Below are 57,671 nucleotides of genomic sequence, written 5' to 3'. Positions count from 1 at the left end.
CCTCTTGCGTTTTCTTTTTTTAACGCATAGCGCAAAGCAGACTTGGCCACCGTTGGGTTATAATAACACATCGGCAATAAATGCTGAAGATGATCTCTGACACTCGCATGCAGCCCCCACAAAAAATCATACTGACTGCCCTGTGGCGTTTTGGTTTCCTGAAAATAGCGTGAATATTGGGATAGAGCCTCTAAAGTGTGCGCATGCCATAACAGCTCGGATCGTCGCTCATTATCTGTTTCAAATGTAGGAAGTACCTGTTGCCATTGGTCAGCCACGGGCGTTTTTTCTTCACAGAATGCTTTCCATTCAGCTTTATAATCCTCCTCAAAACTGAATCCTAATTGATAACTGAAAGACTGCACTCCTCCCCCTTTCAAATTCACTTCATGAATGGCTTGAAGACTATTTCCTGCTGCATCCACATTATGTTCAATAGAGGCTTTATCTTTTGACCCCATAAAAAGCACAGGCGGAAATCCTTCATATTCAGCGATGCTATTTTTGTCTTTCCACAAAAAGGGTTCACGTGGATTTGTTTCGAATTCAACCGCACAAAAATCACTGTTATTGTCCTTTTGTCTTGCTTTATAATCGACCTTTTTTGGCCAATTCTGCTGATAATTCATTTCATAATCAGCAATAATCACATCGGTAAGCAGGAATTGATGCGCTTGTGGATTATCATTCTTAATCTCAATATCCACCTGCATGATTGACTGCCCCCCCGTTACGGACAGCGACGGTCTAATGGTTATTTTTTTGGTAATTACAATTCCTGAAAAAGCATACTCCCAAATCACATATCCAACCCCACAACGGAAATTACGCTGAACTTGAACCGTATCCTGGTAGATGTCTGTCAGGTCTATTTTCTGCCCATCCCATTCAACAAACAGGTGATTCGCCCCACTGTTATCTTGCTTTCCTTGATTGAGCCTTCCCCACGAACGCTCACCGGTGATCAGCTGATATTTCCCACTGACGTGTGGTAATAGTAATAACCTATAATTCCCCAAAAGAAAATAAGGATCCTCGGTTTGTGAGGTATCGGCACGCTCCAACGCCATCGGAAAAGGAAGCGGGCCGGTATATTCCACTACAGGAAAAAAATCATCATCCAAAAGCCACTGGCTTACTGTTGTATCATGTGTTATCATACCCGTCTATATTTGTTATAAATAAACAGCTTAGACTTGATATTTAAAAAACATAAAATAAAATTATACCCATTTGGCAAAATATTTTCCAGACCATTTCACCACTGATAAATATACACTTCAAATGGCCATTTATCCTCTTCAAAGCGACACAATCTAACGAGATTATTGAATAAGGCATTAGGGCACTCCTTTGTCTTCAGTGATCAAGGATATTTTTTATATAGAATTTATGCGATATTTCATTACTTATTTTTCAATTATTTTGCTTCTGATTAGCTGTAGTCAAGAACGGCGCACAGCTCAGAGCCCAACATTTTCTACTCAGAAAGCCAAACAGGCCATTGCTCAGTGTGCTCTGCAATATGAGGGGATGGTTAAACAAATGCCTCCAGCGCAATTTCCAAGATCATTTGAAGGAGGAAAAATGATCAATAGCGACAAATTTTGGTGGTGCAGTGGTTTTTATCCTGGAACATTGTGGTATTTGTATGAGGCCACTAAGGACGAAAAGTGGAAAGCTTTGGCTACCGCTAAAACCCTTGAACTGGACTCCGTCAAAAATGAAACACGACACCATGACCTTGGCTTTATGCTCTTTTGCAGTTATGGCAACGCCTACAAAATCACGAAGAACGAAAAATTTCTCGAACCCTTGATCACCGGCGCCTATACTTTAGCCAAACGTTTCAATCCTAATGTGGGGGCCATAAAATCATGGGATTGGGATGGCCGCAGGGGGTGGAAATATCCTGTGATCATTGATAATATGATGAATTTGGAATTGCTTACGTGGGTTGGAGAACGAGAGGGGCAATCCTCTTCCTTATTGAAAATCGCCAACGAACATGCACAAACGACGATCAAACATCACTTCCGACAAGATTACAGTTCTTACCATGTGATTGATTATAATCCTGAAAACGGATCGGTTTTGCACAAAAATACTGCACAAGGGCTGAGTGATGAAAGCAGTTGGGCACGGGGGCAGGCTTGGGGCCTTTATGGCTACACGATGATGTACCGTTACACCAAAAATCGGGTGTATTTGGAGCAGGCCAAACACATTGCCGGCTTTATCCTATCCAACCCGAACTACCCTGCCGATGGCGTTCCTTATTGGGATTTCAATGATCCCAAAATCCCAAATACCTACCGGGATGCTTCAGCGGGTGCGGTAATGGCTTCAGCTTTTATTGACTTGTCACAATTTACCAAAGATGAGACATTAGGCAAGCAATATTTTGATCAGGCGAGTACAATTTTAAACACCCTCAGCAGCAATCAATATTTGGCTAAAGTAGGTGAAAATGGTCATTTCTTATTGAAACACAGTGTGGGTAATCTACCAAGAAATTCGGAAGTAGATACGCCGTTGTCTTATGCCGATTACTACTATGTTGAGGCATTAGTGAAATATTTGGAGACACAAAAAGCGATTTAAATTGTCGGTATAATTTGAAGTTTTAATGCTTGTTGCCCCAGGTTCGGTTGGAATCTGAGGCATTTTTTTGCTTATGATTATCTTATAAATGTTGGAGGATTATAAGCCATGATTACCTTGATTTACAGGATTACCTTGATTTTTTATTTTATTAGAATTACTGATCTGTGAGCAAGGATCAAATACAGCTCATCCCAAAAATCTGTGAAATCTGCGTAATCCGTGGACAAACCAAACCCCCTTTGTATTTTTCATGAGGTGCTTATTTTTGTGCCTAACGGTACGGACGTTGCATGCAACGTCCCTACGGCAACAGGACAAACCAATACCCCGTCTCATTTTTGGTTTAAAAAAAACACTGATCCAAGCCAGACGCCTGAACCAGTGTTTTCTAAAAATTATTTCATCACCACCAAGACTTCCATCTGATCGGCCAACAATTCATTAGGAATCAGACTTCCTTCGATGCGTTGATCTCCGATGAGGATATGGCTTACGCCGCTGCAATTTCCGTTAGGATTTTGCACCTTGATATTGATCTTTTTGTCTCTGAACAAACGGCTACATTCGAAGCCATCCCAGCTTGACGGGATACATGGATTCACTTCCAAACCTTCCAATTGAGGGCGAACACCCAAAATATGTTGCGTAGCAGAGAAGTACAACCAAGTAGCTGCACCCGAAAGCCACGGCACACGAGAGGCACCAAAGCGAGGACTGTGCTTAGAGTGTGTCGATTGACAAACCACATAAGGCTCAATCTGACGAACTTCCGCCTGGTCGTTATAAGAGGCCGGGCTGGTCGCTTTGAAATATTCATAAGCCTGATCGCCATTACCTACCATCGCTTCAGCCATGATTCCCCATCCTTGAGTATGGTTGAAAATACCTGCATTTTCTTTCATACCAGGGTTCATCAAAGTGGCGCGAACCACGCGGTAGTCGGTCTTCACGAAAGGAGGCGTACAAACCATGATTCCGTGATCGGTCGCCAATTGCTTTCTTACAGCAACCAATACTTGCTCGGCGCGTGTTCCTTGAGCGTACTCACTGATCACTGACCATGCTTGTGGGTTCAAGAAGATTTTTCCTTCTTCGGCTTCGTTGGTTCCGAACTTCATGCCGTCATCACGGAAAGCACGCAAGAACCACTCACCATCCCAGGCGTGATCTTCAATATTTTTATCAATAATGGCCAACTGCTCCGCTGCCCATGATTGTTCGGTCTCTTGATTAAGCATTTGGGCGATTTCGCCATATACCTTCAAGGCGTAACGCAATTGGAAAGCAACAAAAACGGTCTCTCCTTTTTGTCCCAATTCCAAACAGTCATTCCAATCGGCCAACAATCCACATGGCAAACCATGCGCTCCCAGACGATCCAAGTTGAACTCAATCGCTCTTCTTAAGTGACCAAAAACTGTTGCAGAACCTTGATCGGCAAAAGGAATTTCCAATTGGTAGAAATCAACATCGCCTGTTTCACGAACATACAATGGCACGGCATTGAACAACCACATCGCATCATCCGAACGGTATTCCTCGGCTTTTGGTGCCGACATTTCACCAGGGAAATGCGCGTAAGGCTTCACCACTGGAATCGCGCCACCATTGGCTACCTGACCAGAAAGCATCAAAATCAAACGCTCACGAACTTCAGAAGGAATCAAAGCGGCAGTACCCATCACATCCTGAACCGAATCACGGTACCCCAAGCCATCACGCTCACCATTATAAATCAAGGATGCTGCACGCGACCAGAAATAAGTGATCAAACAGTTGTAAGGGCTCCACGTATTGATCATGCTATCAAAAGAAGCGTCTGGAGTTTTCACCCAAAGGCTTTCAATTTTGCGGTGCCAGTTGTTTTTTACTTCCTCAAAAGCGGCTTTGGCTTTCTCAACCGTATCGAAAGTAGCAAGGGCTTCCGCACCTTCTTTTTCTGCTGAACCTACGCCCATCAATACGACGAATTCTTTCTCTTCACCAGGCTGCAATTCTACTGGAACCTGAAATACCCCACAACCATTATCACCTGCCGCTTCGGTATTTCCACATTCTCCACGCTCTACCACCAATGGGTTGGCGTAAGTGCGGTATGGCCCGATAAATGCTTCACGATCGGTATCAAAACCTTTGACCAAAGCTCCAGAAACCCCCATAAAGGTGTGTCTTCCTTGATCTTTCTCTTCGAAGTTTTCAGGTAGTGAAGGCAAATTGACATTTGTTCCGTGGTCAATCAAATTACCTTTGGCAGTCATCTTGACCGTATATTGGGTGTACTGCAAGTTTACCTGGTCATCTTGTGCATTCCAGTTACCAGCGTACTCCACATAGGTGAACAATGACATTTTGCGGAAACGATCGCTGTCGTTTTTCACTTTTACAATCCAACACTCATAATGCTTCCCCTCCGGAACAAAATAAGTAACCTCACTATTGATGCCTGAATATTCAGCAGCGATTTTGGTATATCCCGTTCCATGACGACACACACTTTTGAACTGATCCACTGGCTTACCAACAGGCTGCCAGCTATTTGACCAGAAATCTTTATTTTCATGATCGTGCAAGTAAATATATCTACCTGGCTGATCCATCGGAATGGAATTAAATCTCAATCGTATAAAACGGCCCTGTGCTGCAGACTTAAAAAAGCTGTAACCGCCCGCATGGTTGGTGATAACCGATCCGAAATCCGTTGAACCCAAATAATTGGTCCACGATCGAGGAGTTTCGGGATTTGTAATCACATACTCTTTATTCTCATCATCAAAAAATCCGAATCTCATAACTATTTGTAAAGGAGTGAAAAATTAGTGCTTAAAATAACAGATACTTGTGTAGATAGATTACATGTTTGTTGCTGTAAGGGCTGACCTATGTGTCTGCCCAAAATCAAATGATTAGGATACACAAGTAGGTGCATCCACAATGTCATTAAGTTAAGCGCATTATCCTGTAGAGACGTTATTTTTAACGTCTAATTGAATGGTGATTTTATAGGTTTCCTCTTAGATTTATTCATATTGTTACGTGAGTCGTTAAGAATAACGCCTCTACGAGCATTTCAAATTTAGACCTGTGTCCCTCAAAATCCTTAACTTAATGACATTGGGTGCATACATACAGCTTTAAAAATAGTGTTTAGTGTAAAAGCTGTCAATTATGGTTTTACCACACCTATAATACAAAAATTGTATCTGCTACTTTAGTAAGTAAATTTATTTTATAAAAAGAGAAAGATGACTATTTATTTATTAGAAACAGCCATCATTTCCCTTTACCTATTATTGTACGTTTTTACTAAAGAATGACTTATAACCTTTTAGCTCAACGGTAACCTCTTGCACGTTATCCGAAGCTGGGCCAACCATAATCCTGAAGGTTCCATCTTCAACATCAAAGTTCATTTTGTCATTCCAATATTTAAGGTCATCAAGCGTCAAAGTGAACTTCACTTCTTTCTGCTCTCCTTTTTTCAAAGAAAAACGCTCGAAGCCTTTAAGCTCTTTGACAGGTCTTGCTACTGAAGCAGCAATGTCTCTGATATAAAGCTGAGTAATCTCATCGGTATCATAGTTACCCGTATTTTTCACCGTGCAGCTAACCTCCAAAGTGTCCTCAGGACCGAAAGTGGTTTTGTTTACTTTCAAAGGACCGTACTCAAATTTAGAGTAAGTCAATCCATGACCAAAAGCGAACAATGGCTCATTCGGTACATCTGACCAAGAATTCAATCCCCATCGTTTGTCTTTAGGATCCAATTTCGGACGACCAGAGCTCAACTTGTTATAGTAAATCGGCACCTGACCCAAAGCATATGGCAAGGTCATTGGCAATTTGGCACTTGGTGATTTTTTACCGAAGACCAAATTAGCGATTGCTTCACCGGCCATTGTTCCTGGTTGCCAGCAGTATAGCAAAGCAGGGATTTTGTCAATCACAGAAGTCAATACCATCGGGCGACCCGCCATGACCAACACAGCGAAAGGCTTGTTCAAAGCGGCGATTCTTTCGATCAATTCTTCTTGATTTCCTGGCAAAGTGATGTCTGCACGAGAACCACACTCGCCAGAGTTATAGCCTTGCTCACCCAATGCCAAAACGATGAAGTCTGATTTTTTAGCGATTTCAACTGCCTCATCCATCAAAGCATCCGGGCATTTACCCCAAGCCTCACATGCTTGACTGAAGATAATTTCTTGATCTTTAGCCTTAACATCTTTGAATCCTTGGTCAAGCATAATGGCATCTTCTGGCTTAGAAAAGCCGGTCCAGTTACCAATCAAATCCTTGAACTCTCTTGAATTCACCAATGGCCCCATCAAAGCGATTTTCTTCGCTTTTTTAGTGATTGGAAGCGTTTGATTTTCATTCTTCAACAATACCATTGACTCTTCCGCCAATTCCAAAGAAGCCTGTTTGTGTGCTTTGGTAAATATTTCTTTTTTGAATCTTTTTTTGTTGAAATACTGATAAGGATGATCGAACAATCCCATTTTGTATTTATAGATCAAGATCTTTCTTACCGAAGCATCAATGTCTTTTTCGTCAATGTATCCTTCTTTTACCAATTCAGGCAAATACTCCATATATACATTGGCCCAAAGGTCAGTATCCGATCCAGCCGTAAAAGCTTTATAAGCTGCTTCTTTTTTGTTGGCAGCATAACCATGAGGAATCAACTCATAGATCGAGTTGGCATCCGAAACCATGAAACCTTTGAATTTCCATTCTTTTCTCAATACCTGCTTCAACAAAAACTCATTGGCTGTTGCTGGAATACCGTTGATCGCATTGAAACCATTCATCATACAAGCGATACCCTCTTCTTGAGCCGCTTTGAACGGTGGCAAGTAAATTTCTCTTAGCGTACGCTCTGAAACCTCGGTAGAGTTGTATTCTTGTCCACCTTCGGCACGACCATAAGCAGCAAAGTGCTTGGCAGTCGCCATCATCGTATTTGGCTTTGAAAGGTCGTCGCCCTGAATACCACGCACACGAGCACGGGCAATCTGCGATACCAAATAAGGGTCTTCGCCCCCACCTTCCATCACACGTCCCCAACGAGGGTCACGGGCAATATCCAACATCGGAGTGAAGTTCCACATCAAACCGGCAGCAGTCGCCTCAACGGCAGCAATGCGCTCGGCATTTTGTATTTTTTTCATATCCCATGAAGAGGCCTGACCGATTGGTGCCGGGAAGATCGTACGGTAACCGTGGATCACATCTGCTCCGTAAAGCATCGGAATTCCAAGGCGAGAACTGTCCACAGCCAACTCTTGCCATTTCCTCATTTGATCCAAATTGGTATATGGGGTCAATGCACCCACTTCACCTCTTTTAATCGCCTCATTCAGGTCGATATTCTGTTCGTAAATGTCGGTTGAGTAATTGCCTTTTAGCTGGTTAAGCTGCCCCACTTTTTCTCTTAGGGTCATCTTCTTCAACAAAGCATCTACTTTCTGCTCGATTTGCTGGTCATTCAATGCAGGCTGCGCGAAAGTGGCCAAACTGCAAAACATAAAAAATACAATCGAGAGATTGATTTTGTAATTAGTATCCATAAAAAATATCCGTGTTAATGGTTACAAAAAAAGCACTTTACCCCCGACCAAACGTGGATAAAATGCTTGAATATTTGCACAAATGTTTGGAGAGCAGCCGTCGACCTGCACAGTAACTGTCCAAATATATTATTCAGCATATCGGACAGCCCTTTCTTAGACTAAATATAAAATCGTATTTAGATGGTCTTGCTGAACTTCAAGGATCAACCATCTCCCTAAGGTTAAAAAGCCCTCCTTCCCAAAACTATTCTTTATTTGCTACACCTGAATAGTCCATTTGATACGCTAAATGTCAATCGAAAAATTACCCTGATTATCTGAAAGATGTCTGTTGATGTATGTTAACAAAGCAAGGGAGCATCACCGTCAGACCAAAAAAAGGCATTTGATGAATAGTGGAAAACGATCTCATCCCAAGCCGTCATCCACCTAATTCATATGTCTATTTAAAGAAGGAAAATATAGCTGATGGAGTGGTGAAAAACACATGCTTAACATATTCTCCCAAGCCTTGATCATATAATAGCTCTTTGATCTTAGGATATAAATAAGTCAATCCGGGTTGTCCTCCATAAGATTTCCAATAGGCATTTTTAGCCATATCCATCCCGACGACAATTTGATCGGGATAAGACTCAATCAAACTGATCAACTGATCGGCAGAATGATTTTGATCTCCCTTCCACCTGAAAAAACTGTCATACTCCAAACTTACCCCAAGGTCCAGGATCCGGCGATGCTCATCCAAATCCAAATTACGATCTACATGCGATAAAACCACATGCCGTAAGTTGGCCCCCATTTCCTTGAACTTTTTGGCTTGCTCAAATGCCTGCTTGCCAAAATTGGTGTGGGTTAATATAGGAGCGCCCGTTTCCAGATGTGCATCCACCACCGATTCAAAAACCATATTTTGATGCTTGGTAAATCGATCGTCTCCGGTGGCGAGTTTAATCAAGCCTGCTTTGTGGTCTGTTCGCTGAACAATCGGACTGCTATAATCAAAGGCATCCATACCAATCGTAATATCATCCACAAACAGCTGGGTCATTTCCTTTTGGCTGATTTTATAACGCCAGTGATTTTTAGGGTAATATTGTTCCAAATGTATACCGGTCGGGATGATCATATGCACCCCTGTTTGTCGGCTTATTTTGGCTGATAAAATTGGATTACGACCCGCATTTGCTGGCATGGTATCGACGACCGTTTGTCCGCCCATCTTTTTAAAATCCATTAATTCCTTACTGATCTTTTGCTCATCATTGAGCAGAAATTCCGGATGACCGGCCGTCACGAACCCTTCATCAATCACAATATGCTCATGAGAATAGGTCAAACCAATTTGTGCTTTATCAATGTCCCCGAGGATCGTTCTTACCTTAGCTTTCATTACTCAATTTATTTTTTGACCACGAATTTCTTTCCATTTGAGCCCTCTCCTGCGGCATTTCCAAAACGGCGCCCAACTTCAGCAAACGGTTGGACAAATCAGCCTTATTGATTCCCCAAGCGTCGGTATCCTGATCCAGAGAAAGCACAGCAGCCTGTCCTGCGGCTTGGCCCATCGACATGGTCTGCGCCATTGATCGACAAGAAGCATGCGCTTGGTGCGTAGCCGAAAAACAGCGACCTACCACCCAATCCATCTCACTTTTTTCAGGAACAATACAACCGTAAGGAACCCCATATACCCCGTAATCAGGTACATATTTCCAATAAGTTTCGGCGCCTCCGTCCGGTGTGCTGCGATGATCTTCCACCGGTGCCCCACAAATCAAAATCTGATCTTCGAATTGTCTGCGCTGATTAAAATCATCCATACTCAGTCGATATTTTCCATACACCCGACGAGTCTCCCGCACGCCAATCTGTGTCGAAAGACCGATGATCTTTGCATTCTCATAACCAGCGACCATATCCCGGAAAAAAGCCTCGAAAACAAAGGCCTGTCGGCGCCCTTCAATCTCGGCCGAGCTCATGCTTTGCGGATCCAAAGGATCATGACCCGCCACCTTTACGGCTACGGTAGATACACAACCGAACACATTCATCTCATGTGCGGAGCCTTCTTTTCGCGGCAGCGGATGTCGGCCACTTTCAACGGCCACCTGCATTTGCTCTTTAAGCATCTTCTTGCCTCCTGCTTTCTCAAATTTATCCAAATCTACATTGGCCATCCGAAAAGTAGTCGTTAGGCTTTGGGCAGCTTCCTTTTCGCCGGCCTTTTCATAAGCGTGCCCCTTCCAATGACAATAATCGGCATCGCCCGTTGCATCGATAACCCGCTTGGCAATCACTTCAAAAATACCAATGCCCTTATGAAAAAACAGACATTTTTGCTGCTCACCATACGGCTCAATCCCGACCAAAGTACTATGGTAAATCACTTCCACACCATGAGCCATAAACATTTCGTCCCACACGCTTTTTAGCCGTTCAGGATTATAATTTACGCCCGTACCCGCTCCATAGGTGTTCGGGCGCAAAAAGACCTCCCCACTTTTATTCAGTCGATTAACCACCCAATCAGGAATCCCGCCAACAATCTTGCGGGCATTTTCTCCTGGGGTAAAAAAGCCGTAAAAAGTGTCCAACATTTGGGTTGAAGTGCCTCCGGCAAAACCCAAACGCTCAATCAGCATCACTTTGTATTTGGACTGAGCAGCCGATATAGCAGCGACGGCCCCGGCGGAACCACTACCGATCACCAGTACGTCTGCCAACTTACTCATGGCCGTATTTGCCTTCAAATTATACAACGGCTTCATCGGCTCCAATATTTTGATATTGTTTAGCAATCAATCGGGCATGTTGGTCGTAGGCTGCCTCAAAAAGTTCGGTCGCCCGCTGCTGTCCTACAATTTTGCCGCTGCTGAGTACTTTTGGCGATTTGCCCATCTGATGTAACAGTGCGGCCGTTTCGGCTTTTATACAATTGATTAAGGCCACCCCGCCCAAGGTACTACCCGGAGCGACCGGCGTATCAAGGCCCTCAATATGGATCATCGCATCGCCCAAAGGAGCACCCGTATCTAAAATATAGTCTGCAAAGTCGGTCAATTTCTTTCCTCGAGCATCTTTGGAGTCTGATCCTTCCAAATGATCCGATGACACCAAAGCAACGACCTTCAAACCTTTGGCTTTGAAGCCTTCGGCCATTTCGATCGGTGCAATGTTGCAGCCACTTGAGGAAATCACTAAAGCTGTATCTTGATCTGAAAGGTCGAAATTACGCAAAATACGGTCGGCCAAACCCGGTACATTTTCCAAAAACATAGCTTGTCGCTGACCATTGGCGCCCACGACCAAATTATGAAATGAAAGGGAAAGTTCAACGATTGGGTTGAAGCCCGGAAATGAACCATAACGAGGCCACATTTCTTCGACCATCATGCGGGAGTGGCCCGAGCCGAAAAGGTGGACCATATGATCCGAAGCGATCGTTTGAGCGAACAATTTCGCTACCTCTTTTATAACCTCAGACTGCCCGGCAACCACCTGACGGATACGGTCCATTTGATCAAGGTATTTTTCTGTATAACACATTATTTTTCTTGTTAGGTATATGTATGAATTTGGGTAAAAACAAACGGTCAATCACTGACCGCAGCATTTATAATTTTTGGCTGATGGTGCTGATTTGTTGATGCGCAAAAAGGGCCGCACCGATAGCGCCTGCGAAGTCATCAAAGCCCGCAGCAACAATTGGCGTACTTTTTCCATTGGTGCGCCATTCATATTGATCCATCATCTTTTGAAGGGGCGCAAAAAGGTCCTCTTTGGCAAGGGTCAATCCACCAGCAAGTACCACCACTTCGGGGGCAAAAGCATTAATCAGGCCGCTAATACCCACCGAAAGCGACTCCATCATTTTGAGCCAAAGCAATTGCCCAAACGGGTCGCCCGAGCGATAAGCCTGAAGGATCTGAAGATTATCATCAAAGCGCCCATTGCTGCGCTCTTTGGCAGAAAAATTACCCACATGCCACTCCAAACTGCCCGGCATATTGGTCATCGTTTGCCCTAAGTTCATTTGCAAGGCCGTATGCCCCAAATGCCCGGCACGTTGCTGCGCACCCTGATGCAGTTGCCCATTCAGGATAAGTCCGCCTCCTACCCCGGTGCCCAGGGTCAATAATAAAAGGTGTTGATATTTGGTTGCGAAATGACATTCATATTCGGCAATCGTGGCCGCATGTGCATCGTTGAGCACTGTAAATTCTTCATTACCAAAGATCGACTGCCAATCAAAATCGACAATACCCGCTAATCGCTCGGGCAGGCATACGATGCGGTCATTCTGTTGATTGACCAAACCCGGTGCTGCGATACCCACCGACTCGATATTATACTTTTTCCTGGCGTTCCTGTTGATCTGTTCGACCACCGACGCCCATTTGGATGTTGTTGGATGTTTAGATTGATGGATAATTTGACGCTGTTGATCCAAAATGATCGACTTGATATTCGTCCCGCCAATATCTATTCCATGAAGATATTCCATAAACTGAATCGTTTAAATATGGATAAAAAATAACCCCTCAACCGCTCAGCACCGACCCGAAAAAAATTTATTTTAGTTGCCCTTCGGACAAACACCAACCCCCATCAACGGCCAAAACCTGCCCGGTCATGAAGTTGTTTTCTGACGAAAGGAACATCAACACCGCCTGATCCAAATCCGAAGCAAGCCCCATTCGTCCCCCTTCTAAAGGTTGTTTTGTTTTTATAAAATCCTGTATTTGCTCATCTTCCTTCGCCCTTTTGGCCATGGGGGTTTCGACCAATGCAGGCGCAACCACATTCACCTGTATGCCCTCTTTGGCATAATGAGCAGCGATACTTTTGCTAAATCCAATGATCGCTGATTTGGTCGCCGCATAGGCATGGGTGGTGAAATATTCCGGGCTGGGCGAAAAGCCTAAAACTGAACCCATGTTCAGGATCTTACCCCGGATGCCGTGTTTCAAAAAATAGCGGATCATCGCCCGATTCGATAACATCATACTGGTCAAATTCAGCTCAAAAGTCTTGTTCCACCCTTCTATACTCATCTGATGCAATGGACCATCCCCAAAAGAACGTCCACTGCCCCCAGCAACATGGTATAAACCATCGCTACGCCCCCAGACCTGATGCAAGTGTTCGATTGCCTGCTCGGTGGTTTCGGCCAAGCAAGCATCGCCTACAAAACCAATGCAATTTGCTCCTAAGGATTGTTGGGCCTGCTCGACAGTCTGTGCATTACGCCCGATGATCATCACTTTGGCGCCCTGTTTGATCAAAGCCGATGCGGCTGAAAAGCCCATTCCGGTGCTGCCGCCAACGATTAAATAATGGTTTGATTTTATCATTATACTGAAATTATAAAGTGTTCCGTCTTACAGAAAACAGTTGAAAACACCACCACCCCACGATCATTGGTCTGCAACATCCGATCCACACGCAGGATCGGAGCATCAGCAGCCACCCCTAAATCGGTTGCTAACTGTTGTGGACAAGCGATCGCCTGAAAGGATTGGGAAGCATTGACGATCTCGATGCCGAAATCCTGCTCCAAAAATTGAAACAGGGACTGTTGGGAAAAATCGGGAATGCCGGCGGTGAGCTCCTCCAATCCCGCCACATACGTTTGTTCGATCAAAATTGCCTCCTGATCCATCCCCCGCTTACGCATAACGCCTAAGGCCGACTCAAATTCATTGGCCTCAGCAAAGAGGGCTTTCAGCTCGTCGGGGATCACCACAAAGCCCGAAGGCGATAGCAGCTCGGTCCACGGTTCAATATTTAGTTTCTTGGATAAATCACTAAAACCCTGCACCGAAAGTAGCCCGACCGTTTTGCGGTTACGAATGACCTTACTCCTTTTACCCCGATGCCGCACAATTAAGCCCTGATCCACCAACGTCTGTAAAGCACGGCGCACCGTCATTCTACTGCACTGATACTGTTCACACAGCTGCTTCTCAGGCGGTAGCTGGTCACCTACCTGATATTGCCCAGTAGTGACCTGCTTGGACAGGTCCTTTGCGATCAATTGACTATTGTACTTAATTACTTGCTCTGTCATAGTGTTAAAGTACAAAAGAAAAGTTGTCTATACAACTTTACAAACAATGATCCACTTTAAATGATCGATTGTTACCATATCAACAATTGGCCCCTTATCTAAAAATTTGGAAACCAAAAAAATAAATTTTGCGGATAATTTCATTTCATTGTTTGGGCACACTTATCACCACATCATTTTAGCGCCCCCCCCCCTTCAGGATAACATTTGTAAAAGCTTCCATAAGATTATGTGTTAACCAACCACTTCGACAGTAGACACTGACTAATCCCTCCTTTTAGTGCGTGTTAAAAAATAAAAATTAGCAATTTGATGATATATTTATAAAATACGCGCTACGCCTACCCCAGATTTATCGCCATATATGGCACAAAAAAAGCCAGCAGAGGAACTCTTGCTGGCTTTCAAAATCATTTTTTTAAATATTAATTCTCAGTACAGATATGTTCTGTATTTCGGTTACCTGGATTGTCTTTGTACCAATCCTGATTAGTGGTACCACCTGACTCAGCCCATGCTTTAAAGTTATTGTAAGCATTGGTAATATCGATTCCTTCGTTCACCACGCGGTAATCGTGGATGATGTTCAGCGCCCAAGGGTGCTTTCTGCTGTTTTGATAAAACTTGTCATTCAATGGGTTAGAGTCATCGTCAACGGTATTGAATATATTGCCGTTATGCAGCGCAGTTGGCTCATGATTGAACAAGTGTATTTCATGTGAGCGAACGCCATTTTGAAAGATGAACGGATTGTATGGGAAGTCCACCAAATCAAAATCATCCACATCCAATGGCTCCGTGAAAGTCACTAAAAGTTTGATCGCATTGCCTTCATTTTTCGGTAAACAAGAACCATACGATCCCGCTTTGGAAGACTGATCGTAAGGAATCAATACCACACGGCCATTGTGCCCCACTTCAATGCCTTTTCCATTAAGATTAATGTTACCTGAGGTTAAAGAATATCCAGATACCGAAGCAATTTTATCATCTGTTACTGCGGCAGGCAACATGACACCAAAGCCATTATCGAAGCTCGCTACTCTTGCTTTCTGAAGCACAGTAACTTCTATCTTTGTTGCCTTATTATTACCATTCATGAACAATTTAAATCTGAAGTTCACCACCAAATCATTGAAATCATAATCCCCTTTCGATGGCCACAAATCTTCAAAAGCGATACTTCCCCAGCCGAATTTACTTGGGCTTTCGAAGGTTCCACAAAGTGAAGGATCTTCAGGGAATTCATCCACACAGTCTATACAACCATCATTGTCGGTATCTACCTGAGGGCATTCATCCACTGTACAGGGGAAGGCGGAAAGGTCACTGATTTCTGCATCATATTTTTTCCGTAGAATGTAGCTTCCGTCACTTGGATCTAATTCCAACAGAGAGCCATTTACGGTTCCTAAATAAATGCGCTGATCCTGATCGATGGCCAATGAAGTGGTCCTGTAATCGAGGCTCTCTGCGCTTATTCGCTCGATTTTAATCGTATCCGTGGTAACATTAGGATCAAAATCAACAAATTTATACAAGCCCGCATGTGTACACATATAGGTTGTGCCGTCGAGCGCAATAGCGATATCGCCACCACCTGGACTAAAATCGCCAAAACCATCAAACACATAAGATTTTTTTGACTGTCCTGTGTTAGCATCGAGGATATGCATGATTTTATCATGTGCTACCCAAAGCTCATTTCTTCCGTGGTGATATTCCATTCGAGGGTAATCTCTACCGAATGGACTGCTCGTGGAAACCGTCGTCCAGGTGCCATCATCAATAGAATAGTATCTCAGGTGTTGGTTTCTGAAGCCTACATAAACGCGTTTGTTATATTTGTCCACCGCACAGGCCATTGATCCACCATCAGGCATTGGGTTCTGAATCACTGTTCTGGTGTAGTCCCCTTCATCTGTTGGGTCGATGTCAAACATCTGGCCGCCACCGTGATTGTAGGTTACTCCGTAAATTTTGGTTTCACAAGCCAAAATTCTTTGATTGGCGGTGAAGGTTACGATGCTTTGTGCTGCGATGTCTGTTTTTTGACTGACCTTTTCCCCATTGACTACCTTGTTGATCATCAATTCCTTGGCATAGGTAGGGACATTTAATTGAACTTCAATAGTGCCTTGATTAGCTGGCATAAAAGAACGGTTGATCACCTCTTCTTGTCCTTCAGTATTCAAAAAGGCTATTTCATAATAGGCATTCTGGGAGGGTGCCTCATCATTCAGGTCCAAGCTGATGGTCTGATTGGTTTTAAATTCAAAACCTTCAGGAATGACAATCCCCTCAAAACCTGCCACTTGGCTTGGATTGGGGTTAGGGTTGTCGTTGTTGGAAGTACAAGACCCAATGCTTACACCTAAAAGCAATAATACAATAAGTAAATTATTTCTCATCTTATAATAATGTATAGTTTATTTATAACTATAAGACCGAAATATAAAATAGATGTTCTTCTTTACTTGATGTGAAAAGTACAATACAAAAGCTAAAAAAAATCATTAAATAAGCAGTAAAGTAATGTTTCTTTCCCTTAAAGATCAAAATAAAGGGATGTTCAGTAGTTATTGCCCTCTACTTTCAAATAGTTTCTCACATCGAGGGTTCAGATAATCTCTACAGCATTTCTTAATTACCAAATCATTCACCTTAAATGAGCTGTCCATGGTACCCTTTTCAGTCGGTAGGTGGGGTGGTTTTTTGGCATTCATATTCACAAATAATATTATTTCAATGGCAATACTTACAGGTTATTACCGTATGGAAACCACCTGCCTGATCAACTATATACCAGGCATATTGCCAATTACCACGTATCCACCCCAACTTTCCTCCGAATCAATATTCCAAAGTAGTGCCATCAGCGGGAAACTTCACCTTTTCCGATAGCTGATTATCTGCCATTAACTGTCTAAATTTTGTTCTTGTCATTGGGCAATGATTCAATGCATCAAGGTGGTTGGCATAAACTTGATCGGGTGCATTTTGAACAAACGTGAGCAGATCAGCCTCATTCATCAACAATTTTCCTCCAACATCAAAGGCGGCGGAACCTGCGGCCAATACGGCAACTTTTGGTTGATATTCCTTCAGCACACGATCCACATCAGCGGTATAAACGGTATCAGCACTAAGGTACAGGCTATCTTGCTGATTAAATTCGATATGAAAACCGATCACATTTCCCATCAATTTAGCAATTAGTCCATAGCCGTGCACTGCGGGTATTCCCGTGATCTGCCCATCGCAGAAATCGGCGGTTTGCCAATAATCAAGCGTCTGAACCACATTCAGCCCTTTTTTCCGTAACTTACCTTCATCTCGTTGATTGCAGGTTACAGGAATTTTACGTCGAACTAAAAAATCTTCTCCTGCTTGATCAAGGTGATCAGGGTGCAAGTGCGTGATGAGCCCATGCGTTACTTTTTCCAACACAGCGGTATCCTGTGGCATTTCGACCAATGGATTTCTACGGATTTTATTTTTGATAAATGAGAAAGGAGGGATTTGCCCCTTCGGACCAAGCATCGGGTCAATTAAAATAAAATGTTCCTGATGCTCTAACACAAATGTGGCATTTCTTAAATGATGAATTTTCATGATGTAATAAGGATTAAGCGTTATTGAATAATTTCTAAACCGTTGCGCCAACGGATATAAAATGGATTGATCTGTTTCTCCACGCCAATGGTACTGCTTCTGCCATGTCCAGGGTGAATAATTAAATGTTCAGGCAAAGAATCGATGAGCCATAGAACCGAATCCCGCAATTGGTCCATATTACCCGATGGCCGATCCCATTTACCTACAGTTCCTTCAAATAGTGTATCGCCTGTGTAAAGATCATGTCCTATTCGGTAACAAACACTGCCTATGGTGTGGCCAGGGGTCAAATAGACGGATATTTCTTCATTACCCAAAGGAAAAACAGTAGATGAATTTATCGGTCTGATGTCAAGTTGATCGAATTGATACTTGGGTTTTTTACCAAAAAAATCAAAGCCGTTTTTACTATTATTCAGAAGGATACCCCACTCCTGCTCGTGAATGAAAATGGGCACCTCAAAGCAGTCCAGCGCTTCGATATGATCGATATGCCCATGCGTCAAAAGAACCCCTTTTACTTGATAGCCCTTCGCTGCAATGTAGGCCTGAATTTTTTCCTTCTGATAGCCAGGGTCAACGATATAGCAAGCCCCCTGCCGCGCGATCACATAACAATTTACAGGAATTTCCCCGTCAAGAGTAAGCTTTTCTACTGCGTTCATTTTTTTGATTTTTAATGATATCACAAAGAAAAGGCGTAAAAAACTGCCATGCCTTGATCCAAATCAAGAACTTAGGTACGCTTGCGAATTCTGCTCAATGTTTCAGGAGTCATGCGGAGGTAAGTGGCAATATGATAGAGCGGAATTTCCTGCAACCATTCGGGGTGATGCTCAAGTAAATCGAGGTAAAGTTCATCGGGTGTAAGGCTGAAATGCCGAAATGATTCCTGCTCTTTTTTCTCAATAATACTTTCAAAAATCTTGCTGATAAAATCATGTCCACAGGTGTATTTTTTTAGCAGCTCCGAAAACTGATCATACCTTAACTCTCGAACTTGTGCCTGCCGCAGTGTTTCAAGACATTTTTGAGTAGGGGTTTGTCTGGTTAAAGAGAAAAAATCATTAATAAATTGTGGCTGCACATAGAAACGGGTATTCATCTCCTTCCCATCTTTGGCATAGAATTCCCGAACAGTCCCCTGCTCCAAAAACAGGAGCCGGTCAGTTACCATCTCCTGATGCACAAGAAGATGTCCCTTCGGATAGGTTTTCAATTTAAATGAACGGGCAAACTCTTGAAGGCCATCTTGATTAAATGGATATTTTGTATTAAAAAATTCGAGTATCTTTGTATTCATATCAGTCCTTCATTTACAAAATTAATGCCTATATACTAAAGCCAATTTTAGTGTGTATTGTTACCATCAGTAAGATCGAGCGCACCATTTAGCCCACAAAAAAAGGTGCAATGAACGCTCGCTCACTGCACCTCAGTAACTTAAAATATCCTATAATTAATTCCCTCGTCGTACTTTACGAATAGCTCTTCGGCCAATTTTACCATATACAATCACATCTTTCAAATCAACCGCTGTAATTATACCGTCTTTTGTAATTTCTACCAGTGTATCGCAACTTCCGTCTCCATAATTAATGGTAAATACACCTTCCTTGGTGGTTACCTCTTCTACACCCGCAAGTGGAAATCTTACTTGATCCTCACAACTTCTGCTGAAAAATAATGGCTCGAGAATTTTAACACTGAAATCGGCCCCATTGCTATTGGTATAGCTTGCCTGCCCACTTCTATAACGGCCTTCGCCATTGCCCGTAAGGGTGAAATTAGTGGTGATGGTTTCCGAAAGGGCTTCCTCTTCTTCCGTAGCAGGAAAATCAATTGTAATGTCCTCTACCAAAGTCCCTGTCCAGGCATCATAGTCCATGCCCATTTCAGGATCCAATTCCATTCCTACTACAGTAAATGTTCTATTTCTTGTGCCATTTTTTGTAATACCTTCCTGCCCAAAGTTCTCAAAAGAAATCGCATGTGATCGGCTGTTCTGTGACCATGAAATCTGATCTATAATTTTACCCGCATAGTTTTTATCCGTCACTGAACATTCTCCCATATCATAATCAAGGGTGATGATTTTCCCATTTTCAAGCTGTTCCACTGTACGCTCCGCACAGTCATAAAATCCGATAGGACGAAAACGGCCACGAAACCTCGCTTGAATGCGTTCTCTTGCTGTTTCCCGTGCCGAACTCGTGCCGTAATACCCCATCTCGCGACTTTCATCTTCAGAACGCTGACTTTCGATATCGTTGGTCAATACGATATGATCCATCACCGCTTGATCGTTTTCGATGTTACTGCTGATCTCTCCATTCACCATGTCCTCCTGATTACAAGAGAAAAGAAAGGCGGCTGCAAAAATGATAAACAACGATTTGATAATGATTTTAACTTTCATAACTGTATAGATTAATGTAAATTTTTTGTTTCTATTAATAATAAAGGTGCGCGTCCTTCGTCTTCTATACAGTAAATGCAGAGGTTGGAATTATGTACTCGATATTTTTTGAAAAAAATTGAAAATATTTTTAATAGCCTGATTACAAGTAGTTTAGGTCATTAAAAAATTACAGAATGGATGTAGGGAGGTTGCACAGTTAAGATTTGATGTTGTCGTACGATTTTTTTTGGAGGCTGTATGGGCTGACCTATGCGTCTGCCCGAATCATCATAAATTTTGGATGGTTTGGATACACACGTAGGTGCATCCGTACAGCTCACGAAATAATATTTTGCACAAACATAATCTGATTTTATAACACGAAATTTTATTCTGCCGCTTATTTACTACGGGTTAAAACCCGCAGCTATTACAAAATGTACCTTCGGCACAGCAGTCCTGAAAGGACTTTTCGCAATAGACATGGAATTCATTCCATGGTAAAAATAGGCGTGAGCAAATTTTATTTGGTTTGATAAATTGCAAACACGGTTGTGCGACAGCCCCGCTATGTTATATAATCCCTTCTGGATATAAAAATGGAAAGATCTACGACCCATCATTTTTCCCGTCATCATTTAACCATGGTTGAAACCATGGCCTATCATTACAAAAACCCATTGAAATGGGTTTAACTATTGGTAGCCCATTGCTTTAGCTGTGGGTAAATAAGAATGGTAGAGACGTTGCATACAACGTCCCCCCAAACAACCTAAAATCCTGTTCTGCCTTTAAATGTCTTCTGCATCACACGGTGATGATCCAAGGACATCGGCTCACAGAACTTCACACCTTTGAATACCTCGGCTTGCTTTTTCGCTGTTGCCAAACGATCGGCATTCTTCTTCAAAGTGAAGCTTTGTTTTACTCTACCATGATGTTTGACGCGGACTTCCAACTGCTCGCCTGTTTGGGTAGCAGACAGCACATCCCCCGATTTCACTTTGATTTTTTGGGTATTGAATGGCCAAACGTCCAGATTCACCTCGGTATCAATAGCATGGAACTGATAAGTATAGCTTTGCTTGGCTTTATTATATGTCCCCTTCAAATAGCCTTCGCCCATGAATGATTTATATTCCAGATCATTGATGTCCTTCGGCAAGCGTGGTGCCAGCGTCAGGGTTTTGGCAATCATGTCGGGACGAACACCCAAGAAATATTGATTCCAAACGCGCAAATGTTCGGCATTCGACCAGGCCTGCAAATAGGTACCGGTTAGCTTCGTCAACTTGCCTTCATGCGGATAGCAATCCATATTTTCACTCAGACCACCGACTACCCCACGGTTCATCGCCTGTTGGTTCATGTTTTGGAAAAGCTGATACGCTACATCCGACTGTCCGCTCTCGATCATGCGTTGCATCGCGATACCATTGAGCCACAACCAGATCGTACCATTGTGGTATGCCTCGTCTTTATGATAATGCTTCCACGCCAAGTGGAAAGGGTGGAAAAACAAATCCTGACGGTTCAGCGATGACGTTCCCCACGGGTAAACCAACTCTTCCCAACAGATCTTGGTCATCTGCAATTTGAAATCCTGATCATTAACCAAATCATAAGCGAACAACTGATTGGGGCGCAATTTAAATTCAGGAATACCGAGCGGATCCAAGCGGTCAGCCAGGAACTTTTGCGAAGGATCACGGTAATCCTTATCGAAATTTTTCTTCACCTTTTCGGCAATCGCCTCCCACTTTTGCTCATTCGCCGTATCGCCAATCACACGGGCAAAGTACGCTCCCGCCTGCAACTGCTTGTACCAAAGTGCTTGAATATCATTGGCACGCGTACCACGTGGTGAATACGATCGCTTGTCATAATTGCGTCGGGCATCCATCCAGGTTTCATTATTGGCATGCAGCAAATAACCCGAATCGTCTGTCCAGTTTTTCAGTGCACCCTCGATGCTGTTTTTGACATTCGGATAAAGCTCCTTGATCAGTTCCATATCTCCCGAATATTGCACATAATCATACAGCTCAATAACAAATCGAGGTGTTCCATCGGTGGTGTGATAATCAATCGCATCCGGATTGACGATGTTCGGCACACGCCCAAAGAACTTGGAATTCGGATCTGTATTTTGATATTCGGCGAATGATTTCAGGATGTCTTTTGCCCATTTGAACTGACCGCTCACCAAGACAGCGCCAGGCATAGAAATAAACTCATCGCGTCCCCAATACTCATTGAACCACGGCAATCCGGCATAAATACCATAACCCTGCTGTTCGGAAACGAGCTGATCCATCGTTACCGACATCCAGTTCAGCGACTCTTCTAACTGTTGATCGCTACTTTTGAAATAGGTGTTTTTCTCCAGCAATTTGGTGATGCGCTCCTTGCGTTCCTTCTTCCATCGGCTGCTGTTCTTGCGGGCTTCTTTCAGCAAAGCGGTAGCTTCATCAGCCGTTTTACCTACGGCAATAAAAAATCCTTTGGCGGAAGCCGAAGCGGTCAGTTGATCTTTTTCCAGCTTTCCACCATTGATATTTCCCAATCGCGGAGCGACCGCAATCACATGATTTCCTTCGATGGATTTGAGGATCATCAGGTTGTTTTGGGCTGAAATATTTTCCGCTTCAATGCCTTTCAAATGAATACCGATGCGCTTGCCTTTGACCGATGATAAATCAACTTCTACGACATTTTTAAAATCATGCAACCACAAAACCGACTGCGCTCCATTGGCGAAAGAACGGTTCATTTTGTAAGGGTAAACCGTTACGGTCGAGCTGCCATTATCCAATTGCTGACCATCGACAAACAAACTGAAGCCACTGAAAATACGCTTCTTGGCGATGTTCATCCCCTCGAAATATTCATACTCATTGCCCGTATTGGCTTGGGTTTGGGTAAGATAATAAGCAGACTTTTTGTTGGCAAAGGATACCTCCCGGTTGGTATTTCCCTTCAGCTTGACAGCCATCTGATCCAAGATATTCTGTGCCTGCACCGACTGCATGGTCCCAAACGACAACATGCCCGCCGAAGCCAACATGATCAGTTTTGATTTATTAATGATGCTCATTTTTATGTTATGAAGTCCTAAGTGTCTTGTCAAAAGGATAATGGCGATATTTTTTGACCATGATTTACTTGATCAAAAGGATTACCATGATTTTTATAGTTTGCATAGCCTAAAAACATCCATTTTAATCTTGGTAGTCAAGGTTCAAAGAACATGACAAATAATAATTGACAAGTCGATAAGTAAGTAAATGTTTACGCACTGCATAAGGAATGTAAAGAGGTGTTTATTTGTCCACAGATTTAGGGCAGTATCATTTTAAAATAAGTAATCATGGTAATCCTGTAAATCAAGGTAATCATGGCTTAAAACACCACTACGGTCTTATGCTCAATGCGAATATTAAACCGAATAAACAAAGAAACTTCCTTAACCTCTAAAAAATTGATCAGTGAACGTGCCTGCATGAACTACAACCTTTGCGGAAAAAAATAAAGGTAAAATGATGAGGATCAGCGAGGTGATGGTTTTGGAAATGGAATGGATGATTACCAATATGATGTGCCCACAGCTGAAGCAATGGGCTAACAATACAAAAACCCGCTAAAGCGGGTTTGTCTTGTGGTAGAATTTTCCACGCACCATATCGGAAGTACCTATTGCATTGCAGAAGGCTCATCAAGCACCTTTGCAATAATTTGATGAAGTTCCTCACGCTCGACTTTTCCTCCGGCGATATTCTCGGTGAGACTCGCTCCTTGATCTCGAACAAAATCACTGATTCTGTCAGGATCAACGTCATTACCGAACCAAAAGGAAATCACCGACGCCAGCGCTACCCGCTTGTTACCATCCTGAAAACAGTGATTCTTAATCAGGCTCCAATACAAAAAAGTGCTTTTTGCTACCAAGTCCGGCTAATAATCATCGTTCTGAATATGAGATAATACCGAATCAATCAACCCCTCATGCTCTGGTGATTTGATGCCATGCAATCCACCGAAGCGGTTAATGGAGGTTTCCTGAATTTCTAAAAGTGATGCTTTGCTTAAATAGGTGAATTTTCTCATTTAGCCAAATAATCAAAGACATCCTTGTGCTTGTCCATCATCTGCTCCGCAAAATTAACCATCTTTTTTTGCTCCTGTTCCTTGTGCATCGCAATGATCTGATTGACCGCAGTACTGTTACTTACCCTGTTCGTTTTGGCATAGCGCTCAATGTACTGAACAACATCAGCATCAAGTGTAAAAGATTTTCTTGACTTCACTCCGTCCATAACCTTAGATTTAATTCGTTTACCTAAAGATACGAAATCAAACACACAAAGTATGACTTAGTAATACTTTTAAAGTAAATGCGATATTTAATCATTAAATAATTAATAAAAATGGTCGTAGCCAAACGCTACGACCAGTTTAAAGTCAGTCGTTCTGCCGAACGTCTCTACAGATAGCCGTAAAAAGGCGATCATTATTGCTTCATGACTTTGCCCAATGGCAGCCATTTATTTTCTGAGAAGACCTGTACAAAATAGAGTCCAGTAGGCAATGACGCAATATGAACAGATGCTGTTCCGTCGTGTAGTTTATCGGACAATACGACTGCGCCTTGCTGATTGATCAGGCGAACATCACTTCCCCCCTTATCGGATAGCTCAATATGTAAAATGTGGCTCGCAGGATTTGGGTAAACCTTGACCTGCTGAAGCCCCTCATTTGCCGACAGTATACGCTCCCATTTTGCATAGAAAGTCTGGTCTCCTATGGCTGTTTTACCAATAACGGTGGACACATCTCCTGAAAAATCAGCATCTGCATACCAGCCTTCAAAACTATGACCAGCTTTTGTCGGAATAGGTAGTGTTACTGAAGTTCCATAGGTGTAAAAGGTTGGCGCAACTGAGGTGTTTTCCCCGCCATTGAGTTCATAAGAGATCGTGTATTCAATGGCTACCCATCTCGCATATAAAGCCTGGTCGCCGGTGGTGGTTGTACTGATTGCAGTAATCGCATCGCCTGAAAATTCGGCATCTGCATACCAACCTTCAAAAGTATAGCCGTCCCGTTCTTCGGGTGTTGCTAAGGTTACGCCTGTGCCATATGTGTAAGAATCTGCCGCATCTGAAGCATTTGCTCCACCATTGAGTACATAAGAGATGGTGTATTCCATAGCCATCCATTTTGCATAGAATATCTGATCGCCAATGGTTCCATTACTGATGACTGTGGATGCTTCTCCTGATAAATCGGAAGATAAAAACCAGCCTTCAAAGCTATGACCAGTCTTGGTTGGAACAGGTAATGTTAATGCAGTCCCATAGGTGTAGAAAGAAGGTACATCTGGGTCATTTTCCCCGCCATTAAGTTCATAAGTAATAGCGTATGGAAGCCCTGTCCATTTCGCGTAGAAAGCCTGATCGCCGGTGGTTGTTGTACTGATTGCAGTAATCACATCTCCTGAAAAATCAACATCGGAATACCAACCGGCAAAGGTATAGCCGTCCCGTTCTTCGGGTGTTGCTAAGGTTACGCCTGTGCCATATGTGTAAGAATCTGCCGCATCTGAAGCATTTTCACCACCATTGAGCACATAAGAGATCGTGTATTCCATAGCCATCCATTTCGCATAGAAGGTTTGATCACCGATCGTTCCATTACTGATGACTGTGGATGCTTCTCCTGATAAATCGGAAGCTGCAAACCAGCCTTCAAAGCTATAACCTACCTTGGTCGGAGTAGGTAAAGTGACTTCAATTCCATAAGTGTAGGAAGTTGGTCCATCTATAGCATTATCACCATCATTTAACTCATAAGAAATAGCATACTCATTCGCCATCCACTTCACATTTAAAGCTTGATCGCCTGTGGTGGTTGAACTGATCGCAGTAATCGCATCTCCTGAAAAATCGGCATCTGCATACCATCCTTCAAAAGTATGACCAACCTTGGTCGGGATAGGTAATGTTACTTCAGTTCCATAGGTGTAAGCATCAGCCGCATCGGAAGCATTTTCCCCACCATTGAGCACATAAGAGATCGTGTATTCCATAGCCATCCATTTCGCATAGAAGGTTTGATCACCGATCGTTCCATTACTGATGACTGTGGATACTTCTCCTGATAAATCGGCATCTGCATACCAGCCTTCAAAACTATGGCCAATCTTGGTCGGAGTTGGTAAAGTTAATTCAATACTATAGGTGTAGGAAATTGGTGCATCGGAAGCATTCTCCCCACCATTTAACTCATAAGAGATAGCATACTCATTCGCCGTCCATTTCGCGTAGAAAGTCTGGTCGCCGAGGGTTGTATTACTAATTGCAGTGATCACATCTCCTGAAAAATCGGAAGCTGCATACCAGCCTTCAAAGCTATGACCTACCTTGGTCGGAGTTGGTAAAGTTAATTCAATTCCATAAGTGTAGGAAGTGGGTGCAGCTATAGCATTCTCTCCATCATTTAACTCATAAGAAATAGCATACTCATTCGCCGTCCATTTCGCATAGAACATCTGATCGCCGAGGGCTGTTGTACTGATCGAAGTGATCACATCTCCTGAAAAATCGGCATCTGCAAACCAGCCTTCAAAAGTATGACCTACCTTCGTCGGAGTAGGTAAAGTTAATTCAATTCCATAAGTGTAGGAAGTGGGTGCAGCTATAGCATTCTCTCCATCATTTAACTCATAAGAGATCACGTACTCATTCGCCGTCCATTTCGCATAGAACATCTGATCGCCGATAGTTGTTGTACTGATCGAAGTAATCACATCTCCTGACAAGTCGGAAGATGAAAACCAGCCTTCAAAGCTATGACCTACCTTCGTCGGAGTAGGTAAAGTTAATTCAATCCCATAGGTGTATGAAGTGGGTGCATCAATAGCATTCTCTCCATCATTTAACTCATAAGAGATAGCATACTCATTCGCCGTCCATTTCGCATAGAACATCTGATCGCCGAGGGCTGTTGTACTGATCGAAGTGATCACATCTCCTGAAAAATCGGCATCTGCAAACCAGCCTTCAAAAGTATGACCTACCTTCGTCGGAGTAGGTAAAGTTAATTCGATTCCGTAAGTGTAGGAAGTTGGTGCAGCTATAGCATTCTCTCCATCATTTAACTCATAAGAGATCACGTACTCATTCGCCGTCCATTTCGCATAGAACATCTGATCGCCGAGGGTTGTTGCACTGATCGAAGTAATCACATCTCCTGAAAAATCGGAAGCTGTATACCAGCCTTCAAAAGTATGACCTACCTTGGTCGGAGTAGGTAAAGTTACTTCAATTCCATAAGTGTAGGAAGTGGGTGCAGCTATAGCATTCTCTCCATCATTTAACTCATAAGAAATAGCGTACTCATTCGCTGTCCATTTTGCATAAAAGGTTTGATCGCCTAAAGCTGTATTACTGATCGCAGTGGATGCCTCACCAGAAAAATCGGCATTATCATACCAGCCTTCAAAGCTATGACCTACCTTCGTCGGAGTTGGTAAAGTTAATTCGATTCCGTAAGTGTAGGAAGTGGGTGCATCAATAGCATTCTCTCCATCATTTAACTCATAAGAAATTCCATACTCATTCGCCACCCATTTCGCATAGAACATCTGATCGCCAATGGTGGTTGCACTGATCGAAGTGATCACATCTCCTGAAAAATCAACATCGGAATACCAGCCTTCAAAACTATGGCCAATCTTGGTCGGAACAGGTAATGTTACTTCTGTGTCAAAATTGTAAGCGGCTGGTGCATCGGAAGCATTTGCTCCGCCATTGAGTTCATAAGCAATGGAAAATGATATGTCGAATAAGTCATCTATTTCATATCCGAAATCAGACGAAACTTCGTCACCTGGATTAAACTTATTATCCTCTGACCCAAAAAAGCTTATTTGTTCCCATTCATAATCTTGGGGTAACTTCTCATTTTCAGGCGGAAGATTAAAAGACACCATATTATTATTGATAAAGGAACCCAATTCAATAACAACCACACTTTTAGGCAAAATTACAGAGGTTAATTGATTATCAGAAAAGGCACTAAACCCAATAGTCCGCAAACCAGCAGGGAAGGCGATGGAGCTTATTTGATTATTTGAAAAGGCTGTAGATCCAACAACAACCAAACTTTCAGACAAAATTACAGAGGTTAATTGATTATCATAAAAGGCAGCCTCTCCAATAGTGGTCACCCCCCCTGTGAAGGTTACGGACGTTAATGAATTATGCTCAAAGGCCCTAAATCCAATAGTGGTCACTTTCACACCTCCAATCGTCGCAGGTATCACAATATCTTTAGTCGCTCCTGTATATCCGGTAATTGTTCCTGTAGTCGGGTCAAATGTAAAGTCACTTTCTGATTGTGCGTAGCCACTGAAGGCCAATAAGCTTGTAAAAAATAAGGTCAGTAGAAATACTTGTAAAGGGGAAAAACTCCTCTCCTTGTGGTGAGATGGGTGAAATAAAGGATTCATGATATTGGTTAAATTGCATAAAAATTAGTTGCAATTTAATCAATACGCGCCTATGCGTCAAAAAATGAACAATAATATTATATACAGAATATGTCAAAACAAGTATCTAATCAGCCTTGGTCGTAGCGAGACGCTACAACCAATGTTACCTCCTATACCGCCAGGCCACCGACACATTTGGAAAGAAACCCATCTGTGTAACATCCGTCATCAGAAACTCTTGATTAAAAATTGCTGACACAGGCAATTGATCCACCGTGCGTTCCTGAATATTTTTCTGATGGTACAAATCATAGATGTTGAGGGCGAATTCGAGCTGTTGGTTGCTACCCAAATTTAGATGATACGCCACCGACAGGTCCATGCGGTGGTAAAAAGGCATATTGTATAACGCCTCTCTTTTGGCGACTTCTTCTTCAACATTAAAATTTTCAAAATCGTAACGAATCGACTTGCCAATCCATGTACAGCCCAATTGCCAGTTACCTTTTGTATACACCAGGGCGGTCTGTAAAATATGGCTCTTGCGGATTTCTTCAGGCGACCGCTGAAAATTCAGATGGTAATGGTTATAGGCATAAGCCATATAAAAATTCCAGGGCTCATGGCGAAAATTGAAATAAGTATCGAGCCCCTGCGAAAGCCCATCCGCCAAAAAATAGCGCATGGCTAAATCTGTCCGAAGGGCTAAAACGGAAAGGTCGTTTTTGTTATTCTTGGCATAATATTCGGCATCGAAACTAAAGTGTGATCGACTATGCTGAAGGCCAATACTGATTTGGTCGGATACCATAGAAGGCAACTGCTCGGGGGTGGTCAGGCGCCAACGAAAAAGAGAACTCAGGGGATCCGTGATTTGATGCAAAAACTGATAATATCGACCCAATCCCAATTTAAAATTCGTTCCCTCCTGCTTGGTGGTATTGAGCTGAACCCTCGGCGAAAACAACCACCCATCAGGCTGATAATAAAGAAAATTACCGCCCGCTGTAAGGCTTACTTTCTCCCATTTTTTTTGATATGCCAGGTAAGTGTTCGCCAACTTGACCGTTTGATCATGAATGGTATCTTTATTACTGATCTCCAATTGATATTGGGTAAGATCAAAGCCTACTGTAAAAGCATGATGTTGCAGCTTAAGGCCGCCAAAAACAGTTTTTAGCTGCTGATCGTGCTGCTCGGCGACTTTTATAGTGTTACCATCATTAAAATTCCGATCCTTAAATACCTGATTTTCTCCCACAGAAACATTGGCAAATACCTCAAGCTGTTGCTGGTCCCCAAGCCAATGGGTATAATCCATGCCTGCGGATTCATTCGCCCAGGAGCGGTTTTCAACCTGCGTGATGGTCCAAAATGGACGATCTTGAATCGGTCGATTTCTTTTGCTTCGTAAATTCAACTGATGATCGTACCGATCCCAGGTTTTTAACCCACTCAGCTCAAGTAAAGCGCGATCACTTATCCGCAAAGCAGACTTTAAATATAGGTCACCAAACTGAATTTCTGGATTCACTTGCTGATTAAAAACTGTCCCTTTTTTCGGCATCTCAATCGTTTCGGGCTGATCATTGGCAAACCGATTGATATACCAATTGGTGAAGGCATCATGAGATTGACGGAAGGCACCAAAAACATACCATTTATCCTTGATTATCGGCAAAGCCACGTCCATATTTACCCCAAACAAATGTGCAGAAAGACCAATTTGCTGATGACTGAAATAATCATTTTTAGTTTGAACCTCCAATACGCCAGCCACACTTTGCCCATGCGTAACATCATAAGTTCCTTTGTGTAAAATAATATCCTGCGTCGCTACGGGATTGATCACATTGAAAATTCCATAATAATGATCGGGCAAAAATACCTGCTGTCGGTCAATGGTTATTTTGGTTTGCCCCGTACTACCACCCCGTACTTGTAGGTTGCTTGAAAGTCCATTGCTATTCACCCCAGGCAAAAATTGCAAGGCGTAAAAGGCATTATGCTTGCCTGTGGCCGTTGCAGAAATAGGACTAATCCGCTGACTGTAGCGTCCCGCAGCCTGTGGAATAATGGCGGGATTTTTCTGCATCGAGGAAATCAGAATCGCATCCAGCTGCCGAACATTCAGATCCATATTTACAACATTCGGGTTTTTAGCCGCCAAATCCTGAACGGCGATATTCATCGGTTCATAGCCCACATAGGTGAATACCAGCGTATCCGACAGTTGTGCATGGATATGAAACTGCCCATCCTGCCCAGAAGTTACCCCTTTGTCCGTTCCTTTTATGCGGATCACGGCAAAGGGTAATTTAAAATTTTCAATGCCCACGATGGCCCCATAAACAGCATGTTTTTTTACCTTGGGCACAGGAATATCCACTACCTCAGCCTCCGCCGGTCGATTGATAATCATATATGAGCGAGGCTCAAGCTGTTCAAAAACAAGCGGGGTATCCGCCAGCCACCGCAACAAGACCTCCTGTACGCTTTCCTGAGGTTCGGCCCGGTTCACCTTGAATGTTGCTACTTTCGCTTCGTCAAAGGCGATGAATAAATCGTGTTCGTGCGCAAATTGTTTGAGGGCATCGGATAAAGGAATTTGCTGATTTTGCGCCTTGGCTCCCACAATGGAAAAATACAAAATCAGCAAAAGAAAAAATTTATTGAATAAGGACATGCTTCCCTTCTATTTTATACTTTAAATCCATAGGCTCACAAACCATCCGAAGCGCCATATCAATATTTTTATTGGAAATCGTCCCGGAGAATCTTCTCAAAGAATCCACTTCTTTGACCGTAATTTTCACCCCGTATTGTCGCTCAATAGTCGCAAATACCGCTCGCAAGCGTTGATTATCAAAATGAAAAATCCCCTGATTCCATTGTGGCTTCTGGTTTTTACTGACCGCAAAACGCTTTTTCTGCAGGATCTGCTGCCCCACACTCATCTCTCCTGCCGTTAAAATGACTTTTTCTGTCGCACTCCGCACTTCCACTTTTCCTGTATAACAACTCACTGCCCAATCCTCATCACGGACATTTATATTGAAAGAAGTTCCCAAAACTTCCACTTGCCCATAGGCGGTTTGCACGGTAAACTTGCTCCCTTTTTTCACTTTGAAAAAAGCCTCTCCCTTCAGGTCCAGGGTTCGGTGATCTTCCCATGATTTCGGTGTAAAGGTGATGCTCGAAACGGCATTCAAAACCACCACCGAACCATCGGGCAGTACGTATTCAAATTGTTGGCCCGCATCAGCTACCACCTGTTCCTGTTGTGGCACCAGAAAACGGAACAAGCCTGCAGCCATCAGTAAAAAAGCCAATCCCGCAGCAATGGCCATCGGCCAACGGGGCTTTTTGTTCCGTTTTAGCTGTCTATTTTTTGCGGAAATATTGTCCCACATACGATTAGCCACCTGCGGAGAAAGAACAGGTTCGTCCACCTTTACTCCTGCGCTGACAAGTGCTTTTGCCGCAGCTATACCCTCACGCTCCTCAGGCTGATTTTTAATGATCTCAAGCCACTTTTGCTCTTGCGCATCATCACCCAAAGCCCAGGCAATAAAATCTGAATCGTATATATATTTGTCGATGTTCGCCATATTTATTATCAAAAAAAGCCTCTACCTGTAAATGGCAAAAACCTGGTTGATGTACTGATATTTTATGAAAAAATTTGAGAGATCAAGGTCAGGATCAATCCAATATCTCCCATTTCATTTTTAAGTTGCTTGAGTGCCCCACTCTGAAGATTCCTTACCGACTGGTAATTCATCTCCATAATTTCGGAGGTTTCCTCATAGGATAATCCCAAGAAAAACCGATGGTAAACCACCTGTTTCTGCCGGGGTGTCAGGACTTCCATCGCCTTTTTCAGCTTCCCCAAATTGATTTCCTTATGCTCGGCCAAGATGGTTTCTTCCTCTACAGAAAATACAACTTCAAAATGTGACTCCTGCGGATCTTGGTACTGAAACTTATTGCTGCGCATCCGCTGATACAATTCTCGCTTCAGGGCCACCATCAAATAAAATTTGGGGTTGTCCGTATCGCCAAGCTGTTGCCGCTTCTCCCAGATCCGAACAAAAACCTCCTGCACGGCATCTTCCACAACAGTAGATTCCTGACAGATTTTATGGCCGTATTTATACAAAATCGCCACATGCTTTTCGAATAATTGTCGGTAAGCATGCGCGTCGCCTTTTTTAATATTTTCCCATAGCAAATGCTTGCCCATAGTGGTTGGTGTGGGTTAATGGTTGATGTTGTTCCAATAATACGAAAATAAGTACTTGATCAAAAATATACTGCAAAATGTGCTCTCCCCGACGATTCATACCTCCTCCCAATTACTGGGCATCGGCTGCTTAATTGGGCGATACCTTCGGAAGAATATTCGGCACTTTAGGCGGCAGTGGATTTTGAATTTAATTCTGATCGGTATTACCTTCTGAATTTAAGCACATTTAACCCCAGCCCACCTTAAAATCCTTATTCACTAATAGTTGGCATAGCTACTGCTTTTAACAAGCTATTTTGATCAGGTACTTTGGCATGGACATAAAAAAACCAACTGAACAAGCTCGCTCAGTTGGTGATATTGTATTTATTGAGGAATTTTTCGCTACCTCTCTATCTGTCAACGCCCCCACAATAGGACGCTCAAAATTACTGCGAGTTATTGTTTAATGAGGGTATTGGCCTGCTTGAAAGCTCCCCGCTCTACATTATTCCATCATTTAATGTTCGCGAGAAATGGGTTGATAGCTGCAACGCAATCCTCCGCCGTAGTAATTGGCCTTGTCAAAAGGAATGGCTATAACCTCTATACCATGCGCTCTTATTTGTTCGGCAACTTCAGGGAAGGCATCCACCATAATGATCGTTTCTGGATTGACAGCGATACCGTTAGTGGCCATCACTTGTGCTTCTTCCGGTGCTACAGTAACCCACTTTCTGCGCTTCAAACTTGCTGGCAATGCGTCAAAATCTTCAAAATCCTCTTCACAGATCACCCCGAGCTTATCATTGATCAGCATCATGGCACAGTCGAGGTGCAAAACATTTGGTTTCAAGGCCACACGATGCACCACATATTCATCGCCCAAAGTCTCTCTTAACCATTCAATGCCCAAATCATTGGTGGCATTTCCAGAAATACCGACGTAAATATCCTTCCCTTCCACGAAAACATCCCCTCCCTCAAGGTAGGCATTGCCCTCGGCGAGGCCCTGTTTTAGGGCAGGCATCCGCACGACCTCCCCCTGATATTGTTCTGTTAAATCCTGCGCAATTCGCCCATAACTTGCTACTTCCATCCTGCGAGCTTCAGACCGAAGGTTGGCCAAAATCACTTTGTTGCCAATGGTAATTATTGGATCTCTTGAATAGCACTGCGAAGCAATCATTGAACTGAAAGGTATGGGGTCAGGTCTACGGACTTTCACTCCCAGATTTTCGAGTGTCTTGACGAGGTTTTCCTGTTCAAGGAAGTTATTTTTATCATCCTCAGGGAAAACCTCTGCAATATTCTTATCCTCACATTTTGCCCAATACTCCCATGCCTTATCTGAAAGATAGGGGGCAAAATTTTTCAGTGAAGCATCTACCTTACCGACCCTAAAAGTATTGGGTACCCACCTGCCAACTACGACCTCCTTGAGCTGACCATATTCCGTGCGGTTGCTGATGCGTAATTCTGAGGGTGCACCTTCCTTCATCTTTTTAGATTTATCAGGCAAGTTAAAAGCGGTTACTGTTGCGCCGATGGTCAAGCCTAAGGCTCCGTAAATAAAATTCTTATAGCTCATCATTTTCATCTTTTTGTTGTTCACTCATCACTGGGAAAAAAATCAAGAAAAGCCCTAAGAGGAAACAAAAAAAATGCCATTATAAGAAAAAAAGGAGCCCGAAGGCTCCTCAAAATTCATTCAAATTAATATAATAGGGTTACAATTAACCATTGGACATTCTGTGTACTCCACCATAGATCGGGGACCGCAAAAATAACTGCAGGAACCGTTCCTGCAGTTCTTTAGCACATGATTAAAAATCTGTGTTGGTCGCGAAGGCGTAGTTTTTAATATTGTTATAGCAAATATCCTCTACCATGCCCCCTATCCAATTGATATCATTTGGTAACAGGCCGTTTTCCATTTCGGTGCCCAATAAATTACAGAGTGTTCTTCTGAAATACTCGTGCCGTGGGAAGGAAAGGAAACTTCGGGAATCAGTCAACATTCCTACAAACTGAGAAAGCAAGCCCAAATTGGATAGCGCATTCATTTGCATTTCCATGGCTTCTTTCTGATCCAGGAACCACCAGCCGGAACCCATCTGGATTTTTCCGGCAAGGCTGCCATCCTGAAAATTACCAATCATGGTTCCGATCACATAATTATCTGCCGGATTCAAATTATAGATAATCGTTTTCGGCAGGAGGTTTTCTTCATCAAGACGGCTCAAAAACAAGCATAAGCGATCTGCCTGCTTGGCATCACTGATCGAATCAAAACCCGTGTCCGCACCAAGATTTTCAAATTGCCGTTTTGAATTATTGCGAATCACCCCTATATGCAACTGCATTGCCCATGAACGCTTAGCATATTCTTTTCCCATAAAATCAAGCAAGGTGGATTGGTAATCATCACATTCTGCAGGCGTAAGGAATCCTCCATTCAGGGCCTTAATTAACAAGGTGTTGGCTTTACCTTCATCAACGCTTCCCTTTGGAAGGCACTTGAAACCGTGGTCAGAAATCACACAACCGTGCGCTGCAAAATGGTCCATGCGTTGCTGTAATACCTCTTTAAGATCTTCGAAAGAATGAATCTCCTGATCGGCAACTTCTGCCAATTGCTGAATGTAGCTGACAAATTTAGCGCCCTTTTCAATCCCTAAAACGCCATCTGGCCGCCAGGTTGGGTATACTTTTGAAACGGGGTTGCTTTCGTTATTTTGTCGATGATAAATTAGGCTGTCTTTAGGATCATCCGTAGTACAGACCACCTTTACGTTCATGCGCTCAATCAGGGATTTAGTCCCGAAAGAAGGGTCTTCTGAGAGTTGTTCGGAAGCGTTACGATAGATTTGATCTGCTGATGATGGATTCAAGAATTCATCAATATCAAAATACCGCTTCAGCTCAAGGTGCGTCCAGTGAAATAATGGATTGCGCAGGGTTTTAGGCACTGTATTGGCCCACTGCGCAAATTTTTCCTCAGCGGTACCATCGCCTGTACAATATTTTTCCTTCACACCAGCTGAGCGCATCGCACGCCATTTATAATGATCCCCTTCCAGCCAAGCTTCAGACAGGTTATTAAACCTCCTGTTTTCAGCAATATCTTTCGGCGATAAATGACAGTGATAATCGATAATTGGCATCCCTGCGGCAAATTCATGATATAATCTTGAAGCCGACTTGGTTTCTAACAGAAAGTCCTCTTTAATAAAGCCCATAGTTCTGAATAGTAATAAATTAAATTTCTTCTTGAGTTAAAGGTTTGTAGTCAGGCACGATCAGGTGCATAATGGCCAGAATAATTAAGTAGAACATTCCCGCTACAAGAAACATCCAAAAATAGGCGTCATTCCCCATGGCATCGAGGTAGGTCCCCAACAACAGGTCGATAATCATTCCGGACACCGCACCAAACATCCCCCCAAAACCTACCGCACTTGCAACAGATTGCTTTGGCAGCAAATCAGAAGCGACGGTAAAGAGATTACAAGACCAAGCCTGGTGCCCTCCGGAAGCCAAAGCAATTAAACAAGCAGCGATAATGGCACTATCGGTAATGGTGGCCATACATACCGGTGCAATGCATAGCGCACAAATCAAAAGGGATACTTTCCGGGCATTGTTTAAAGACCAGTTTCTCTCTAAAAAAAATTTAGACAGGTATCCGCCTCCAATACTTCCGAAATCGGCAATCAAATACATGACAGCATAAGCGGCGCCTAATTCTTTAATAGACATGCCGAACTTATCATGGAAGAACATCCCACTCCAGAACATGAAGAAATACCACACACCATCGGTCAATTTTCCTACGGTAAAGGCAAGGGTCTGACGCTTACTGGCAATTTTTGAAAGTGGAATTGGGACAGCCACTTCTTCCTCGGCTTCCTCGGCGTCTTGCTGGATATAGGCTAATTCGGTTTCACTGACACTTGGATGGTCGGCGGGCTTTTTGTAAAATTTCAGCCACAAAATCACCCAAATCGCGCTAAATATACCTGTTACAAGGAAAGTCATTGGCCAGGCATCTGTACCTCCATAACTAAGGATGGCAGCAACAACAATGGGTGCTAAAAAAGCCCCAACATTTGAACCTGCATTAAAAATACCGGTTGCAAAGGCACGGTCTTTTTTAGGAAACCATTCCGCCACCGTTTTTACGGCTGCAGGGAAATTACCTGCTTCTCCAAAGCCGAGCCCAAAACGTGCCGCCATAAATCCGATTAGTCCGAAAGCCGGACGCAATAAAGCGTGTGCCATTCCAAAGACCGACCAAATGGCAATTGATATGGTGTAACCGATACGTGTGCCCAATTTATCAATCAGCGTACCCATAGACAACATGCCCAGGGCGTAAGCGGCCTTGAAAGCAATATTGATCGAAGCATAATCCATTTTTGTCCATTGGAAAATCCCCTCCAAAGTAGGCGCCAGCACCCCCATGATGCTACGATCCATATAATTAATCGTAGTAGCCATAAATAATAAGGCTAAAATACGGTACCGGAATTTTCCATCCTTAGGTTTTACCCCTACCTTTTCCGAACCAACTTTCTCTAAAATATCCATATTAAAAAATATATCTTGTTGAATGTTCTGATACTAAAAATGAGTAATATCAGTATTGATGGCTGAACCATCCCCTGTACAGCAAAAATCTCCTCATAGTCCCACAGTCCTTTTACAATAGCATCATTGTCGATGCGATTTTGGTTTATGAGCTGCTAATGAAAATACCTTATACTGTTGATGTTTTCTTTAGAATAAACCATTGAACAGATATGACTTTCTTTTTCAAAAAGCACGCGATCTGTTAAATGTATATGTAAACCCTCCAATGCCAAGGCTCCCTGCCTCTTACTATCCTGCGCAATCAGGAAGTCAATATCACCATCCTGAAGTAGCTTAATGTTTTCGGGCAGGGGGTCATGCCCGATAATCAATATTTTTTGTGTTTGTCCACAAGCACGTAAACCATCAAATATTCGCTTCACACGAGAATTTGTAACGTAAACCCTACTTGGTGCCCCGTTGGCTTCAATTTCCGCTTTAATCTGCGCTTGTAGTTTTTGCTCATCAGTACCCCTTTTAAAATCCAGCATGCGGATTTGTTCATTTTTGAGTTGGTTTTCCCTGAGCGTATCCACAGCACCAATTTCCCGCAGGAAAGAGGTAGAATTTGCTGAGGCGGAAGAAAAATTAATGACCCATACCCGATCTTCTTCCCCAAGCCCAAGGCTGAGCAACCTACCTGCCAAACCACCACAACTTTTGGCATCTTGCCCCACAAAATACATCGGTTCCAGTTCTGGAAGGTTCACATCCAAAAAGACAAATGGCAAATTATTAGCTTTGACATTCCGTACCAACTGGTAGGTGGCCTGCCGGAAAATTGGGTGGATAATTAAACCATCCACTGCCGAATTGAGCATTGCTTCTCCTTTGCTGGTAAAATCCTCTTCACTGTGATAGTCATAGAGAAATTCCGTGAGCGAAACCCCATCATTTTCCAAAAATTTCGCTCGCTCACGCACTCCCTCAAGGGGTAACTCCCAATAGGGATTAGAAGAAGGAACCGGCAATAAAACGCCAATTCGTAAAGGCCGGACTTTAGATTTTTTAGGTTGATAACCTGTTTCCAAAACCAATTTCTGAACCTTATCCCGCGTTTCATCCGAAACCCTCCCGCGTTGGTGTATCACGCGGTCCACTGTACCAACAGAAACCCCCGCAAGGGTTGCAAGTTCTTTTATACTAATGGATTTTCGCGCTCCCATAGCTATATTACTATTTATTTTTGTTGGCCTGTTCGATGGCGAACATCACTCCGCGAAGTTCAGCAAGCCCTCTTAAACGACCAATGCCCGAATACCCAGGATTGGTTTGCTTTGCTAAATCGTCCAACATCTTATGCCCGTGATCAGGACGCATGGGCATTCTGCTGAACTCATCATTGCCTGACAAACGACGGGATTTTTCTGCCATTAATACATTCAGTAGCTCATACATATTCACATTACCCTCGAGGTGGTTTGCTTCATAAAAGTTACCAAACTCATCGCGTTGAGTAGCACGCAAATGGACAAAATGAATGCGATCTGCAAATCGTTTGGCCATACGAACAAGATCGTTATCCCCACGCACCCCATAACTGCCGGTACAGAAAGTAATGCCGTTACTTTTCGAAGGGACAGCCTCCAATAACCAGGCGGCATCTTCTTCAGTACTCACGACCCGAGGCAAGCCTAAAATTGGGTAAGGTGGATCATCAGGGTGAATGGCCAAAACCACACCCGCCGATTCGGCTACTGGTACAATATGACTGAGGAAGGTTTTCAGGTTCTTCCGCAACACCTCCGCGTCAATCTCTTTGTATTCATCCAATACAGCCTGAAACTGTTCCAGCGTATAACCTTCTTCAGCACCCGGAAGTCCAGCGATAATATTTTTCACCAATTCCGCACGTTTGCTTTCACTCATGGCATCAAAAACCTGAGCAGCCTTCTCCACTATTGCTGGCGAATAGGCATCTTCCGCTTTGGGGCGCTTTAAAATATGGATTTCAAAAGCGGCAAATTCTGCGACATCAAATCGAAGAGCCTCTGATCCATCTTCTACCTTAAATGACAGGTCCGTTCGTGTCCAGTCCAGAACAGGCATGAAATTGTAACATACCGTATCAATGCCACAAGTGGCAAGGTTTTGAATTGAGGTTTTATAATTTTCGATATAGATCTGAAAATCTCCTTTTGCCTTTTTGATATCCTCATGAACAGGAATGCTCTCTACCACCGACCAAGTAAGTCCGGCAGCTTCAATCTCCTCCTTTCGCAATTGAATTTGCTCCTCCGTCCAAATTTCACCATTTGGAATATGATGCAATGCGGTAACCACTCCTGTTGCCCCAGCCTGACGGATATCCGAAAGACTCACAGGGTCATTTGGGCCATACCAACGCCAAGTTTGCTCTAATCCTCTCATTTTCTTATGATTTTAAACGCCACTGAAACAGTTATACCCACCATCGACAGGAATGCACACTCCTGTAACAAAAGAAGCAATATCAGAACACAAATAAAGTGCCGTGCCCTGAATGTCATCCGGCGATCCAAATTTACCCATTGGCGTACCATTGACAATTTTTTGCCCACGCTCGGTAAACGACCCATCCTGATTGGTTACCAAAAAGCGATTTTGGTCTGTGATGAAAAAGCCTGGAGCGAGGCTGTTAACGCGAACATTTTGAGGCGCAAGGTGCGTCGCAAGCCATTCGGTGAAATTATTAATTGCGGCTTTAGCTGCTGAATAGGCCGGGATTTTTGTCAATGGCTTGAAAGCATTCATAGAGGAAATATTCAACACTACACCCTGACGATCAGCACCGATCATGTCTTGCGCAAAGATCATCGTTGGCAGTAATGTCCCCTTAAAATTCAGGTCGAAGACAAAATCAAACCCTTTAACGTCCAAATCAAAAAATGTTCCTTCAAGTTCATCCTCTACCATTTGTTCCACTGCCGTGGTGGCTTTCGGATGATTTCCCCCTGCACCGTTCACCAAAATGTCGATGCTCCCCAAGGCCTCATTGATGGTGCCTTTAGCTTCCACCAGCGAAGCACGATCCAAAACATTTGCTGAAACACCTATGGCTTGAACTTGAAATTCACTCACCAGCTCTTCGGCCATCTTTTGTGCATTTTCTGCATTCAAATCTACAATTGCTAAATTCGCCCCACAAGCGGCGAAAGCAGTACAGAGGCTCTTCCCGAGAACACCCGCTCCACCGGTAATGACGACCAGTTTTCCTTTTATATCTGAAAAAGTATTATTCATTTTTTGAATTAACTTGTTAAAAAAATCATTGTATGACAAAGATAGAAACCAACATCTATACCACGCAAAAATTGATCATTCACTACGCCTCCTGACCATGCTGAAAAACATGGGTGATTTCTAAAATTATGCTGATATCATAAAATTTGGAGATAAAAATATGATTTATATAAAAATTAGGAACTCAATTTATCACTTTACTAACAGCTAAATAATAAAAAAAGACCTACTTAACCACTTTCATTCTAAATTTTTGCGTGCTTTTGCGTGCTTTTTACCTTATCAAGATGGTGTTATTTACTTCAGTGCCCAATAGTAATCCTATTTTCTCCTTTAAATCAGAATACTCACACGCGCTCTGATCTGTTGAGGCATTCTCTAAAAAGCAAATTGTTATTTCAAAATTTGACCTTCGGCGTGAAAAGGCAGAAGGATGATGACCGATACCAAAGGCTGATTGCTAACCACCGATCATCATCGGTTGTGCTGAAAAATGCCGAACGAATCAATCCATTGAAGTTAAGGCAGCGATAATTCCTTTAAGTTCAGAAAGACCTTTTAATCGACCAATAGTGGAGTAACCAGGGCACAACATCTCTTTTGGCAAATCATCCAAAAGCTGATGCCCGTGATCAGGCCGATAGAATACCGATTGATTTTCTCCAACGGTCAGCAGTGTCTTTACCAATGCCACCATGTCGGTACTGCCATCGAGGTGACCTCCTTCATGAAAACTCCTTCCGTCCTCCAATTGAACATTCCGCAGGTGCACAAAAGGAAAACGGTGCCCAAATTTTTGAATAATCTGCCGCAGATTATTATTAGGATTGGCACCGAGAGAACCCGAGCAAAAAGTAATGCCATTATAGGGGCTATCTACCATTTTCAGGATGCACTCAAGGTCATGGGCATTAGAGACGATCCGTGGCAAACCAAATAAATTGAACGGTGGGTCATCAGGATGAATACACATTTTCACCCCCTCATGAGCAGCGACGGGAATCACCTGTTGCAGGAAAAATTTCAGATTATCCTTGAGTTTATCCGCAGACACCTCTGCATATTTTGCCAATTCTTTAAGGAAAGCCTCCGGCGTAAAAACTTCTGTCGTTCCCGGAAGTCCAGCCAAAATACTTTCCTGCAAGGCTTGTCGTTCATCAGCTGAAAGTGTTTTCAGGTACTCTTCCGCCTGCGCTAAAAGTTGTGGTGAATATTCCGTAGCAGCACCTTCGCGCTGAAGCATAAAAACATCGAATGCTACAAATGCTTTAAAATCAAAACGCAGGGTTTCCGCACCACCCATCAGGCGGTATTTAAGGTCTGTTCGAGTCCAGTCGAGCACCGGCATAAAATTATAACACAGGACCTTAATCCCACAGGTGGCCAAATTACGAATGGTCTGTTGATAATTTTCGATATACTTGTTCGCTTGGGGTCCACCGAGTTTGATTTCCTCGTGAATATTCACACTTTCGACCACATCCCAGGAGAGCAGCCCATCGTCCCCACTAATCTGTGCCTGTCGTTTTTGAATTTCAGCAATACTCCAAACTTCCCCAACCGGGATATGATGTAGCGCACTCACTATAGATCTGACACCGACTTGTCGGAGATCAGAGATGGAGACAGGATCAGCATCACCGAACCATCTCCAACTTGGTAAAAGTTTCATGAAAAATGTATTTATGTTAATGCTTGATTAATCGATGGACAGATTGTTGCTGTTGTTCATCGATTAATTTAAGCAAATAAAGTCCAGAAGTACACGGCTGCACCTCAAGCTGTTGGTGCTCCAAGTCAGGCATCAGCGGGAATCGCTGTATGGTTCTCCCGGCAGCATCAAGAAGTACAGCAGAAACAATCCCCCGCCCTTGAATATTAAGCTCACTTTCGAAAACAGAAGGAAAAACCTGATAACTTTCCTTAACGGCGGAGGCCAGCGGTTGCTGTGGATCGAGAGGACGCTCATTGGGTTTGAAAGTAACCTTAAAAATCCCATCAATATTTTCGTTCAAATCCACCGTCATGTCTTTACTGTTAAAAGCAGTGTAGTCCGCTCCGTTATAACTGACCGACTCAATACTCAACCCCTCGTCTTTAACAATCAGCGGAGCTAACCTTACCTGTTTCGTGGTTTTTCCATTAAAATGGTAATATAGATCGAAGGCTCGGGCATGCAGATAAGTATGCGCATACAGGTAAGTCATATAACCCAATTCGGCATCATGAAAGCCTGCTTTAAAAGCATCTGCGAGTAAATCACCAACAGGAAGAGCACCGTCCTGAGTCACATTGGCATAAGAGACCCCATGACTGGTGAGCATATTTTTTTCAAAGAAATCCATCGACTCATCTGCAATTTGCAGATAAATTAATCGCTTGGTTTCATCGGTGGTGCTGTAGTAGTTCATTAAGCCACCGGTTAGCCCTTGCTCAAGCACCCAATGATTTTTCGTTTGATCTTTCCGTTTGCCCGTTTTCCAATTAACGTCAGAAAATGGAGCACCATAGGTATGGTCATATAAATCCTCATGCGTTGGTTGATTACTTTCCCACACATGATCCAATAATTTTTCCGCTGCTTTCTGGTAGGATGGATCTTTAAAAAACACTGCAGCACGCCCCAAACACCAGGCCGTTTTCAATACATGTCCTACACCTGAATGGTCCTTGGATTGATCGATTTCCCAGTTATTACTAAAAACTTCCGGAAAACCTGCTTTCACCTCCGCCAAATCAAGTGCCCCAGCCAGACGGTCCCTTGAAATATCTGAAAGATCACGAAAACGCATCACATCCTGTGGTTCTTGACTGATATTCGCCAACAACGCTGCGTGGGTATTGATACCATCAATTGTGCCGGTGAAGCCTTTGCCATTCTGAGCGCTATTTCGAGAAGTCGCTTTTTCATAAAATCCCAAATAATCCGCCCTATCGTCCCACCAATGGTCATCAAGATTATCCAGGGCCAGGTTCATCCAATCTGCCTCAATGGACTGACCATCCGACAGATAAGGTGTACCTCCGAGCGCTTCCATCATCGCCATAATTCCTACCGTAGCATATTCCTGCTGAAAGATCCATTTTTCGTCTTTTGCCCAAGGTGCCCCAAAAGCAGTTTGGTTGGTCTCATCATAAGTAAAATACCAACCATCATGCTGACGATCCCACCCTTTTTCATAAAGAAAGTTGAGCGCACGACGGGCATGTTGTAGATAGACGATATCTCCGGTAAGCTGAAAAGCACGGGCAAATGCATAGGCGGACCTGCTGATTGCACACAAACTTTTATATTCGTAGCCTTCCCATCCACCACTTTGATCAGGAAGCGGCACTCCATCTAAATCAGCGAATGTGAAATAGCCCCCTGAAGGGTCTTCCAATGAAATATGAAAGTCTGCAACACCTTTTACAAAGTCGATATTTTGCTCGGGGAATTTTAAAAATTGCGAGTTCACGCTTTGTGACCAAGCAGGTACAGCTACAATGAGCCATAAAAAAATGAGTAGGTGTTTCTTCATTTTAGATGATTTAAGTTTGGCACAAATTACGCCTATCAGTGGCATAATAAATTGAAAAATCTTCATTAGAGGAGGACGATTGGTTAATTATTCGCTTTGCCTGTAAGGAAAGGCTGCCCGTAAAATAATCACCACGCGTTTATAAATTAAGAGAGATCTTTAGGGTTTAGCGATCATACTAATGAATCAGAAGGCGATTAATAATGAAATAGAGGACATTGCATTTTCAGCATCAAATCCTAATCCATCGCCCTATCGCGAGAAGCCCTCTCGTGATAGACAAATAGCGGTTTTATTGTATTATTATTTTCCACGGGATGCCACCCGAGGCTATTGAAAAGGTACCTTCGGCACATGTACTGCGCGCTTTTACCATCAAATCCCAACCCATCACCCTATCGCGAGAGTCCCTCTCGTGATAGACAAATAGCGGTTTTATTGTATTATTATTTTCCACGGGATGCCACCCGAGGCTGTTGAAAAGGTACCTTCGGCACATGTACTGCGCGTTTTTACCATAAAATCCCAATCCATCACCCTATCGCGAGAGTCCCTCTCGTGATAGACAAATAGCGGTTTTATTGTATTATTATTTTCCACGGGTTGCCACCCGAGGCTATTGAAAATGTACCTTCGGCACATGTACTGGACGTTTTCATCAAGGTTGAAACCTCGACTTAACAAAGTGAAACCCATATAAATGGGTTGGGCTTGACCTGCAAATGGGTACCCGATCTAAAAATTATGCAGCTAAGTATTCGGTCAAAAATAAATCGATAAGGGTGACTGGTGATCAGTGCCTCATGAGTGCCAGATTATGCACTCCAATCACTGATCACAATGACCATTCATATGATCTCAGTACCCTTTATATTAAAAGCAATGATTACACTTTTACCTATGGGATGTTCATTCAAAGTCAGGGTTTTGGCGCCATATGCTTTCATCAATCTTGTGTTTACTCCATCCCGATAACACCGATTCTATTTTTCAGTTTTTTTGGCTTCGGCTTTTTCTCCTTGCTTAAATTTGGGTAGGCTTTCTATTGTCTCAGGAATAAACTGAACCACGCCTGTTTTTAGATTATAAACTGCCCCAACAATCAGGACTTTACCTTCGGCAAAACGTCGACTTAAAACAGGTTCGAGTCCACGGAGCAACTGAACTTGCTCCAATACATTGGTTCGAATGGCAATATCAATAGCTTCCTCCTCACTTTCCCCATGCGACTTTGCCACCAAAGAAGCGGGCTTAATAGCATTAATCAGGGTAACAATATGCCCAGGAGGATTTTCAGGAAGTTTCATGGCGGCCTGCACTGCTCCACAAGATTCATGGCCCAACACCACAATCAGTCGGGTGTTTAAAAATTCGGTGGCATACTCAATGGTTCCATAAGAGGCCTCGGCCATCACCTGCCCTGCCGTTCTTGTAATAAATAAATCTCCGACCCCCTGATCAAAAATAATTTCATTGGGCACCCTACTGTCGGCACAACCGATAATGGTCGCAAATGGCTTTTGTCCCAGTTCATTATTTTTGAGATCGGCATCGGTTTGTCGTGGTCTAATGCTTTTATTTTCAGCAAACCGTTTATTACCGTAAATTAATTTTTTCAAGCCATAATATGGGTCCACATAGGCGCTATCACGGTCGGCGAAGTACTGGTTGTCCTCAAGGTGAAGAAGTTCGGTCACCTTTTCCGCTTGTTGACCATAACTTTCCAAACCTGCTGCCAGTAGGAGCAATGTAATCAGGAGAAAACGGAAATAATGTCTGGTAATCTTCGAATTTGCCTTCATAATATCAGTAAGTGTTGAATAATTGCTGTTGTAGACCTTGCAACATCACGTTGTGTGATTATGTTATGATCCCCGATTCATAGGCACAAAAAAAGGCTGTAGCAATCATTGCGCTACAGCCTCTACTGATATTAGATGAAGTTGTTGATGCTCTCCAGCTGCTTAGTCGGCCACAAACTTGGAAAGCGGTATATTTTTTACAGCCATTAAGCGGTTACTGCTGCGATCGACTGTTCATTCGCCTCACGGACATTGAAGGTGATTTGGTCGAAATCACCTGTTGCAATTAACGGTTTTGTCGCTAACCACGAACCGCCCACAGCCACCACATTTGGTGCCCCGAGGTAGTCGTTCATGTTTTTCAGGCTCACCCCACCCATAGGAATAAATTGCACCCCAGTGTGTCCGTAAGGACCCGCAAGAGCTTTCAGCATCCCGATGCCACCTGCTTGCGTTGCAGGGAACAATTTCTGCACCTTACAGCCCAGCTCCAGGGCAAGCTCCACTTCCGAGGGACTCATTACGCCAGGAATAAAAGGTAAGCCGATCGCTTTTGCTTCTTTAACCACTTCAGGATTGAAACCCGGTGCCAATGCAAAAGATGCACCTGCGGCCTTGGCCTGATGCAGCTGTTCTTTGGTCAGGATTGTTCCCGCACCAATGTGCATCTGTGGCACTTCCTTTCGAATCAGGGCGATACATTCAGCGGCCTCCTCGGTTCTGAAGGGGATTTCCATCAGTGCTAACCCACCTGCAAGAATGGCTTTTGCGGTCGCTACTGCCTGCTCTTTTTTGGGGATGGTTACCGCAGGGAGGACTTTTATTTTATCAAAAATTTCCATGATGATGAACTTAAATACTTCCGAATGCGGCCTTCACTTTCTGCGTCAGCACTTCCACAGCCTGATCACGAACTTTCTCACCATTGGCGAAATCAGCTTCACTTGGCTTGCCATTGATACCACCTGAGGCAGGATCGAGTTCGTAACGTGAACGGATTTTGTACCACGGTTTCTCTACCTTGAAATCCTTTACCCGATCCATATACACTGCTGTTCCGCAAGCTACCGCCACTTCCGTTTCGCCTTTATCGGCATGGTGGATACCGCTGATGCCACAGTCCGACCACCAGTTCCAGCAAACGCCTTTGAAGTCAGGGTATTGTTCCCAAACCTTATAGAAAGCCAATTCACATGGTGCTTTATTGGCACCATGACCGGTAATAAAAATGACTTTTTTGAATCCTTGCTGACAAAGATTTTTGGCAAGATCGACGATTACCTGCGAAAACACCTCTACGGACAGCCCAAGACTGCCAGGGTACTCGCGCATTTCATCGGAAAAACCATAGGGTAAAGTCGGAACGATAATCGCCCCTGTATTTTTTGCCACCGCTCTACTGAAATAAGTAGCGGAATCGATATCGACACTTACGGGAAGGTGTGGCCCATGTGCTTCCACCAATCCAACAGGAACAAGCACAGGAATATTACGATCAAGCTCATTGATCTCGTCTGATGTTAAGTTAATCCACTCTTTCATAATGGTATTATTTCGAGGTTTAAAATTGGGGTTGAATGATGCCGTTTCGCACTGCATAAAAAATAACGGTATAGGTCAGGCGCTCAGGCCTGACCCTACCAAAATTGGGATCATCATGGAAATCCCCTACTCAAGGAAATCATGGTCTATATCACCCCTTAAATATTATTGCGAATGCTTAAACCGCCGCCGCCTGTTTTTGCAAATACGCCTGCAGGTAGGCTACAGCCCCCACTACACCTGCATATTCCTGATGTTTAGCCACCACAATATCGATGGTGCCAGAGGGAAAACGGAAAATCCGTTCACTAACCTTTGTGCGCAGCTTATCAATAAAAAGATCAGCTGCGAGGGTTGCCCCACCGCTCAGAATAATGCGTTGCGGTTCGTAGGCATGTACCGTATTGATCAGCATAACGGCCACATTTTCTATCCATTGCTCGAAAACATCAATACACAACTGATCCCCCGCACGAACGGCATCTACTACCGCTTTAAAATCGATGCTATGTGGGTCAGAAAAATATTGATCTTCCAGGATAGAAGGCACTCCGCGCTGAATCGTCTCTCTTGCCATCAGGGCGAGGGCGGTTGCAGAGCAAAGGGTTTCACAGGTCCCATAATTTCCTGTCAGGCATAACGACTGAGAGGATTGCTGCATCACCATATGCCCAATCTGGGTACCAAACTGAAAGTGTGGATCTTCATCAATGTTGCCGTTGATCATGACCCCCGAGCCAATGCCTGTCCCGATGGTCAGCACCACCGCCCAATCAACATCTTCCGCATATCCCCCATGTTTGGCCGCATACATTGCCAATCTGCCGTCATTATTACAAATCACCGGAATGTTGAACTTCTCGCGAAGCATGGGCACGATGGGGAAACCTTCAAGGTTCTTGAATTTGCCCGGAAGGAGCACCACCCCTTTTTCGGGATCCACCCCACCGCTAAGGCTCAATCCAATACCTGTCGGTCGGCCTTTCTCTGCAATTTGCTTTTCGGTGAATTCTACAATGGTATCAAAAAGTTGCTGTGCGCCCTCATTTGCACGGCTCGGAACAGCGAAGGTCTCCTTTAGCATTCCGTGGGCATCAACGATCCCCACTTTCAGCCTTGTTCCCCCTACATCATAGCCAATAGCGTAATCTTCCATGACTTTGTGCTTTAGATAAAAAAATGAAACTTATTTTAACGCAATATACCGCCGTTTTTCTCCAAAGTATCCTGAAGATCAGCAACGTTGATATTGCCCGGCTGTGTATCTGTTTTCAATGCCAAAACCGCCGCATTACCAACAGCCTCACCCATCACCATACACTGCGCCATCGAACGCACGCTACTATGCGCTACATGCGATGCCGAGAAACAACGACCTGCCACCAATAGGTTTTCAATTTTCTGAGGAACCAAGGTACGGAAAGGGATACCTACCGTTTTGCCGTCAGGCAAGTACTGCCATCTTACGCCTTCACCATCGTGGTGGTCTTCCATAGGTGCCCCACACAAACCAATCTGGTCGTCGAATTTTTTTGCTGACAAAACATCTTCCGAAGTCAGGCGATACTGCCCGTGAATACGACGGGTCTCCCGTACACCAATCTGCATACCGTAAGTTGACAATTCGGCTTTCTCGTATCCTGGAACATAATCACGCAAGAAACGAATGTACTCAATCGCCTGCAAACGTCCTTCGATCTCGGCATGGCTCAAGAATTCCGGATCCGCTGCATTGATGGTTACGTCTCCTTCTTTTCTGAAAGAAGTCAAACGCGTCATGATCGTTGCGGTCATATGACTCACTGGCGTGATATGATCACTCCCCTCTTTACGAGGCAAATTGTATTTTCCTGATGCTGCGGCTTCTTCCATCAAAGCGTTGATTTCCTTTTTGGCAATCGTTTTACGCTTCTCACAATCCACATTCACCATCTTGAAAGTGGTGGTCAATGTTTGCGCTGGATCCACTGCACCGGCCAATTCATAAGGCGCTTCAGCCTGGTGACAGATATCTGCATCACCTGAAGCATCGATGATTTGCTTGGCTTCATAATATTTTAAACCATCCTTGGTTGCCACAACCAAACCAATGATTTTATCACCTTTTTTAACTACATCGGTAACGTGTGCATTCAACAAAATGGAACAGCCCGCCTGCATCAATAATTTCTCCCAAACCACTTTCAAGTACTCTGGGTGGTAAGTAACGCCCGTTCCAGCACCAAAAGTATTCGGGCGCTCAAAGCTCGCATTGTATTCTCCCAAACCTTTGACTACATCGTCAGCAATACCACCAACCACTTTAATCGACTGGCTTCCTGGGGTGTAATATCCATAAAAAGTATCGAGCACAGCCGTAGATGTTCCACCGATAAATGGCAAACGCTCGATGATCAATGTTTTTGCTCCTGCTCTGCTGGCAGAAATTGCTGCTGGCGAACCCGCAGATCCTGAACCTACAACGATCACATCGAAGCAATCGATCAAGGGTAATGATTTATGATAATTATGCATGGTAGATAATTTTATTATTTCAAGATTAAAAAAAGAGCCACTACTTAGTGGTTTAGTGATGTAGGGAGGTTTTAGACCATGATTACCTTGACTGAAAGGATTACCATGATTGTTGATTTGTAAGTGACAGCTTAGGAAATCTGTGGACAAATAGGTAGCCCTTTGTATTTTATATTCGGTTCTTACTTGTCGGAATCCGTCCAAGCGAGACGCTTGAACTAAAGGTTACACATTACTTTTCCTCCCCCCTGATAATATTGTGTGATGCTTAATATCCATAGTTCAAGCGAGCTGCCTGAACTATGAATAGCATATATAAAAACTTAGCTCACACTCCAACCTCCGTCCACTTTCAGGACTTCGCCAGTGATCACTTTACTCTCTTGGCTCAATAAAAATACGGAGGTTTTTGCCACATCTACGGCATCCATCACGCCGCCAACTAATGGTTGTTTTTCGGCCATGAAGTTTACAATCTCCTCGTTTTCAGAAGCTCTCGCACTCATGCGTGTCAACGCCAAGCCCGGACAGATTGCATTCACACGAATTTTGTCTGCGGCATATTTTGAGGCCATCGACTGACTCATGCTGATGATCGCTCCTTTGGCCGCAGCATAGGCAATGGTAGAGAAGAATTTCGGCTCTGGCGACATGCCCAAAATACTGGACATGTTTAGGATCGTTCCTCTGAGGCCATTTTCATCCACCTCTTGCGCCAACATCACGTTCACTACCTCTCGGCACAAACGGTATTGAGTGGTCACATTATTGGACATGGTTGTCGCCCATCCTTCTTCGGTACATTCATGTATAGGACCATCACCAAAACGGCGACCACTGATCCCTGCCACATTGTACAGCCCGTCAATACGACCGTGCTTTTCTTTGCAGGCTTTCACCAAACGCACTGCCAATTCCGGATCGGTAAGGTCACCCACCAAATAGTCGGCCTCGCCGCCCAACTCCAAAAGGAGTTCCTTCAGTTCCTGGCATCGTGCTTCATTTCTTCCGCAGAAAAAAACTTTCGCTCCCTGCTGTACAGCGAGCTTCATCGTTTCGGCAGCTATTCCCGAAGCACCTGTAATAATGAATATTTTATTTTTCATGCCCCGCTGGAGTTAATGCTTCTTCTACTGGCTTCACTGCCTCAGGGTTATACATGGCGCGTGCATATCGTTTGCGTTGGTCTGCAGTCCACTCATCGTAGTTATCAGCGGTATTATTGATGTGCATGTTACGCAACACATGGTGGTGATATCCACGCTGATCCAAAGTACGGATCGTCATTTCGTTCAAAGACTGAATGACCGATAATGCCCCGATAGATGAAAGTGGACATACCTGATACTGATCCAAATCGCCATCTACGGTAACCGACAAATCACCATAAGGCATCGAGTTGTCAATGAAGATAGCGTTTTCTGCCTGATCTGTTACATCACTCAAATTCATGCCCGTGCTGTGCTTAGGCTTGGCACCTTTGGACTGAACCTCAGAGGCAATGGCAATCAATGGATTGTTAGGATATCTTTTATTGAAAGTCAAGGCCATATCCACTGCTGCAGGGGTTGTTCCCGTAGCGGTGATTACCAACATCACGTCTTTTGGTCCTACTTCATATTCTTTCAGAATATTTTCGGCAATACCTTCGTAGCGCTCAATACCTTGATTAACACGGATACCGTTCACCCCAACAACGTCGGTGAAAGAAGTCAATCCTGTCTGCAAAATACCGTGAAAACCAGTCAAGGCACCCATACGGATACACACTTCTTCGACAGAAATACGCGAGTGGCCATTGGCATACACATACACCACACCACCATCCATAATGGCATCAGCAAACTTGCCTGCAACGGCCTGCAATTTTTCCTGTTGTGCTAACAAACCGTTTTTGATCTTGTCCAATTGCATTGGAAAGGTCAGTGCTACTTGTTCGGATTTTTGACTCATATCTTTAAAAAAATTGTCCTACTGCCTTTTATGCGAAATCCAGTTCGGCTACAGAAGGGTTGATTTGTTTTGATTTATATCTATATTCAGTTGCGGGCGCAATGATTTTCGAGTATTCGAAAGGTCTTTTATCTAACAGATAAGATACCCGCTTGATGACTAAAACAATGTCGGTTTTCAATTCAAAAAGTGACCGCTCTTCTTCGGTTGCGGCACGTGCATAAACTTCTTCTTCTGCGATTGCAGGCACATGTCCGTATTTTTGCTGAATCCATTGGTATAAAGATTCCTGATTCAGGTTTTCAGCTTTAAGGTCAGGAACTAAATCGAAGGGCAGCTCATTATGCATTAAGCAAATGGCTTTACCATCAATTCCCCTTACACGGTTTACGCTAATTGTGTAACCTCTTGATTTAATCCTCAAAAGATTGGCCACCTTAGCGCTGGGTTTGGTTTTCTCCACTTCCACCAATAGGGTTTCTGGCTTTTTCCCTATGGAGGAAATACTGTCGGTCCAGCTTGAAACCCCAACGTGGTTATCCATCAATGGCTTTTCTTTCACGAAAGTTCCCTTACCGGCGATTGTTTCCAAAATCCCCTCATTCACCAAATGTGAAATGGCCCGCTTCACCGTAATCAGGCTGGTATCCGTAGCTTTGGCAATTGCCGTTTGCGTGGGAATTAGCTGCCCTGCCCGATACTCCTGTTCTATCAGTTCGGTAAGGTAAGTGAGCACTTTAATATATAAGGGTTGTTTCGTCTTTGCCATGGTAAAAAATAACTATGCACAAATATTATAATATTATACTATTTATGCAAATCCTGCGTGTGAGAATGTTACAAAATTTCAGATCACGAACCATTAAGCACCGACCAAAACCACTCAAAGGACTCACAATCAGCACGTACAATTATATTTTATTTTTTCAGGTGCTGAGATTACCTCAGAAAAAACCTTTAAAATTCCTTGTTGACTATTAGTTCAGATTGCGGACATCCTCCCAAAAGCAAAAAATGCCCGCCAAATCAGGCGGGCATTTCGTTTTTTTTTCTTGTAATGTTTCCTGGTTCGGAAGCCCCACCAATTCTACTTGGTTGTTTAGGGCCCACAAATTACCGTTCCGTATTTGGGTTACAGCACTACCTTCTGATCAGGCGTCTGAAAGATTGTTGTGCAGGCAAATAGACCATATAAATACCTGTGGGTAAAGTATGAATATCACAGCGACCATCGCCCTGATCAAATTCAATGGACTGCTTTAAGATTAACCTTCCTGCAGCATCATAAATGTGGATTTCATGCCCTACTTCAGGATTCAACCCTTCAAAATACAAAAGCCCATCGTTAGGATTGGGGAAACATGTCCATTCTTCGGCTGGGAAATCGGTATGGAGCACCCGCGTATTTTCCCGATCGAAATAGAAAGTCCCCACCCTTGCAATATAATTGGCAATCACGGCCTGATCGGTCGCATATAATGTCGTCCATTGCTGCTGATCATTAGATCCATAACAGACAAAGCTGCTGACTCCTCGACGGGAGGCGTTGGATTGAATACGAATTCCATTGGGGTGAATTTCATTGCCTTCGCCGAGATCCACAGTAACGGCTACAGGAAAGTCGGTGCCCACAGCCCAATCGGTATTTTTTCCATCGAACATCTTCCAGCTGCCGGCCGTAACAGCGGTGGCTCTGTCCTGATCATTGACCGTCAGTTTTGGCGAGGGATAGGCCGCAGATTCCACCAGCCATTCCAACTCCTGAAGGGTTACGGGCAAATCATCAATATCATCCCTGATTTCCATCTTCAAATACCTGAAAGGAACCAAAAGCGGTAAAACTTCGACGGTCAGCTGTTGCTCAAATCCCCCATCATCCGTTTTTAGCGTGATGACGGCTGAGCCTGCGTTCTGAGCCGACAAAACGCCCACGGAATTAACACTGATGATATCGGGCTGACTGCTGCTGAAATGCACCTGCTTATTGGAGGCATCAACTGGCGCCACCTCATATTGCAATGTCGCCTGTTCGCCTTCAGTAAGGGAAGTCACGGCCCCTGTAACCTCAAGGCCCGTTACTGCAATAGTCAGAGGCTCAAAGCGTGCTGTAAAAACTTTTTGTTCATAATCTTCCACACTAATATCGCTGCGGTCATACAAGACGGTCCATTGGTTTAAATCATTGGAACCTTCACAGATCAAATCGGTAATTGCATTGGAAACGGAATTTACGTTCACCGTCAGGCTGTCTGGTGTAATGGCCGTGCCGTTGCCCAAATCGAGGGTAATACTTGCCGGGTACTGATTGATAATATCCCAGGTTGGGGATTTGCCGTCATAAGCACGCCAGGCAAGGTCCGGCGCAACGGTTGCCCATACCTGATCATTATTGGTCAGGTAAGTAGTCGGAAAACCCGCACCTTTGGCATGCCATCTCAGTTGATGGATTTTCACTGAAGCGGTTCCCGCCCTGGCCGTCATTCTTAAAAAACGAAACGATGTATTGCTTGTCGGCGGAAGGACCACAGGTGGATCCGCAGGTGCATCAACAGGTTTACGCCATAAGCCCATCCCCGAGGAGGCGATATAAAAGTAAGGCACGCCATCGCTCTCAAAAACAGTCGCCTTTCTTGCACGAGGGTATTTTAATCGGTTTTCTCCCTCGCCGGAAAAATCCTCCCAGCTTACTTCCCCACCATCAATTCGGCCACGAAGCGCTGCATAGCCATGCCGGCGTTCGCCAGTGATGGTCACAAAAATCTGTTGGCCAAAGCCCGCAATTGCACCAATTGAAACACCATCTCCTGCCACATACCATTCCTCTTTGTTGGTCGGGCGAACTTGCTTGATTTGTGTGCTGTTTAAAACGGAATGCCAACTGCTCCCCTGATCAGAAGACAGGTACAGGTTGCCATTTTGATCTCCTATACAAAGGTAAGTAAGGCTTTGATCTGCCCATACTGTTAGTTCTGCTTTGGCACCCATACCAACATTGGAAATATCATTAATCTTGGTCCACACGGGCGCCGCTGCTTCGAGTTGTTCAATTCGCCACAGACCATTACTTTGTAATGCATACAAACAATCGCTGTTCTGCGGATCAACGAATACTTCATTGACTGAATTAGACTGCCCTGCCACCTGCTGCCAATCGGCTGTTGAAGTACCATCGATAAGCCCCACAATATCGGAATGTTTAAAAATACCTTTTTCTGTGGCGAGATAGACTTTGTTGTAGTCTGCTTTATCATAATCAATCGCATAAATACGCGGACCATTTCCGTTGTTTTGCGTCAGACCATTTAAACCCGGCGAATTTCCTCCGATTAATTTCATCCCGCTGCGCAGGTCGTGGGTCTGCGGATTGATTTTAGCCCCATGTACCTTACCAATGGAATAACTAAATCCGCCACCGTAATTACTCACGCCACCCGTGATAACTACCGGCGATTCCTCGAATGGAATTACGGCCATTGCCCCACAATCATTTACTCCACCAGGCAAGTGAATGCGTTTCCAGGTCGCCCCGTTATCACTGCTGTACACAAAACCATTGTCTGCCTGCCCCTGCGCTATAAACTGACCAATACCAGCCATCGACCAATTGAAGGTAGAGGCAATTCCGCGGTTGTTATATCGCCCATTGGATTGTTTTTCTGTCCAGCGAGGCTGCCAATCCGTTAAAAAGTTTCCTTGCGTATTCCAGGTGTAAAAGCCTTCATCACTCGTTACCCATATCGCTCGCTCCCAACTTGCAGGAGTATAACCATAATGACCTGCCTTTGGCGAGGTTTCTTTCCAGCCATAATCGTAGTCCCACTCCGTACCACTCACCTTATTGAAGATTTTTTGTTGCTCAACAATGGTGGGGGTTTGTTGTTCCCAGCTGATGACCGTTTCCCACAAACCATTATGATCCGAGGATACCCGACAGCCCAACAGCAAATGATGGGTATTGCCCGTATCGCGAGGGTCAATCCTCGGTCGCCACCAATCTGTTTCCACGGCCAAAGCCGCAGACAGGTCTGCCCATGCTACCACTTCTGTGCTCCTGCCATACAATTTATACTGACCCGCCACCGACGTTTCATAAACTGCATAAACGTACTGCCCATTCGGACTGACGGTAACACCGCGGGAACGCCCTGTACCCGTAGGCGCAGGTAACTTTTCCCAGCTGAAATTACTGCCGGTTCTGATGCCTTTATATATTCCTGCTTCTGCGGAAAGATATATCGCCTTTGTAACGGGGTCAACAGAAATATCATAAGTGTTTTTCTCAATCACTCCTGTATCATAATAGGTGAGTGCCCACGATTTTCCGTGATCCACAGAAAAAGCCATTGCTCCTGCTCCGGTGGTCGGGTGTGTGTTGGCTTCCTTGAGCACTGATGCCCATTTGTTCATCCAGCCATTCCCCGCATAGATCACCTGGGGGTCGTCGGGTGCAATTGCAATAGCTGCCACGGGCCCTTTCACCCCATCGTTGTCCGCATCCCACGGATCAAAAAATGTCTGATATTGCCATGTAAGCCCACCGTCGTCAGAAATTTCCAGCCCGAAAAGTCCGCCATTATAAATCCGCTGCGGATTGCCTTCTTCCACTACGGTAACAAACTGCATCAGGTGGTGATGTTCGTGTACACCTGCAGGGCGCCAACTAAGGCCATTGTCCTGCGAAATACTGAGGCCTTCCATATCGGAGTTAAAAAACACCTTGCCTTCCGTATTGGGGTCAAAATATAGGCCCTGTACCTGTCCCCCTCCTCCAGGATGCAATAACTCCCAGTGTTGTGCCCAAAGCTGAGCGTGAAAAAATGGCACCAGCATACATGCCAGCGCAACTTTGAGAAAGTAAAACTTAATCCTCATAGTGGTTCTGTTAATGGTTATTTTGGGTTCTTTGCCGGCAAAGCCCAAAGACTGAATTACCGACTTAGGGAAAAAATCAAACAGAACGATATAAAGGCTACAAACCCGCTGAAGAAACATTTTAGTTGGGAAATCAACAGAAAATAAATGCTGGAAAGCCTGTTTCGTCCCCAAATCATCCCTTCCAAAAAAGGTATAATCAATTTTCAGATTCGAAAAGCCCCCCTATCCTCACAGCCATAAGATTGATACTTTAGCCACTTCGCCGTTGGAAAGCGGCCATTAAACCTGAGGAAATCGCTGGTCTTTATGCCACGCCTCGAAAATTCATTGAATCGGGTAGATGGCTGGTGAAAGAAAATTTCCTCTTTCACCAGTACACCTCCCACACCACCCTGCATACGGATCCGTACAGGGCGGTTTCTTGTCTTGAAATTATTAACCTCAATGACTTTCATTTCCTGTCGTTATCTTTCGGCATAAACACTCTTACCTATTTTCGGATTCCGTCCTATCTTCCAGTAAGGAGTCCCTTTCGGGCATCTGCTATCATCTGCTTTACAGTAACTTTCAGTTGAAAATCTGACAAGATTCAGTCCTTCCATAGATTGTGAGA

At 43.8% G+C, this 57,671-nt stretch carries 40 protein-coding genes (1 of these 40 only partly in view); 1 reads left to right on the top strand and 39 read right to left on the bottom strand.

Annotated features, from left to right (window positions below; all coding sequences use genetic code 11):
- Positions 1-1,160 carry the 5' portion of a GH36-type glycosyl hydrolase domain-containing protein gene (locus AABK40_RS17745; RefSeq protein WP_338398817.1) on the bottom strand. The gene continues 1,009 nt to the left of window position 1, outside the view, so 1,160 of the gene's 2,169 nt are visible here — the first part of the coding sequence; it begins with the start codon at positions 1,158-1,160; its stop codon lies beyond the left edge, outside the window.
- A gap of 232 nt (positions 1,161-1,392) precedes the next feature.
- Between AABK40_RS17745 and AABK40_RS17740 the strand changes: the two genes are divergently transcribed.
- Positions 1,393-2,604, top strand: a complete 1,212-nt coding sequence (locus AABK40_RS17740) for a glycoside hydrolase family 88 protein (RefSeq protein WP_338398816.1) — start codon at positions 1,393-1,395, stop codon at positions 2,602-2,604.
- Between the two features lie 398 nt (positions 2,605-3,002).
- Here AABK40_RS17740 and AABK40_RS17735 read toward each other — a convergent pair whose 3' ends face one another.
- From AABK40_RS17735 to AABK40_RS17550, 38 genes are all read right to left on the bottom strand, one after another.
- Positions 3,003-5,396: a glycoside hydrolase family 94 protein gene (locus AABK40_RS17735; RefSeq protein WP_338398815.1), complete on the bottom strand. Its 2,394-nt coding sequence runs from the start codon at positions 5,394-5,396 to the stop codon at positions 3,003-3,005.
- A gap of 498 nt (positions 5,397-5,894) precedes the next feature.
- The gene (gene bglX, locus AABK40_RS17730; protein ID WP_338398814.1) at positions 5,895-8,177 is read right to left on the bottom strand and encodes a beta-glucosidase BglX; all 2,283 of its coding nucleotides are present in this window, start codon (positions 8,175-8,177) and stop codon (positions 5,895-5,897) included.
- 445 nt (positions 8,178-8,622) lie between these two features.
- Positions 8,623-9,573: a phosphotriesterase family protein gene (locus tag AABK40_RS17725; RefSeq protein WP_338398813.1), complete on the bottom strand. Its 951-nt coding sequence runs from the start codon at positions 9,571-9,573 to the stop codon at positions 8,623-8,625.
- Positions 9,563-10,951 carry an FAD-dependent oxidoreductase gene (locus AABK40_RS17720; RefSeq protein ID WP_338398812.1) on the bottom strand — a complete coding sequence of 463 codons (1,389 nt, stop codon included), beginning with the start codon at positions 10,949-10,951 and terminating at the stop codon, positions 9,563-9,565. Before AABK40_RS17720 ends, AABK40_RS17725 begins: the two co-directional genes overlap by 11 nt.
- Positions 10,935-11,729, bottom strand: coding sequence for an SIS domain-containing protein (locus AABK40_RS17715; protein WP_332921720.1), 795 nt, complete (start codon positions 11,727-11,729; stop codon positions 10,935-10,937). The genes AABK40_RS17720 and AABK40_RS17715 overlap by 17 nt, the downstream gene beginning before the upstream one ends.
- 67 nt (positions 11,730-11,796) lie before the next feature.
- Positions 11,797-12,687: an ROK family protein gene (locus tag AABK40_RS17710; protein ID WP_332921719.1), complete on the bottom strand. Its 891-nt coding sequence runs from the start codon at positions 12,685-12,687 to the stop codon at positions 11,797-11,799.
- Positions 12,688-12,754: 67 nt separating this feature from the next.
- Positions 12,755-13,537, bottom strand: coding sequence for an SDR family NAD(P)-dependent oxidoreductase (locus tag AABK40_RS17705; RefSeq protein WP_338398811.1), 783 nt, complete (start codon positions 13,535-13,537; stop codon positions 12,755-12,757).
- A complete protein-coding gene (locus AABK40_RS17700; protein ID WP_338398810.1) occupies positions 13,537-14,253 on the bottom strand; it encodes a GntR family transcriptional regulator in 717 nt (238 codons plus the stop codon). Before AABK40_RS17700 ends, AABK40_RS17705 begins: the two co-directional genes overlap by 1 nt.
- Positions 14,254-14,678: 425 nt before the next feature.
- Complete coding sequence (locus AABK40_RS17695) at positions 14,679-16,664, bottom strand: LruC domain-containing protein (protein WP_338398809.1); 1,986 nt, start codon at positions 16,662-16,664, stop codon at positions 14,679-14,681.
- 442 nt (positions 16,665-17,106) lie between these two features.
- Entirely contained in the window at positions 17,107-17,868 is a 762-nt protein-coding gene (locus tag AABK40_RS17690) for an MBL fold metallo-hydrolase (RefSeq protein ID WP_338398808.1), read from the bottom strand.
- Positions 17,869-17,888: 20 nt separating this feature from the next.
- Positions 17,889-18,536: an MBL fold metallo-hydrolase gene (locus AABK40_RS17685; protein WP_332921713.1), complete on the bottom strand. Its 648-nt coding sequence runs from the start codon at positions 18,534-18,536 to the stop codon at positions 17,889-17,891.
- Positions 18,537-18,607: 71 nt separating this feature from the next.
- On the bottom strand, positions 18,608-19,174 hold the full coding sequence (locus AABK40_RS17680) for a Crp/Fnr family transcriptional regulator (RefSeq protein ID WP_338398807.1): 567 nt from the start codon (positions 19,172-19,174) through the stop codon (positions 18,608-18,610).
- 156 nt (positions 19,175-19,330) lie between these two features.
- A complete protein-coding gene (locus tag AABK40_RS17675; protein WP_338398806.1) occupies positions 19,331-20,290 on the bottom strand; it encodes a hypothetical protein in 960 nt (319 codons plus the stop codon).
- Between the two features lie 754 nt (positions 20,291-21,044).
- Positions 21,045-23,369, bottom strand: coding sequence for an amylo-alpha-1,6-glucosidase (locus AABK40_RS17670; RefSeq protein ID WP_338398805.1), 2,325 nt, complete (start codon positions 23,367-23,369; stop codon positions 21,045-21,047).
- 596 nt (positions 23,370-23,965) lie between these two features.
- Positions 23,966-24,199: a Fic family protein gene (locus AABK40_RS17665; RefSeq protein WP_338398804.1), complete on the bottom strand. Its 234-nt coding sequence runs from the start codon at positions 24,197-24,199 to the stop codon at positions 23,966-23,968.
- A gap of 27 nt (positions 24,200-24,226) precedes the next feature.
- Positions 24,227-24,379, bottom strand: a complete 153-nt coding sequence (locus AABK40_RS17660) for a hypothetical protein (protein WP_338398803.1) — start codon at positions 24,377-24,379, stop codon at positions 24,227-24,229.
- The gene (locus AABK40_RS17655) at positions 24,376-24,588 is read right to left on the bottom strand and encodes a hypothetical protein (protein WP_338398802.1); all 213 of its coding nucleotides are present in this window, start codon (positions 24,586-24,588) and stop codon (positions 24,376-24,378) included. The genes AABK40_RS17660 and AABK40_RS17655 overlap by 4 nt, the downstream gene beginning before the upstream one ends.
- Positions 24,589-24,782: 194 nt before the next feature.
- Positions 24,783-28,784, bottom strand: a complete 4,002-nt coding sequence (locus tag AABK40_RS17650; RefSeq protein ID WP_338398801.1) for an InlB B-repeat-containing protein — start codon at positions 28,782-28,784, stop codon at positions 24,783-24,785.
- A gap of 145 nt (positions 28,785-28,929) precedes the next feature.
- Positions 28,930-31,452 (bottom strand): TonB-dependent receptor, encoded by a 2,523-nt coding sequence (locus AABK40_RS17645; RefSeq protein WP_338398800.1) that lies wholly within the window; start codon positions 31,450-31,452, stop codon positions 28,930-28,932.
- The gene (locus AABK40_RS17640) at positions 31,436-32,377 is read right to left on the bottom strand and encodes a FecR family protein (protein WP_338398799.1); all 942 of its coding nucleotides are present in this window, start codon (positions 32,375-32,377) and stop codon (positions 31,436-31,438) included. The genes AABK40_RS17645 and AABK40_RS17640 overlap by 17 nt, the downstream gene beginning before the upstream one ends.
- 62 nt (positions 32,378-32,439) lie before the next feature.
- Positions 32,440-33,012 carry an RNA polymerase sigma factor gene (locus tag AABK40_RS17635; protein ID WP_338398797.1) on the bottom strand — a complete coding sequence of 191 codons (573 nt, stop codon included), beginning with the start codon at positions 33,010-33,012 and terminating at the stop codon, positions 32,440-32,442.
- A gap of 502 nt (positions 33,013-33,514) precedes the next feature.
- Positions 33,515-34,588, bottom strand: a complete 1,074-nt coding sequence (locus tag AABK40_RS17630) for a dimethylarginine dimethylaminohydrolase family protein (RefSeq protein WP_338398796.1) — start codon at positions 34,586-34,588, stop codon at positions 33,515-33,517.
- Positions 34,589-34,820: 232 nt separating this feature from the next.
- Positions 34,821-36,236 (bottom strand): glucuronate isomerase, encoded by a 1,416-nt coding sequence (gene uxaC / locus AABK40_RS17625; RefSeq protein ID WP_338398795.1) that lies wholly within the window; start codon positions 36,234-36,236, stop codon positions 34,821-34,823.
- 19 nt (positions 36,237-36,255) lie between these two features.
- The gene (locus AABK40_RS17620) at positions 36,256-37,587 is read right to left on the bottom strand and encodes an MFS transporter (RefSeq protein ID WP_338398794.1); all 1,332 of its coding nucleotides are present in this window, start codon (positions 37,585-37,587) and stop codon (positions 36,256-36,258) included.
- Between the two features lie 155 nt (positions 37,588-37,742).
- Complete coding sequence (locus AABK40_RS17615) at positions 37,743-38,795, bottom strand: substrate-binding domain-containing protein (protein ID WP_338398793.1); 1,053 nt, start codon at positions 38,793-38,795, stop codon at positions 37,743-37,745.
- 10 nt (positions 38,796-38,805) lie between these two features.
- Positions 38,806-39,999 (bottom strand): mannonate dehydratase, encoded by a 1,194-nt coding sequence (gene uxuA, locus AABK40_RS17610; RefSeq protein WP_338398792.1) that lies wholly within the window; start codon positions 39,997-39,999, stop codon positions 38,806-38,808.
- A 12-nt stretch (positions 40,000-40,011) separates the two neighbouring features.
- Positions 40,012-40,851, bottom strand: coding sequence for an SDR family oxidoreductase (locus AABK40_RS17605; protein WP_338398791.1), 840 nt, complete (start codon positions 40,849-40,851; stop codon positions 40,012-40,014).
- A gap of 505 nt (positions 40,852-41,356) precedes the next feature.
- Complete coding sequence (uxuA, locus tag AABK40_RS17600) at positions 41,357-42,523, bottom strand: mannonate dehydratase (RefSeq protein WP_338398790.1); 1,167 nt, start codon at positions 42,521-42,523, stop codon at positions 41,357-41,359.
- Between the two features lie 16 nt (positions 42,524-42,539).
- A complete protein-coding gene (locus AABK40_RS17595; protein WP_338398789.1) occupies positions 42,540-44,372 on the bottom strand; it encodes an AGE family epimerase/isomerase in 1,833 nt (610 codons plus the stop codon).
- A 983-nt stretch (positions 44,373-45,355) separates the two neighbouring features.
- Complete coding sequence (locus AABK40_RS17590; RefSeq protein ID WP_332922798.1) at positions 45,356-46,174, bottom strand: carbonic anhydrase; 819 nt, start codon at positions 46,172-46,174, stop codon at positions 45,356-45,358.
- Positions 46,175-46,380: 206 nt separating this feature from the next.
- Positions 46,381-47,016: a bifunctional 4-hydroxy-2-oxoglutarate aldolase/2-dehydro-3-deoxy-phosphogluconate aldolase gene (eda, locus tag AABK40_RS17585; RefSeq protein WP_332922799.1), complete on the bottom strand. Its 636-nt coding sequence runs from the start codon at positions 47,014-47,016 to the stop codon at positions 46,381-46,383.
- Between the two features lie 10 nt (positions 47,017-47,026).
- Positions 47,027-47,716 (bottom strand): creatininase family protein, encoded by a 690-nt coding sequence (locus tag AABK40_RS17580; protein ID WP_332922800.1) that lies wholly within the window; start codon positions 47,714-47,716, stop codon positions 47,027-47,029.
- 178 nt (positions 47,717-47,894) lie between these two features.
- Positions 47,895-48,872: an ROK family protein gene (locus AABK40_RS17575; RefSeq protein WP_338398788.1), complete on the bottom strand. Its 978-nt coding sequence runs from the start codon at positions 48,870-48,872 to the stop codon at positions 47,895-47,897.
- Between the two features lie 35 nt (positions 48,873-48,907).
- Positions 48,908-50,230 (bottom strand): FAD-dependent oxidoreductase, encoded by a 1,323-nt coding sequence (locus AABK40_RS17570; RefSeq protein WP_338398787.1) that lies wholly within the window; start codon positions 50,228-50,230, stop codon positions 48,908-48,910.
- Positions 50,231-50,553: 323 nt separating this feature from the next.
- Positions 50,554-51,336: an SDR family NAD(P)-dependent oxidoreductase gene (locus AABK40_RS17565; RefSeq protein WP_338398786.1), complete on the bottom strand. Its 783-nt coding sequence runs from the start codon at positions 51,334-51,336 to the stop codon at positions 50,554-50,556.
- Complete coding sequence (locus AABK40_RS17560; RefSeq protein WP_332922804.1) at positions 51,326-52,183, bottom strand: sugar isomerase domain-containing protein; 858 nt, start codon at positions 52,181-52,183, stop codon at positions 51,326-51,328. The genes AABK40_RS17565 and AABK40_RS17560 overlap by 11 nt, the downstream gene beginning before the upstream one ends.
- 28 nt (positions 52,184-52,211) lie before the next feature.
- Entirely contained in the window at positions 52,212-52,952 is a 741-nt protein-coding gene (locus AABK40_RS17555; RefSeq protein ID WP_332922805.1) for a GntR family transcriptional regulator, read from the bottom strand.
- Between the two features lie 371 nt (positions 52,953-53,323).
- Positions 53,324-57,055, bottom strand: a complete 3,732-nt coding sequence (locus AABK40_RS17550) for a T9SS type A sorting domain-containing protein (protein WP_338398785.1) — start codon at positions 57,053-57,055, stop codon at positions 53,324-53,326.
- Between the last annotated feature and the right edge of the window lie 616 nt (positions 57,056-57,671).

This window comes from Persicobacter psychrovividus, assembly GCF_036492425.1.
In the GTDB taxonomy this organism is placed as follows: domain Bacteria; phylum Bacteroidota; class Bacteroidia; order Cytophagales; family Cyclobacteriaceae; genus Persicobacter; species Persicobacter psychrovividus.
This window is presented reverse-complemented; position numbering and strand designations above follow the sequence as displayed.

What these genes read in the sequence shown, in the direction of transcription:
- AABK40_RS17715 (WP_332921720.1), bottom strand. Translation starts at nt 11,729, where the DNA reads ATGTGTTATACAGAAAAATACCTTGATCAAATGGACCGTATCCGTCAG.
- AABK40_RS17560 (WP_332922804.1), bottom strand. Translation starts at nt 52,183, where the DNA reads ATGAGTCAAAAATCCGAACAAGTAGCACTGACCTTTCCAATGCAATTG.
- AABK40_RS17655 (WP_338398802.1), bottom strand. Translation starts at nt 24,588, where the DNA reads ATGGACGGAGTGAAGTCAAGAAAATCTTTTACACTTGATGCTGATGTT.
- AABK40_RS17595 (WP_338398789.1), bottom strand. Translation starts at nt 44,372, where the DNA reads ATGAAGAAACACCTACTCATTTTTTTATGGCTCATTGTAGCTGTACCT.
- AABK40_RS17720 (WP_338398812.1), bottom strand. Translation starts at nt 10,951, where the DNA reads ATGAAGCCGTTGTATAATTTGAAGGCAAATACGGCCATGAGTAAGTTG.
- AABK40_RS17590 (WP_332922798.1), bottom strand. Translation starts at nt 46,174, where the DNA reads ATGAAGGCAAATTCGAAGATTACCAGACATTATTTCCGTTTTCTCCTG.
- AABK40_RS17690 (WP_338398808.1), bottom strand. Translation starts at nt 17,868, where the DNA reads ATGAAAATTCATCATTTAAGAAATGCCACATTTGTGTTAGAGCATCAG.
- AABK40_RS17700 (WP_338398810.1), bottom strand. Translation starts at nt 14,253, where the DNA reads ATGACAGAGCAAGTAATTAAGTACAATAGTCAATTGATCGCAAAGGAC.
- AABK40_RS17640 (WP_338398799.1), bottom strand. Translation starts at nt 32,377, where the DNA reads ATGGCGAACATCGACAAATATATATACGATTCAGATTTTATTGCCTGG.
- uxuA (WP_338398792.1), bottom strand. Translation starts at nt 39,999, where the DNA reads ATGAGAGGATTAGAGCAAACTTGGCGTTGGTATGGCCCAAATGACCCT.
- AABK40_RS17630 (WP_338398796.1), bottom strand. Translation starts at nt 34,588, where the DNA reads ATGATGAGCTATAAGAATTTTATTTACGGAGCCTTAGGCTTGACCATC.
- eda (WP_332922799.1), bottom strand. Translation starts at nt 47,016, where the DNA reads ATGGAAATTTTTGATAAAATAAAAGTCCTCCCTGCGGTAACCATCCCC.
- uxaC (WP_338398795.1), bottom strand. Translation starts at nt 36,236, where the DNA reads ATGGGCTTTATTAAAGAGGACTTTCTGTTAGAAACCAAGTCGGCTTCA.
- AABK40_RS17685 (WP_332921713.1), bottom strand. Translation starts at nt 18,536, where the DNA reads ATGAACGCAGTAGAAAAGCTTACTCTTGACGGGGAAATTCCTGTAAAT.
- AABK40_RS17680 (WP_338398807.1), bottom strand. Translation starts at nt 19,174, where the DNA reads ATGAATACAAAGATACTCGAATTTTTTAATACAAAATATCCATTTAAT.
- AABK40_RS17710 (WP_332921719.1), bottom strand. Translation starts at nt 12,687, where the DNA reads ATGGAATATCTTCATGGAATAGATATTGGCGGGACGAATATCAAGTCG.
- AABK40_RS17575 (WP_338398788.1), bottom strand. Translation starts at nt 48,872, where the DNA reads ATGGAAGATTACGCTATTGGCTATGATGTAGGGGGAACAAGGCTGAAA.
- AABK40_RS17695 (WP_338398809.1), bottom strand. Translation starts at nt 16,664, where the DNA reads ATGAGAAATAATTTACTTATTGTATTATTGCTTTTAGGTGTAAGCATT.
- AABK40_RS17580 (WP_332922800.1), bottom strand. Translation starts at nt 47,716, where the DNA reads ATGAAAGAGTGGATTAACTTAACATCAGACGAGATCAATGAGCTTGAT.
- AABK40_RS17615 (WP_338398793.1), bottom strand. Translation starts at nt 38,795, where the DNA reads ATGGGAGCGCGAAAATCCATTAGTATAAAAGAACTTGCAACCCTTGCG.
- bglX (WP_338398814.1), bottom strand. Translation starts at nt 8,177, where the DNA reads ATGGATACTAATTACAAAATCAATCTCTCGATTGTATTTTTTATGTTT.
- AABK40_RS17650 (WP_338398801.1), bottom strand. Translation starts at nt 28,784, where the DNA reads ATGAATCCTTTATTTCACCCATCTCACCACAAGGAGAGGAGTTTTTCC.
- AABK40_RS17605 (WP_338398791.1), bottom strand. Translation starts at nt 40,851, where the DNA reads ATGAATAATACTTTTTCAGATATAAAAGGAAAACTGGTCGTCATTACC.
- AABK40_RS17645 (WP_338398800.1), bottom strand. Translation starts at nt 31,452, where the DNA reads ATGTCCTTATTCAATAAATTTTTTCTTTTGCTGATTTTGTATTTTTCC.
- AABK40_RS17740 (WP_338398816.1), top strand. Translation starts at nt 1,393, where the DNA reads ATGCGATATTTCATTACTTATTTTTCAATTATTTTGCTTCTGATTAGC.
- AABK40_RS17675 (WP_338398806.1), bottom strand. Translation starts at nt 20,290, where the DNA reads ATGAAAGTTAAAATCATTATCAAATCGTTGTTTATCATTTTTGCAGCC.
- AABK40_RS17570 (WP_338398787.1), bottom strand. Translation starts at nt 50,230, where the DNA reads ATGCATAATTATCATAAATCATTACCCTTGATCGATTGCTTCGATGTG.
- AABK40_RS17660 (WP_338398803.1), bottom strand. Translation starts at nt 24,379, where the DNA reads ATGAGAAAATTCACCTATTTAAGCAAAGCATCACTTTTAGAAATTCAG.
- AABK40_RS17705 (WP_338398811.1), bottom strand. Translation starts at nt 13,537, where the DNA reads ATGATAAAATCAAACCATTATTTAATCGTTGGCGGCAGCACCGGAATG.
- AABK40_RS17735 (WP_338398815.1), bottom strand. Translation starts at nt 5,396, where the DNA reads ATGAGATTCGGATTTTTTGATGATGAGAATAAAGAGTATGTGATTACA.
- AABK40_RS17620 (WP_338398794.1), bottom strand. Translation starts at nt 37,587, where the DNA reads ATGGATATTTTAGAGAAAGTTGGTTCGGAAAAGGTAGGGGTAAAACCT.
- AABK40_RS17725 (WP_338398813.1), bottom strand. Translation starts at nt 9,573, where the DNA reads ATGAAAGCTAAGGTAAGAACGATCCTCGGGGACATTGATAAAGCACAA.
- AABK40_RS17550 (WP_338398785.1), bottom strand. Translation starts at nt 57,055, where the DNA reads ATGAGGATTAAGTTTTACTTTCTCAAAGTTGCGCTGGCATGTATGCTG.
- AABK40_RS17565 (WP_338398786.1), bottom strand. Translation starts at nt 51,336, where the DNA reads ATGAAAAATAAAATATTCATTATTACAGGTGCTTCGGGAATAGCTGCC.
- AABK40_RS17670 (WP_338398805.1), bottom strand. Translation starts at nt 23,369, where the DNA reads ATGAGCATCATTAATAAATCAAAACTGATCATGTTGGCTTCGGCGGGC.
- AABK40_RS17555 (WP_332922805.1), bottom strand. Translation starts at nt 52,952, where the DNA reads ATGGCAAAGACGAAACAACCCTTATATATTAAAGTGCTCACTTACCTT.
- uxuA (WP_338398790.1), bottom strand. Translation starts at nt 42,523, where the DNA reads ATGAAACTTTTACCAAGTTGGAGATGGTTCGGTGATGCTGATCCTGTC.
- AABK40_RS17635 (WP_338398797.1), bottom strand. Translation starts at nt 33,012, where the DNA reads ATGGGCAAGCATTTGCTATGGGAAAATATTAAAAAAGGCGACGCGCAT.